Source organism: Polyangiaceae bacterium (assembly GCA_016715885.1).
In the GTDB taxonomy this organism is placed as follows: domain Bacteria; phylum Myxococcota_A; class Polyangia; order Polyangiales; family Polyangiaceae; genus Polyangium.
Genome location: JADJXL010000023.1, coordinates 173,014 through 230,684, shown reverse-complemented (window position 1 = coordinate 230,684; position 57,671 = coordinate 173,014). Strand labels below are relative to the sequence as shown.

The window sequence follows — 57,671 nt, the reverse complement described above, 5'->3', positions numbered from 1 at the left end:
TTCGCAGAAGCTCGCGCAAAATGCCCTGCGGTTCGTTGAAAACCTGCAAGCCCAGGCGGCAGGTGACGAAGTCGAACGAATTGTCGGGCAAAAGGAGCGCGGCCGCATCGCCATACTGGTATTCGATGTTCTCGAGCCCGTAATCGGCGACGTGTTGCCGCGCGTAACGCAAAAATGGTTTCGAGTGGTCTACGCCGACGATGTATTCAGGGCGAAAGTCCCGTTGCAAGAGGATGGCGAAATCGCCGAGTCCACAACAAACATCCGCAATGCGCAGCCCCGGCCGAAGCCCGTGCCACGCGAGCTTGTCCTGCTCGTGCTCCCAAATGATCTTCTCTTGGGTGCGGAGAACGTTGATGAATTCGTCGTCCTCGATGACCTCTTGGATTGGATAAAATGCCTTGTCGTAGACCTCGATGGTGACCGACGGGTAAAGCTCAGCAATGACCTGGAATTTCCGTATGGCCCACGGAATGACGCTGGAAAGAATGAACTTGATTTTCAGCTCGGGACGTGACGTCGAAACCCACCGCACGAAGCGGTTGAGCTCCAAAAAAGCGACGTTGTTCATGTACTTGAGCCGCTTCAGGTTCACGCACAGCGTGCCCCGCGTGCTCCACGCCGCTTGCTCGAGCGACGCGCGCACCGTCGCCATTTCTTCGGCAACGAACGGACGCAGCGTCCCCGTGAGCGCTACCTCCTGCTCGTCCTGCCCTTCGCCACCCGTCACCTTCAAGTTCAAAGCGACCGGCATGCATGACGGCGGCACGCCCGACGACGGCACGCCCGGGCCCGACGGAGGCGCAATCGAGCTGCTCATACCTCACCCATTTCGTCAACCTCGGGCAACTCGAGGAACAAACTCAATCGATTGCTCCCAGGTGGCTCCGAAAGCGTAAATGTACACGTGTATACCGCCACGAGCTCCAGCATCCCGAGCATCGTGTCCTCACCCTCCGCAGGCTCCTCCAGACGAGCACGAAACCAGCTCTTCAAATCGGGCTGATTGACCATCTTCACTGCCATCCGATAAAACATGCGATGCTTGTCCGCGACCGGAATCGTAAGCTGAAGCACCACATGACGCCCACGTTTGCGAAATATGATGTCGATTTCGCCTTCATCGGCATGGTTGCGAAACACGACCTCCAAAAGCTCGTTGACGAATGTCGAAAGGAGTGTTGCGTGCCGCTCGGGATCGCCCTCGTTGGCGCTCACGTACCGCGCGAGGTAGTTCGCGACGAGATGACAGCGGCTCCACTGGCGGGCGAAGCCGCTCACCGTGAACTTCGCCGCCATGATCATGCGGTATCGGTTCGACGCGAGCTCGAGCTCCTGCGGCGCGGTCGGTGTGCTGGTCTTGGCAATCGACATTGGAACCTCGACGGCTTCCATGCGTCAGCGGGGCAAGGCTAGCCGCTCCCGATGCTCACGTCGAGAGTGCACTTGGCAAGGCTTGCCGCATGCAGCGTTCTCGAAGTGCTGGGCACGAATCACGCTCGTCGTCCTTGCTTGCGCGCCAGTCGCCGTTTTCCCTGGTCGGGGCATTGAGCCTTCGTGCCACTAGACGGCGCGCGAAGCAAGAGTTGGCCGGCGCGCGGAGCACACAACGGACGCCAAATGCGTGCACTGTTGCAAATGAGCACTTCATGAATGCGGCACGAGTCTGCGGCGGCACGGATCCGATGCGAATGTGCAGGCAGCCATCGTTTCAATGCAAAAATATCGTCGCTCGCAAAGTGACCCATCGGGTCTCAATGCGACGTGACGAGGCTCGGGGGACAGCTCGTCACTGCCCCCCGAGCTCGGACGCATCGAGTCGTCACTGCGTCAGAAACCGCCGCCGATCTGCGCGAGCAGCGTCCACGTGTCAGCTCCTTGTCGATCGCCCTTGGCCGCGTTCGGCAGCGACAAATCATCGAAGAACGCGGGGCGGTAACTGAAACGCGCTCCGACCTTGATGTTTGGCGTGAGGAGCCGCTCGGCGCCTGCCACGAGCGGGACGACCATGGTCGCAGGATCGCCGCCGTTTCCCGCAAAGCCGGCATACCCAGCGCCAGCCACGACGAATGGCTGCACGGGGAATTGTTCCGGGAGCAGGACGTTGTAACGAACGCCGGCGTCGATGGCGGTCATCACGAGAGACTCGCCATTATCGGAGCGATCGTTGACGCTTCCCAGGTAGTTGCCCTCGATGGAGAATCGATCCGACAACGCGCCGGTGACGCGCAGGTTCCACGCGGGGCCGGGGCTTCCCGCTCCGCCGACGAACCCGACGACGCCGCCGCCACCTTCGATGGACACGATGGGCTGCGGGATCCGGCGGATCATCGGCTGATCTGCAGGAGGTAGTCCTGCCACCCGCCCCTGCTGTGTGCCCGTCACCTGCACCTGGGTTTCTTGCGCTCCAGGCGCTTGCGGTTCGGTTTGTTGAGCATGGGCCGACGCGGGCGCTCCAATTGCGACTCCAGCCAGAAGGGCTGTAACCAACCCAATTCTCATTGCTTCCTCCTCGGATCGTTGACCGAAACAGGCACGGAGACCCTCGTTGCCTCCGAGCCCGCTTCTCTGCACGCATCGCGCCACGTCGATGCTGTGCACCCAAGGCCCCATCAGCCGAGCACGCAAGCGTGCAGCGCTGCGACGAGTCCGAAGAAACGATCCAGCGTCATGGAAACTCGCACATGAATTGCACGATGCGGCCTGACGGATGGGTGAAATCGCAACACAACCATGGTGACCGCGCGCGAGGAATGCGACATTCGGCAGAGGAGCTCTCGATGAACGTCAAAACGATCTACGAAACCCTCGCCGCGCTCGGCACCGGCGCCTTCATCGCCGGTTGCGGCGCGTCGCAAACCCCCGCAAATGCTGCCGAGCAGCCGGCCGCGGAAGCGGTGTCGGAAGCTCGTACGCAGAGCACGAGCGAAGCTTCGAGCAGCACATCGGAAGATCGAACGACAACCGATGCGCCCGCAGCGCCTCCCGAGGAAAAGCCGAGCAGCACAGCTACGGCGGCCGCTGCATCACCCGCGCCCGCTGCATCACCCGCGCCCGCTGCATCACCCGCGCCCGCTGCCGCGAAGGTGGCGGCTCCCAAGCCGACGGCCACGGCCAAACCAGTCAAGAAAGTCACGACCGCGAAGAAGAAAGATGCCGTGGCATCTTGCGGTGAAGGTGGCTGCGCCTGATATCGATCATTGGCGACAAACCGCTCGGGTAGCGACCACCTCGGTTGGCTCGTGCTTCGACGAGCTGCGTCACGGCGGTTTGTCCGAACGACGTGCTAGCCGACTGTGCGTCGTTTTGTCGCCCCTTTCTCAGCTACATGTTCGGTCGTGCAACCAGCATGTGATATGACTGCAGCGCACGACGACGTTGCGATGAACTTTGCCCGGCTGCGATCCCGTGGCACGCTGCTTTGTGGGGACATTGTGCGACGTCCTGCGCTCGCCGACATGAACGCTTTCTCATGACAAGCAGCTCAGTACAGGATCCGCTCGGCATCACGGGGACGATTCTCGCCGAGAAGTACCGCATCGACGCGATCATCGGCGAAGGCGGCTTCAGCATCGTCTACCGCGCCGAACACCTCATTTGGCGGCAGCCGGTTGCGATCAAGTGCTTCCGCATTCTGGCGCAAGCTCCGATCGACAAGCGCGACGAGCTGCTCGACAGCTTCATCCAAGAAGGCCGGCTGCTCGCGAGTTTGTCCAGCCGATCGGCCGCCATCGTGCAAGCTCGCGACATCGGCAAGTTCACGACTGCCGACGGCCAGTGGATCCCGTACATGGTCCTCGAGTGGCTCGAGGGCAAACCGCTCGAACAAGTGCTCTTCGAAGAGCGCGTATCGGGTCGTCCGGCGCGTCAGATTCACGAAGCGATGGCCCTGCTCGAACCCGTCATCGTGGCGCTGGAAATCGCGCACGCGAAGAACATCGCGCATCGTGACATCAAGCCGGCCAACATCTTCGTCATTGGAGATCCGTCTGCACCATCGCCGTTCACCAAGGTGCTCGATTTCGGCATCGCAAAGGTGATGGCTGATCATGCAGCCGAGGCATCGTCTTCAGCCAAAACGGGCGCCGAAATCACCGCGTTCACGCCCAACTACGGCGCGCCCGAACAGTTCAGTCGAACGCACGGTGCAACGGGTCCGTGGACCGACGTGTTCGCCATGGCGCTCATCCTCGTGGAGATCCTCCGGGGCGGCGTGCCTGCATTCGAGGGGACAGACATCATTCAATTCGCCGTCGCCTCGCGTGATCCTTCGCGTCGGCCGACACCAAGAACCTTCGGCATCGAGGTATCGTCGGAAGTCGAAGCCGTCTTCGCCAAAGCGCTCGCCGTGTCACCGAATGATCGCTTCGCGTCGATGGGACAGTTCTGGGCAGCGCTGCATCAGGCGGTTTTTCCTGGCGCAACTTGGAACCCGGGAACGACGAGCGGGATTTGGGCACCGATGTCGTCGGTCCCGGGCATGTCGGCGCCAGCCGGACAGCCCTCGCAAGGCGCGCCCTACGGCAGTGCAGCACCGTCTCGACCTTACGCGAGCGGTGCGCCATCGCGGCCAGCCGCAGGAACGATTCCCATTTTCTCGGCAGGCAGCGGATTTGCGCCGCCTCCTCCAAACCCCGGCGCAAGACCACAAGTTTCGACACCGATGACGCAAGTGCCGACGGTGCCGAACCTGGGACCCAAGCGCTCATCAGCAGCTTTTGTGGCCATCGCCGTCATCACGGCAGCCGCGCTCGTTGGCGGCGGGCTTGCCGCGTTCAAGGTGTTCAGCAAGCCGCAAGCCGCTCCGAAGCCGACCGCCTCTGCAACCGCGCAACCAAGCGCAGCACCTTCGGCCTCGACATCGGCCGCGCCGACGCGACCAACCGAATGTCCCGATGGCATGGTGCTCGTGCCCGGCGGCAAGTTCTTCATGGGCTCGGACGAACCCGAGTTCAAACTTTGGCAACCCGCGCACAAGACGATCATCGATACGTTCTGCATCGATACGCACGAGGTCACCGCAGGCGAATACAAGGCCTGCTCCGACCTGGGCGAATGCAAGAGGCCGCCGGAGCTGCCGAACTGGCCCAAGACCGCCGGCTCGTCCGATGCGGAGCATGAAAAGAAACGCGCCGCCTATGCGGAGCTCTGCAACTTCGGCAAACCCGATCGCGACAAGCATCCGATCAACTGCGTCAGTTGGTACCTCGCAGAGAGCTACTGCGCGTTTCGCAAGAAGCGTTTGCCCACGGAAGCGGAGTGGGAGTTTGCCGCTCGCGGCTCGGACGGACGCAAGTTCCCCTGGGGCGACGATCCTGCAACGACCGAGCGGATGAATGCCGGCGGGACCGAGTTCACTCGCTGGGAGAAGAAGTATGGTTTCGCGGCGAGCCCACGCCTGTACGAAGTCGACGACGGCTTCGAAGGCACGGCTCCAGTAGGCAGTTTTCCCAAGGGAAGAACAAAGTTTGGCGCGGACGACTTCATCGGCAACGTGTGGGAATGGACGTCGGATTGGTTCGAGACGTACAAGCCCGACGAGGTCATCAATCCCCAAGGAGCGCCGAACGGAGACCGCAAAGCGATCCGCGGCGGTTCGTTCAACGGTGGCAACCTTCTTTGGCTGAATCCGGCGTTCCGCTTCCATCAAGTGCCGGATGCCACCACGCCCGTCATCGGATTCCGCTGCGCAATGAATCTCTGAGGCTCGGGGTTCGAACCGGAACCAAGCCTGGATTTGCACGCCCGCTTCGCGCGCGTGGGACGCGCGCTGCGCGAGGCCTGTTTACGATGGGGGGTCCGCGGCTCGCCTCCCGGTGCTTTTGCTTCGCAAAAGCACGGCGAGGCGCGGACGCCCCCCATACCCCCCCGAGGTCGGACCGAGACCGATTCACGGTGCAGGGTGGCGCCGGGTCTCTGCTACCTTCTCCGCCCGTGCCGGTCCCCGACAACCTCCTCGGCGACCCGTCCGTGACGGGACCACTTGGCTCCCTCGCGCTGTCCTACGTGCGCCCGGGAAGCTCCATCCTCGCGCTGCGCGCCGCGAAGTGGCACGAAGGCCTCGCGCGCCTCGGGGTCGTGCTCCCGTTTTCGCTCGTGCACGACGTGGGCCTGCTCTTCGCGGCACCGCGCGATCACATCGAACTTGGCACGCGCTGCGAACCCGCATCCATCGCACGCGGCCTGCCCGACCTCTTGCGCCTGTCGGACTCGTACCGCCGCATCCTCGACGAGCTCGCCCAAAGTGAAGTCGTTCGCCGAGCCTCCGAGCTCAAGATGGGCGACGACCTCGTCATCGTCTTGCTTTCGCGCCTGCTCGGAGCCCTCACGTCGCGCGTCAACGTCGCTCCCGCATACCGCGCGGCCATTCCCGTCGATGCGTCCCTCTTCGAACGGCTCGACCAACAACTGCCAGCGCTCTTCGTGACGACGCGCCGCAACTTCGAGCTGTCGGCCATGCAAGCCCTCGAAGTCTCCCGCCTCTACGTCCTCACGATGACCGACACCCTCGACCTCGACACGCTGCGCCTCTTCGGAATGCTCGGAAGCGACGGCACCGGTGGAGCTCTTGCGCAAGTCGACTTGCTCGCTGCGTTTCAGTCGCCCGAGGCCAACGATGTCGTGAACTTTTCGCTCGAGATTCTACCGAGCGTCCTCGAAACGAAGACGCGCCGCGCAGCAGGAACGACCGCAGCTCACGGATACAACGGCATCGGCACACGCGGATCGATCGACAGCCTGGTCCTGACCGAGCTTGCTTGGGACGACATGGAGCTCGCGCGCCGGCTTGCGGACAACGAGGTGCTTTATTACGCGCGTGAACAAAGTCGCGACGAGCAGCGGCGCATCCACTACATGCTCGTCGACGCGTCGGCATCGATGCGCGGTGACCGACAAACCTTTGCGCGAGGCATGGCCATCGCGACCGCGAAGAAGCTGTTGCTCGAGGGTGAAGACGTGGCGTTTCGGTTTTTCGATGCGCGTCTGTACGAGATTCACCGCGCGCACGGGGACAAACTCCCGACCGCTCACGTACTGTCGTTCAAGGGTGAACGAGGCCGGAATCCGGCGCGTGTTTTTGCGGAGCTAGCGACGGACCTCGACCTGATGCGGCAGCGCGATCCACGCACGCCCGTCGTCCACTTGTTCACCCATGCCGCGCTCTACATCCCGCGTGAGATGGTCCAGGCGGTGCGAAGGTTCGCGCATATCGCAGGCGTGTTCATTCTGCCATCCGGGGGCAAACTCGACCTCGACTACCTCGACCTGCTCGATGCTCACTGGGTCGTCGATCACGCCACGCTGTCGAGCGGTTCGGCCCGAGCAAATGCCGCGCGCTCGATCCTCGATCAAACGAAGGGCGTTTCTTCGGACGACGATGTCCCTGCGAAGAAACCCGCTGCGAAAGGGGCCGAAGCGTGAACGGCAGATCGCTACAAGATCTGCGTGACGATGCGCGAGCCGCCGCAGCTCGCGGGGACGCCGAGCGTGCCCGCCATGCGCTGCTCGGTGCACTCGGCGACACCAAGGTTCGCGAAGAAGAGTACGTGTCTGCAGCGCGCGAGTTGCGCGAGATCCTGGTGAACATCGGCGACTTTCGCGGCGCCCTCACGCTGGATTGGTACACGGGCAACGACCGCGGGCAGCGCGATCTCGTGGGGCGCGTGCCTCCGATCGACCGCGCTCGAACGATGCTCGCGTGGGCCGATCGTGCCGAGGATCCTGGGCGGAAGCAGTCACTCTACGCCAACGCTGCCGACGAATACGAATCTGCGGGGCTCGTGGCACAAGCGGCCATTGCGCGTGAACGCGGCGGCGATCTTTATCGAGCACGAGCGCTCTGGTCACGCCTCGCGCAGCTCCTGACCGGCTCGGGTGGCGATCTCTATGCCGCGGGGCTTGCTCGCTTCAACTTGGCCCGCACGTCGATGCGTACGGGTGAAACGACTGCTGCGCGCGAAGCTGTCGTCGCGGCTGTGCACCTCCTGGAAGAAGCTGCAGATCGTTACGAAACCGTAGGACAACGCGAACGCGCGTTCGACTGCTACCAAGTCCTCATCGCGGTTGGTCGAGAGAGCGGCGAGTTCGAACACGTGCTCGAAGGGTTCGTCAACGTCATCCGCATTTTGCGCGAGGATCACCTTCGATATTACGCGCTCCAATCTTACGAAGAGGCGCTCGCCGCTGCGGAAAAGCAGAGAGAGGTCGCTGCTGCGGCCACGCTCGCGCGCGAGATGAGCGCGTACGCGCGCAAGGAAGGGCTGCCCGCGGTCGCCAACTTCGCAACGCTTGCACAAGCGCGGTTGTGGCAAGAAGTCGCGGACGCAGCGCTCACGCGAGGATCCCCTCCGTCGATTGCAGAAAACGCGCTGCTCGCAGCCGTCATCGCGCTGAGCGAGGTCGGGCAATACAACCGCGTGGGCCACGTGTACGACAAACTCGCGGTCCTCGAGATCGAGCAGGCGCGACGCAAACACTACGCGACTGCGCGCAAGCGCTACGTCGATGCTGCCGAGACGCGCATCGAAAGCCAACCGCTGCCGGCGCACTTGCGCCACGAAGTTGGGTTTCCGGATGTCTGGCACGTCGATCTGGTCGAGTGGGAGCAACGCGGCAGCGCAGCCGAAGCAACCGGCGACGTCATCCTCGACCCCACGGCATGGGCCGAAGTGACGCGGCGTCGAGCGCTTCTTGCGCGCCTCACGGCGCTCGCCATCGAGGCCCAAGAACACGCGGCTCCCATGCTCGGCGCGCACGCGCAGCTCTACGTCACGCTCGCCGAACAACTCGCCCTCGTCGAGCTCTACACGATCCTCTCTCCACTCGAACGCTTGTTTCGCAAGCCCGAGCCTCAGGTGCGCGTCGCGGTCGTCAAAGCGCTCGCGCGTTTCCTTTACAAGCGTACGTTCATCACGCTGCGCGATGCGCTGGCGGATCCGGATCCGAACGTCGTGCAAGAAGCTGCCAAGGCGCTCGAAGACCTACGCTTCCCGCATGCGTTCGACCCGCTGGCCCGCATCTACCGCGAATCTCAGAGCACCTCGGTGCGAGCGTCCGCCATCCGAGCGCTCGCGCGTATCGACACGCTCGAGGCCGCCGAGCTGCTTTTATCGATCATCGATCACGATGGGCGTGAGGAGCAGAAAGCCGCGGTCGAAGCGCTCAAGAAGGCGCGGGGCATGAAGTTTGTCGACGTCGCGAAGAACGCTCTCCCCGGTTTGTCGGAGGCGTCGAAAACGGCGGTTCGTGAGATTTTACGCAGTCGCGGGGTGGGTTGATTTCTGCTTCCACTTGATTCCGTGCAGCCTCACTGCGCGCGTTACGCAGTCTTGCGTAGGGGCTTTCCTGTAGCGGTTTTCAAGTTCATCCCGAGCGACCTCCTTTTGGGATCAGCATATTCATGGAAGCGAAGACGGTGCGCTTCCTGGGGGGGAAGCGCCGAGACAGCCGTCACGGCCCCCGGGAGATTCGCTGCTCGATTTGGTCGACGTTTCGGCGACTCCCGGTGGCCGGGTTCCTTTTGTGAGCACGGGACATGGCTTGGACGCTCGCTAAGCGGGCGTGAGACGCCCGCTTCGCGAGGCCAGTCACGATGGGGGGCTCGCGCCTCACCCCCTAACCCCCTCTCCCCCGCGCCTACGGCGCGGCGGAGAGGGGGAACAACTGCTCTGCCCCCCATACCCCTCGGGATCCATGCCCACGCTACTTCAGGATGGACGCCAGCGCCGGGTCGAGGTTTGGCCAGCGAAACGAGTAGCCCAGCTCTTCGGCACGGCGCGGCAAAACGTGCTGCCCCGTCGTCACGATCTCGGCCGCTTCGCCCATGCCCACCTTGATGAACGCTTCGGGGACGCGGAACCACGACGGCCGGTGCATCGCGCGACCAATGGCTTTCGATAGCTCTTCGTTCGTCACCGCATTCGGAGAAACAGCGTTGATGGGACCTCGAGCTTCAGGTTTGTCGAGGCAAAACAGGATGAGGCCCACGACGTCGTCCGCGTGAACCCACGAGATCACGTGTGAGCCCGATCCAATGGGACCGCCAGCGAACATCTTGAACGGCAAGAGCATTTTCTCGAGCGGCCCGCCTCCTTCGCCCAGCACGATCCCGATGCGCAGCATGACCGTTCGAACACCAAGCGTTTCCGCCGGCCTTGCTGCGGCTTCCCAAGCATCCACCACGTCCGCGAGAAACCCTTCACCACGCGCCGACGTTTCAGTGAGTCGTTCGGTGCTCGGCCGTGGTCCGTAGATCCCGATGGCTGATGCGCACACGAACACGTCAGGCTTTTTCTCCGCACGCCGCATGCCTTCGACGACGAGCCGCGTCGAATCCACTCGGCTGGACAGGATCCGGCGCTTGGCGTCCTCGGTCCAGCGCTGCCCCACGTTTTCACCGGCCAAGTGAACGACGGCCGAAGCGCGACCGAGCTCATCGAGCCACGGGCCTTCTCGCTCGGGATCGTATGCAACTGCGATCGAGCCCTTGGGCAAGCGCCCACTCGTGCGCGATGGATCGCGTGACAGCACGGTCACGGAGTCGCCGCGATCGAGCAGCGTTTTCGTGAGTTTTCGCCCGATGAATCCCGTTCCGCCCGTGAGCAGCACGGACTTGACCACGTCGCTCTTTGCCATGGTAAGAGCGTGCCCGTGGACCTCGAAGTCTTCAAGAAACTCCCTCTCGGTGGCACCGATCGTCGCAGCATCGTTTCGGGCCTTGCCGCGCACGGTCCGGCGACCGCGCGTGATCTTCTCGCAACGCAGCTCGCTCGAGTTTGCCCGCGTGGTGCCGTCGTTCCAGACGACACGGCCGTCATCATTCTCGGTGGGTCGAACGGGATCACCCGAGCGGTCGCGATCGAGCTTTTGTTCGGGGCGCGCGCAGCCGTCTTCGGCGTGCATTACGACAGCGACAAAATGCAGATCGGCGTGCATCACGTCGCAGCGCTTTGCGAACGAGCCGCCTCCGAAGGACTCACCGCGCGCTTTTGGAACAGCGACGCGACCAAGCCCGGCATCGCGGACGAGGTCATCGCCGAAATCAAAGGCAAATACCGCGCAGTGCACCTCATCAACGGCATCGCTGCGGGCGCCACGAAGCGGTACGTCGAGCACGGTCCGACCAAGGTAAAGGACGTCGACGTCGCGTTCGATCCCGTCTTGCAGGTGCCCGACTTCAGCCGCCGGGAAAACATTCGTCGCGTGGGGTTTGTCGAGGTCGAAGTTGCGACCGATACGGACATCGAGCGAACGAACCGATTCATGGGTACGTCGTCGCTCATGTGGGCCGAGGCGCTGGCGAACGCGGGGCTACTCGTTGCAGGTCAAAGCATCGTCGCGTTTTGCGATTACGACTTCGAGCCTGACGATCCGGTGTATGCGATGGGTCCGCTTGCGGGTGCGAAGAAACTTCAGCGCGAAACGATGGCGCGAATACGCGAACGTTTTGGCGCGAAGACCGTGCGCATTTGTTATCCCGCGGTCGCGACGACAGCGCTCGGGGCCATTCCCGGAGGGCTGCTCATGTATGGTTTGTCCGCGCAAATTTTGAAAGAACGCGGCCAATATCAAGACGTCATGGAGCTCGGCGCGGCGACGATGAAGCTCTTCGAGCCTGGTTTCGCGTCTGACATCCTGCGGCTCGACGAGGCCTATCAAGCGGCATTGCCGGAGTTTCATCGCCGTGAGCGCGAGCTTGGCCCCGATGGTCTTCATGCGGCATTTTCCGCGCTTTACGCTTCGTAGAAAGAATTTCGAGCGCGTGTGAATCGTGGCGCTCGTGCACCGTCCAAGGCCGCTGGTGCTTTCGCCGTGCGATGAATGCAGCAACGTTCACGCACGCGATGGTTTCTTGGCAGAGACGCTTGCTTGTTGATCGGAATGGATGACGCGCGGCGTGGTCACGCGAGTGCTCACGTCACGCAAGTTCGATGGGCCTGATTGCCATGTGCGTAAGTTGCGTATGGTTGGCCCAGGAAAGCTGCTCTGCTAGTGTCGGGCGAGTCCTTGTAGTACTCGGGTGCTTACCTGGAGGAGATAGAATGAATCTGCGAACTTTTGCGATGCTTGGTGCGGTGTCGATGCTTGTGCTTGGTGGCTGCGTCCTCGTCGATAGCACGCCCGGCGGCGGCAACGGCGGCGGCGGGTCCGGTGGTGAAGGCAATACGGGCAACGACGGCGGCGGCGGTGCTGGCGGCACGGCCGGCGGCGGTGGAACCGCGGGTGCGGGCGTGGGCGGCGGTGGTGGCGGCATGGCGGCGTGCGTCGGCTGCGGCGAATACGTGACCGCACTCGCGACGGGCGGCATGCCGGGAACGCTCTGCCAAACGAATCCCTCGTCGGGCCTGAACTCGGAAACGTTGTTCACCGAGCTCGCGATGTGTACGTGCGACATGGCAAACGGCTGCGGTGCCGATTGCGCGACGTCCACGTACTGCGGTGGCATGGACGCCCCCTCGATGGCCTGCGGCACGTGCATTCAGACCGGTGCGTGCAGCGGCGCGTTCGGTTCCTGTTCCGGCGACATCTGATCCACACTGCCCAACGAACACGCTCGCGAGCGGCCTTCAACCGGCCGCTCGCGGCCTTTTGTACACCGTGCTAACTCGCTCGCCGTGAAAGCCATCATCATCGGCGCTGGCCGCGGCAGCCGCCTCAAACACCTCACCGAAGACATCCCCAAAACCCTCGTCCCCATCCTCGGACGACCCATGCTCGACGGCATCCTCGAAGCCCTCGCTGCAGGTGGTTTCACCTCAAAGGACATCGTCTTCATCTGCGGCTACAAGGCCGACGTCATCCGCGCGCGTTACCCCGACTTCACCTACGTCGAGAACAAGAACTGGGAACGCAACAACATCCTCGCCTCGCTTCTGTGCGCCCGCGAGTATCTCCAAGACGGGTTTGTCTCGACGTACGCCGACATCGTCTATCGCCCGCAGATCGTCGCCGACATCGTGAAGTCCCCGCACGACATCACGCTCGCGTGCGATACCGATTGGCGAAGGCGCTACGTCGGTCGCTCGCAGCACCCCGAAACGGATGCAGAAAAAATGCGGGCCGATGGAAGCCGCATCGTCGAGCTTTCGCGCCGCATCGCATCCGAGCGCGCATCGGGCGAGTTCATCGGCGTCATGAAGCTTTCGGCCGAGGGTTCGCGCAGGTTTGTCCAGGCGTACGACGAAGCCCGCGCCGCGTTTCCCGAAGGCGAATTCCGCGAAGGCCGCACGTTCGAAAAGGCGTACCTCATCGATCTGCTCCAGCGCATGCTCGAACGCGGCGAGCCCATGCACCGCGTCGATACGCACGGCGGCTACATGGAAATCGATACGACCGAAGACGCGTCACTCGCCGAAGAATGGTGGCGCCTCACCCCCTAACCCCCTCTCACCCGCTGCGCGGCGGAGAGGGGGAAGTCATCCGAGCTGAAACCGCACCGCGGCCAAATCCACGCCCGCACAATCCACGATGAGCGTGTCTCCCGCGTGCACGATGTCCTTCGGACGCACCGCGGTAAAACCCTCTGCACCCGCGCGCTTGCGACTCACGATCCGACACGGCAACCGTTCCTCGATGTCGATCGCGGCACTGTCCGGGTGCGACGAACCCACCACCACATCCGCCGTCACACGCACGACGTCCTCCAATCGATACGCCGAATGCACGCCTTCATGCGTCGCTTGAATCGCAATGAGCGGCGCCGATAACGCGCTCGTCGAAAACGACTCGTCGAGCTCGAGCGCTCCGCCCACTTTGCCTGCGAGACGCTGATCGAACATCCGCATCACCACGCGTACGTTCGGATTCATGCGCTTGGCATCGAGCGCGATCTCCAAGTTTGCAAGGTCATCGCCCGTCGCACACACGATCGCCTTCGCCCGAGCCACGCCCACTTTCACGAGCAGCTCGTCGCGACGCGCATCCCCGACGAGCACGGGCACGCCCTTGGCACGGATCGTCTCGATGAACGGACGGCCCTCGCTTTGCTCGATGGCGACCACGTCTTCGCCCAACTGACAAAGCTCTTCGCTCACGCGGTATCCGACGTGCCCGAGGCCGCACACCACCACGTGCTTGTTCATCATGTCGGTCATGATCGACGTCCAAAGTTCGCGCTGCGTCGCCAGATCGAGCAGCGATGCGCCTATTTTGAAGACCCCCTGCGCCAGCAGAAAAAGCCCTGCGAGCGGCGTGAACCAGTAAACGCCTCGCGCGACCAGCGAGTGAGGAAACGCTTCGGTCGGTTCGAACACGAGCAGCGTCCAGAGCGACCACACGGTCGTCGCAAAGTCGGGAATCGCTTCGCCGTGGCGACGCAGGTCCCAGCGCAAGAGAAGCGACGCGCCCAGAAGATACAGCGCGGCGTACACGAGCGGCGGGCCGAGACGTCGCAACACGTAACCGGCAATCGCGAGCCGCACGCGAAACCAGCGATAACGAGGTCGTCGGCGCAACGTGCGACTCGAAGGAGCGGGCATAGAGTGTCTGGTTTGATTCCGGGTCTGGATTTGTACGCTCGCGTCGCGCGCGTGGGACGCGCGCTCGCGAGAGTTTTGTCACGATGGGGGGCTCGCAGGCGGCTCTGTGAGTCCATTGGGCTTCGCCCAATGGACGAGCCGACTGCTCTGCCCCCCATACCCCCCGGATTTCGCCTTATTCCTAACCGAACGGTGCTCAGTCTTCTTCTTCGACAGCCTTGAAGCCGCTGTCCTTGATGACCTTCTCCTGCACCATCGGCGGACAAATCGCGAGGTGATCGACGGACATCGAGAACGTGCCTTTGCCCTGCGTCATGCTCTTCAACTTGGACTCGTATTCGAGGATTTCGGAGAGCGGGACGTACGCATTGACGATCGTTTGATCATCAATGGAATCGGTTCCGAGGATGCGGCCGCGGCGGCTGTTGATGTCGCCGATGACGTCACCCGTCGCGACGCTCGGCACGACGACGTTCAGCTTCACGACAGGCTCGAGAATCACGGCGCCTGCGTGAGCAATGGCGGCTTTGAACGCTTTGCTTCCAGCCAACTGGAACGCAGCGTCGGACGAATCGACGTCGTGATACTTGCCGTCGTAGACGCGAACCTTCAGGTCCACGATCGGGTAGCCGGCCAAGAAGCCCTTCGCCATCGCCTTGACGACGCCCTTTTCGACCGACGGAATGAACTGCCGCGGAATCGATCCACCGACGATCGCATCTTCGAAGACAAACCCTTCGTTGCGCGCCGTGGGCTCCATGTCGATGTAACAAACGCCGAACTGGCCGTGTCCACCGCTCTGCTTCTTGTGCTTGCCTTCGATGCCCGTGACCTTCTTGGTGATCGTTTCTTTGTAGGCAATGTGCGGGGCACCGAGGCGGCAATCGATGCCGATGCGGCGGCGAATGCGTTCGACGGTAATCTCGAGATGCAGCGATCCGAGTCCCGACACGACGAGCTCGCGTGTCGTCTCTTCGATCGCCACGGTCAAACCAGGATCTTCTTCGGTGAGCTTGTAGAGCGCGGTGCTGACCTTTTCCTCGGCCCCTTTGCCCTCGAACTTCACACCACGCGAGAACAGCGCCGGCGGCAAATCGGGCGCCGTGAACAAGAAGCTCTGCTTCTCGTCGCACAACGTCTGCCCGCTCGTCGTCGCCTTGAGCTTGGCCAGCGCAACGATGTCGCCCGCCTTCGCTTCGTCGATGGCTTTCGCGTCCTTGCCGACGATGTTGAACACCTTGCCCACGCGCTCGGTGTTTCCCGTCGACGCGTTGAGGAGCGTGCTGTCGGCCTTCAACGTGCCCGACAAGACGCGCACGAACGACGTGCGCCCTGCATGCGGATCGATCGACGTCTTGAAGACGAACGCCGAAACGGGTGCGTCGACGGAGCTCGGTCGTTCGGCTGCAACGGGTTCCGCACCGACTTTGCCGCCAGGCAACGTGCCCTTCCAAGCAGCGTGCGCCGTCGGCGGAGGAACGAGCTCCACGATGCCGTCGAGCAATGCAACGACGCCGCTCGGACGCGTGCCCGAAGCAAAATAAACGGGAACGACTTTGCGTTCGAGCACGGCAGCTCGCAGGCCGCTATCGAGCTCTTCCTGCGTGAGGTCACCTTCGGTCAGGTACTTCTCGGTGAGGTCGTCGTTTGTCCCGGCAACATCATCGACGAGTTTGGCGCGGCCATTCTCGAGCTCGCCGGCGAGTTTGTCCGGGAGCGCGCCTGGCGCGACCGCATTCGGCGCTTCGGGTTTGCCGATCCACGCCTTCTTCGTGCGCAGCGCGATGATGCCTTCGTACGTGAGCCCCTCGCCCACGTGATGCTCCATGACGGCGACGGGAGCCTTCAGGCGTGCCTTGATCTCGCTCACGACATCGTCGGGCCGAGCGTTCTCCGCATCGACCTTCGTGACGACGACCAGCACGGGAATCCCCTGCGCACGCGCCCAACCGAACACGCGCTCCGTGATCGGTTGCACGCCGTCCTTGCCGCTCACGACGAGCACGGCTGCATCGACCGCGCCGATGGCGAGACGCGTTTCCGCAAGGAAACTGCCTTCACCGGGCGTGTCGACCACGTTCACTTTTTTGCCGGCCCACGAGAGGTAAGCAACGCTCGCTTCGAGCGAGCACGCATGGTCTTTTTCCTCGGCCGTGTCGTCGAGAATGCTCGACTTGTCGTCCACTTTTCCGAGCTTGGGCGTCGCCTTCGCCACGTACAGCATGGCTTCTGCAAGCGACGTCTTACCGGAACCTTTGTGGCCAATCAGAGCAACGTTGCGGATGTCGCTAGGCGCAGTGGGTGTCATCGTCGGTTCCTGTCCACGCCCCTCACGCGTACGAGGTCCAGCGCCTCCAGCGAAGGGCGGATATCCCCTCTACCTGTGATCGGCCAAGCTTACCAGGGGCTTATTTGCAGATGGCCTTCATCAGCCTGCTGCGCGCCGCGACGCGTCGGTCGAACGTGCACGACGTACGGTGTAGGCTTGCGCCGTTCTCCCTCGCGTCGCAACGCTCGCGACGCCTGCGGAACGCCCTCTAGCGACTGTTTGCCCAATCCGTCCATTCATGCAGGCCGTCCGGCTTCTCACCAACTGGATCCTCGGGATCCTCCTGACGCTCATCATCCAAAGTTGGGACCAAAAACGTCTCGACGAGGACCAACGCGCTCGAAGCTGGAACGCCGCCACGCGCGCCCAAGCCATCTTCAACTTCGGCCCTTGGTCGATGCTCGGCTGGGGCTGGGTCACACGACGCGGAAAAGGCCTTTTCATGGGCTTCGGCGCAGCGTGCCTCATCTCCGCCGTCCTCGTGATCGTCGACCAAATTCTCGTCGCGCTGTTTGGAGATTGAAACCCGTTACGGTTTGACAAACCTCGGCGCCTTGTCCGTGTTCGCCACGTCCTTGGCTTCGCACCAACCACGCCGAGCTTGATCGACGCCATACCGCACGAGGCCGAGCTCATCGGGCGTCGTCGCGTGACTCGCCAAGAGCAACTTCGTTCCTATGTCCCGAGCCACTCGTGCGTAGCCATCGGCGCTCGCCAAACGATCCGGCCGCGCATCGAGCTCGAGGAAAGCTCGGCATTTCTTCGCGAATTTGGCGATCGCTTCTGCATCCACTTGCGCAAGTTTTTCCTTCTGAAACACCGCCGTCGGGCGCGCGACGATGTGCACCTGGCCTTTGTCGATCGCGGTAATGAGCCGCCCCGTACGCTCCTTTTCTTCCAATGCCGACGCGTTTGAGAGCTCGGCTCTCACGATGAAATCGGCAAGGGCATCAGACTCAGCATCGAGGTCTCCGTTGTCACGCACGCCCACGGTGACGCCCGGATGCACCGCGATTCCCTTCACGTGCGCCGCTGCATGCGCCACCGACCGCAAAAATTTCCGCCGCACGGACTCGCCATCTGCGGCGACCATCTCGCGCGGCCCGAGGACCACCACGAACGAGTACCCACGATCGCGACATGCCGTCACCAAGCTCGTCACGCGCTCGTCCATGTGCTCGGACGTCGGCACATCCACGACGTCCCCTACCAAATCATTTTGACTGCAAAGCTTTGGCAGTTTGCCCTCACGCGCAGCGTCGATCTCGCCTCGATCTTCGCGCAGCTCCGGCGGCACGAACGCCAAACCCACCGAGCCGAACACGTCTTCCTCGCGCTCCCCCGACAAACGCGTTCCGTCGTCGAACACGCCGTACTCGTTGATCTTCAACTTCTTACGAACACCAAGCATCCGGATCGCGATGTTGTGCGCCTTCGATCCCGTGAAGTAGTGCATCGCCGCGCCAAACGATTCCTTCGGCACGACACGCAAATCCACCTGCAAGCCCGAACGCAGCGCCACGCTCGTCCTCGTCTCGCCATCCGCGAGCACCCGCTCCACGCCGGCGTAACTCGTGAGCAGCTTGCCGATCTCTTTCGCCCCGTCGTCGGTGGTCACGAGAATGTCGACATCGCCCACGGTGTCCTTGCGCCGTCGATAACTCCCAGCAACTTCGACCGCGCTCACGTGCGCCGCACCTCGTAAGCGCTCCAGAATCGGCGCGATCTCCGCATCCGCATCCGACAGAAGAATCCGTTTTCCGCGCCGCGCTCGTGCCGCGATGCCTTCGAGGATCTGCGCTTCGAGCTTCGGCCCAACGCCTTTGAGCGAACGCAGCCGCCCTTCGCGTGCTGCTTTTTCGAGCGCGTCGATCGTGTCGATCCCAAGCCCCTCGTAGATCGCTTTTGCTCGCTTCGGCCCGAGCCCCGTGATGTCCAAGAGACCAAGCAAGCTCTCCGGCGTGCGCTCCTTCAGCTCGTGCAAAAGGCCGAGCTCGCCCGTCGCAGCGATCTCGCGAATTTTCCCCGCAAGGTCCTTGCCGATGCCAGGCAGTTCCTCGAGTGCCCCGGGCCCTCTTTCAGGCAGTGCTCCAACGGGTGACGCGAGCGCCCCCACGGTGCGTGCCGCACCTCGATACGCGCGGACCCGAAAAGGACTGGCCCCTTCGATTTCCAAGAGGTCCGCCAGTTGTTCCAAAACGCCCGCGACACCTTCGTTGTCCATCACGTCCCTCGTTCCCCCGGCGAAAGCAAATCACACTCCGCGCATCTCGCGCTATATGCGGGCCCGTGCCCGTGGTCGAGACAGACGAGCCGAACAGGCGATTTTTGGTGCGCGCCGCCGCGTTTGCCCTGACGCTCGGTGTGTTTGTCCCTACCGCACAGGCGTTCAACCTGCCCGCCGCGCCGCCTGACAAAGGTTGGTCCCATGAAACCCGTCCGTTGCGAGACTTTTCCGCATGGGCTGATCAAGCACGAGGGGGCATTCGCGGCGTCACGATCGGGCCCATCGAAAGCTTGCGGCATGCGGGCAAAGGATACGGATCGCCCGCGTGTGCCAAGGCGATGAACGAAGCGCGAGCGATCGGCGCGACGTGGATCAGTTTGACGCCGTTCGGTCGGGTTTGGGATTTGAAACCCACGGGGATCGATTTGACGTTCGAGGCGCCGTTCGAGGAAAACCGCAAGAACGTCCTCGCGGCGATCGCTCAAGCGCATGCTCGAGGGCTCAAGGTGTTTCTCGTGCCGCACCTTTGGGTCGAGAAGGGTGATTGGCGAGCGCTCATCGATCCGGGGGACGACAAGGCTTGGGAGAGGTGGGCCGAAGCGTATCGGCACTTTTTGCTGACGTGGGCGACGGTGGCTGCTGAAGGCGGCGTTGAAATGTTCAGCGTCGGAGTGGAGCTGCGCAGTTTTGTCACGACAAACCGTGCGCCGCTGTTCTTTCCGATCCTTCGGGACGTGCGCCGGATCTATTCGGGATTGCTCACGTATTCGGCGAACTGGGACGACGTCGAAGACACGCTCATCCTGGGGGAGCTCGACCTCATCGGGATCAATGCGTTCTATCCGCTGGCGGACAAGGATGGAGCCGATCGCGAGGCGCTCATGGCTGGGGGCAAGCGAGTGACCGAGGGGATCGAGCGGCTGTCGCGGCAATGGCAGCGGCCGGTGGTGCTGACGGAGATTGGGTACACGACGCGTACGGATCCGGCGGTGCGGCCTTGGGAATGGCCGGATGGGATGAAGGACGTGAAGGTGGACGAGGAGGCGCAGGCGCAGGCGTATGAAGCGATCATTGCGCCGCTTCTCGATTCGCGTGCATCGGCTGGTTTTTTCGTGTGGCGGTATTACGCGGATCCGGACGACGTATCGCAAGAGGCCGAGTGGGGGTTTTCGCCGCGCGGAAAGCTAGCGGAGCTGATTTTGCGCGACGCGTTCACGGCTCGCTGGGCAGCCGACGGGCCTGGGTTTGTCGGGGAAAACCTGGGGCGACACCGCGCAAGAACGCCGGCCGTGTGGGGTTGGGAGCTTTCGCCGTAGAACGAGGCCAGACTTAACGGCGCCCGCCTTCTACAATTGGGGTGGATCGACTCTTGGTGAGAGGAGCCAGCGTCATGAAACGTCTTTGCTTGGTTTTCGCGATGCCCGTGTTTGCTGCGGCGATTGCAGCCGGTTGCGTACCTGTCGTGAGGGACGGAGGTGGTGGTGACACCGCGTGTGTCGTCGATGGTGTCGAGTACGCCGTAGGGGACCCCGTGCCGTCGCAAGATGGATGCAATTCGTGCAGTTGCGCCGAAGACGGCCAGGTCATGTGCACGGCGATCGGGTGCGTATCGACGTGCGATTACAACGGACAAACCCACATGCAAGGCGACACGTTCCCGTCGACCGACGGTTGCAACACGTGCGAGTGTTTGCCTGACGGAACGGTCGCTTGCACGGAGAAAGCGTGCGTTGCCCAATGTGAGCACAACGGACAAACCTACCTTCCCGGCGATTCATTTCCCGCGGGTGACGGCTGCAACACGTGCAGTTGCTTGGAGGATGGCTCGGTCGCGTGCACGGATGCTGCATGCGTCACGTGCACGTACATGGGAGTGGTTTATCAACCGGGTCAGTCCTTCCCCGCGGGTGATGGGTGCAACACGTGCACCTGCGCGCCGGATGGAACCGTTGGATGCACGAAAATTGCGTGTCCGTGAGGTTTGGCGGCGCAGAACACGCCGCGCGTTCGATCGCTCGCACATTTTCGTGACGAGCTCGTGACGACGCGGCGTCTCCACCCCAAGCCGCTTCGCCCCGGCAAAACGCCGTGGTAGGTCCAAACGGCGGATCAGCGTCGCGGTCATCGCGACGCGGGCCCTCGCATTCGAGGGGAATTTCATCTAGTTTGACGTCAAACCAAACCGGCCGGGCGTCGGTTCGATCAAGGAGTTTGCCATGAAGCTTCGTTCACTTGGAATCGCAGGGCTCTTGAGTGCACTGGGAATGACGGTGATTGGTTGCGGCGACGAGCCCACGGTGCAGGGGACGACTGGTTCGTCGAGCTCCTCGTCGAGCAGCGGTGAGGCTGGTAGTGGCGGCAATGGCGGCACCGCGGGCGCTGGAGGCACGGCGGGCGCCGGAGGCACAGCGGGTGCGGGCGGCATGGCGGGCGCGGGCGGCGCTGGTGGAATGGCCGGTGCCGGCGGCATGGCGGGCGGAGGCGGCTCCGGCGGCAGCATGGTCCCCGTCGAGCTTTGCTCCAATGACCTCGATGACGACGGTGACGGCAACGTCGATTGCAAGGACCCGAAATGCGCAATGCAGGCCATATGCGGCAAGCTGATCATCAATGAAGTCGATTACGATCAAACCGATGTCGACACGACCGAATTCATCGAGCTCTACAATGCTGGAATGACCGACATCACGCTCGACGGGCTCGAGGTCGTACTCATCAATGGTAATGGCGGCACGTCGGTGGAATATGAAACGATTCCACTTTCGGGGACGGTCACCGCGGGTCAATACTTCGTGCTCGCAGCGGCCGGCGTCATGAACATCGATCCGGGTGCTGCCACGCAAACGCTCACCGTCGCCGTCCAAAATGGCGGCACGCCGGCAACCCCCTCACCCGATGCCATTTTGCTACGCGACACGGTGAACTCCCTGGGCCTCGATGCCATATGTTACGAATGCCCACCGACCGGAATGCCGGCGTACAACTTCAATGGTGTCGATTATCCGCTTTACGTCGGCACGCCGTCTTCGGTTACGGATGCGGCGACTCCCGCCACGCCAAACCGTTCAATCATTCGTTTCCCGAATGGAGCATACACGGGTGATGACAGCATCGATTGGCGAGCGACGACGATTCTAACGCCTGGAGCCGCCAATCAGGTCGCCACCGAAGTTTGCGTCGACGGCATGATGCTCGACGAAGACGCCGACGAACTTGCCGATTGCGCCGATCCCGATTGCGTTGCATTCCCGGCGTGTATTCCGCCGGAAATCTGTGACAACGGCATGGACGAAGATTTCGACATGATGGCCGATTGCGCCGATTCCGATTGCGACATGCAAGCCTGCGGCCCGAATGGCCTCGTGTGCAGCATGAACATGTGCGCCTGCCCCGGCGGCGCGATGGAAATGGCCTGCGACGACATGATGGACAACGATTGCGACGCCTTGATCGATTGCAACGATCCGGATTGCACGGGCACACCCGCATGCAGCGTCGAAATCTGCGACAACGGCCTCGACGAAGACGGCGACATGATGACCGATTGCGCCGATTCCGATTGCGACATGCAAGCCTGCGGCACCAATGGGCTCGTCTGCAATATGAACATGTGCGCCTGTCCGAGCGGCATGACCACGGAAGCGATGTGCAACGACATGCTCGACGAAGATTGCGACGGCATGACCGATTGCATGGATTCGGACTGCGCTTTGGATCCGGCGTGCTTCAAGCTGGAAGTGACGATGGTCGATTATCCCGTGATTGCGCATGGCGGAGCGCTCGTCGTCACCGGTAGCGGTTTCATGGGCGCGACAGGCGTCACGATTGGCGGGACAAACGCCATGTTCACCGTCGACAGCGATACGCAAATCACGATCGCATCCGTCGACGATGCCACGCCGCTCGCCATGCAGGACCTCGTCGTGATGACGCCCAATGGCAATACGATGCCGTTTGGCGTGACCGTCGTTCGGCTACAAATCAGCGAATCGGACTCCGACACGGAGAACGTGAACAATGCGGACGCCTTCGAGTTCATCGAGATCAGCACCGGCGTGCCCAACGTGAACCTGCAAGGTTACACGGTGGTCCTTTGGAACGGCAACGGCGACGTGTCATATCGCGCGATGCACTTGAACGTGAATGCGGATGCAAATGGTTTGATCCTTCTGGGCAATACGTCCGTCGTGCCGACGCCCATCATTACCTTCCCCAACAACACGCATCAAAATGGTGCCGATGCGATAGCCATTCACCAAGCGGATCCGACGGCATATCCAGCCAACACGACGCTCGCGAACGGCGCAAACCGCATCATCGACGCGCTCGTATACGACACCGCGGACGCCGACGACGTGGGATTGCTCGACGCGCTTCTCTGGCCAGCGGGCGACCCGCGGCGCGTGCAGGTCGACGAAACGCCGCATTCTGCAAACATGTCGCGATCGATTCAGCGCTGCAATGATGGTCGTCGAGATGGGCGGCTATTCGTCACGGAAGTGCCGACGCCTGGCGTGGTGAATACCGTCACGTGTCCGTGATGGCTACTTCTTCTTCTGCGCCTTTTTCTTGTCCCCCGCGTCGCTCGACTTGACCCACACGCGTTTGCCGTCGAAAGCCACGGCAAACGCGTGCACCTCCGAAACGCCCGCCGCCCACAAATCCGCCGCATAACCTTTCGTGCGGATCTGCGCCAAACCTTCACGCAATGCCGCCGCCGGCGTCTTTTTGCCCTTGCGCGCTAACTTCAGCTCGAGCAGCGCACCCGGTTTTCCCGCCAAACGCGGACGAATCGTCACGTCCGGACGTCCGGAACCCGATTCCCGATTCGAGCGGACGATGTAGTCCGGCTCGAGCGACGCGAGCAGGCCCAGGACAAACCCTTGGTAGACGCGCTCGGGATCGACTTTGGCAATGTCGTAATAGGACAAAATATTTTGCACGAAGAGTTGCAGTTGACTTTCGAAGGTTTCGTCGTCACCCGAAAGAAGTGCGCGTGAGAGTTTTCCAACGTCGCCACCTTGCGCGCCGAGGCGCGACTTCAGCCATCGATGAAACGTCGTCGAATACACCTGACGCACTTCGCGGTTGGGAATCGACAATCGATACACGATCCGCCCAACCGCCGGATCGTAGGGCAATGGATCTGCCTTGAGGTACCCCGAAAACACAAGGAGGCTCCACAGCGCGTCGTCATTCGAGCGTATTTCGCTCAGTATCACGTTGTCATCGAGAAACGTCTCGATGCTGCGTCCCTCGAGCAAGGTTTCGAATACATTTTCCAGCTTGAGTGCATAAACGTCCAAAAGCTCGTACACCAAATCATTGGAGCTCGTACCAAGCCAATACGCTTGTGGAACAGTGTCTTCATCTTCGAGATAAGAGAGAACCGACCATGGATTATAAATGACTTCGCCACCAAAAAGGTAACCATTGTACCACGCTCGAACATCACTGAGTCTGTCTGCACGACCGGCACGTTCGAGTAGCGATACCACTTCATCGTCGGTGAAACCGAATGACGTATTGAATTCCCTGCCAAGCAAAGAATAAACGGCAACGTTGTTCAGCCCGGAGAATAGGTTTTCCTTGGCCACACGCAGAATGCCAGTAACGACCGCCTTGTGCAAATGCACGTTGCTCTTGAGCGCCGCGCCAAGAAACGATCGCATGAATTCGATAATCTTGGAGCCGTACCCATGTACGTGTCCTGCGTGAATGGGCTCGTCATACTCATCGATCAGAATGAACACTGACTCGCCGTGATGCACATGAAGACAAGCCGACAAGTCCAAGAGAGCGCGCTCGTACAACGTGGGTTCCGCGGTACCTTCGAGCACGGCGCGAAAGTCCCGACGTTGAAGCTCGCTCAATCGTTCGCTGGTCTGCAAATAACCGAAACCATCGAATAACAGTTGGATTTTTTTCCGAATTGCCGCATACACTCTGTCGAATGTATCGAGTTTACATTCTTTGAAATTGAAATAAATGACCGGATACTTCTGAAAATGCGCTCGATATTCATCGCCAGCTTGCCAAATGGACAAATCCTGAAACAGATGCGACAAATTTTCGTCCGCCTTTTCAAACCAATACCGGAGCATCGACAAGTTCATCGACTTCCCGAACCGGCGCGGACGCGGTAGCAAAATCACCTCCACCCCAGTCCGATCGATGATCTGCCGGATCAAGTCCGACTTGTCGACGTACTCGAGCCCAGCCTCACGAACCTTGCGAAAATCATCGATGCCGATGGGGATACGCAGAACCATGGCGACAAACTACCAGGCCGCTCGGAAAAACGCAAGACGTTGAAAATTCCGCGCCGCTCAATACGCGTCCGCAGGCACTTCCACGCCGAGGGGCACTTCGAGTGGCAATGGCGTCACCGCGTCGTCGCCCCCCGAAAGCCATTGATACCGCGCCAAGTTGCCCATCACACGCGCCACGTAATTGCGCGTTTCATCATAAGGAATCCGCGCGACCCACAAATCCACGTCCGCATCGACGCCACGCTTGATCCATTGACCAACCGCCTTCGGTCCCGCATTGTACGAAGCCACCGCGAGCACGTGGTTTTTCTGGAACATACCAATGAGTTTTCCAATATAATACGTGCCCAAAAGCAAATTCACGTGCGGACTCTTCAGCTTCGACCCGTCGAATTCCCGCTGCAATTCCGCCGCCGCTTTCTCCGCCGTGCCTGGCATGAGCTGCATCAGGCCCACCGCATGCACCGGCGAAAGCGCCTCCTGATCGAACGCGCTCTCCTGACGCATCAATGCATGCACGAGACCACTTGGCACACCGTGCGTCGCTTCGAGCTTGGTGACTTCTTCGGAATACGGACGCGGATACAAACATTCCCACGCCCACCTATCGGCGTCACTCGGCGCTCGCATGAGCTGCGACAAACCGACCTGCGCAATGCCCACGCGATAACGACGCCGCGCATGCGCGAGCTTGCCATAAAGACCGCACAATGCCTCGCCTTCACGGCCCGCAAATCGCGCCGACGCATCCTTCTCGAATGCCAATAGCCGCGGCTCGGCGTCCGCATCGAGCCCCAAAGACACCAAAAACCGAGGCACGTCGGGCAATTCCACCGTAAGCGGCTCGGGCAATCGCGGCGTCGACCGTTCAATGAGCGCCGGCACGGGCGCCCCGACCGCGCCGAGCCGTCCACGGGCCGCAAGTGCGCCAAATGACAAGGGAAATGCGCGAGCGACGTCGGTCCATATTCGCACCGCGCCATCTCGATCCCCAGCTCGAAACGCCGCCACGCCTTCCAATTCATGCAATCGTTGAGCTTCGTCGGGCTTTCTTTCCCTGGCGGCCATGTCGGCCAATTTCTTACGCGCAATCGCAGGCTGCGTGGACGAAAGCAACGAAAGCGCCTGATCGTATTCTGCGTCGGAGCGGAAAACCCCTTTGGGGAACATGGCCAAGTACCGCGTATAAAGCGGCGCTGCTTCGGCATAACGACCACGCAAAAGCGTATACCGCGCGGCCTGAAAAAGAGCTCGTTCGGCCCAGGGGTTTTTCTTGTACCGCGCCGATACGTCGAGCCACCGCTTGATCGCCGCGTCGGCATTCCCTCCACGCGCCAGCGCCGTCGCTGCCTGATAAAGAGCTTCAGGCTTGTGCGCGCCAGGCACCGCCGAAAGCGCTCGATAGGCTTTCTCCGCGCCCGCGTAATCCCGCGCGCGCAAACGCAATTCGGCTCGCGCCTGCTGCACGTCGAGCGCTTTCACGGTCTTCTCTTTGTCGAGCTCGTCCAATATGGCGACGGCTGCGTGGCCTTTGCCCACGCGAATCAGCGCCTTGGCGCGTTCGAGCTTTTCTTTCGGCCCGAGCGGTTTGCCCAGGCGCGAAAGCGCGGCAATTCCCACATCGCCCTCGGGCTGCCCCGCTGCATCGATGGCAAGCGCCCGAAAATCGGCAATCGCTGCACTCGCCGCCCCCATGGCCTCCGTGATCCGCGCCCGCGCCGCCCGTAACCGAGCTTCGTCCCGCTTCGCTTTTGCTTTGCCCTTCGATGCAGCAGCAATCGCCCGATCCGCAATCACCTTGGCTTCTGCGAGCTGCCCCGCCTTTTCGAGTGAAATGACAGCACGATACAGATCGGATGGATGCGACGAAGTTCGAAAAAATGCCGCCGCCTCGGCATAGGGACCCGCAATCGACGCCGCTTCGGCCCTTCGCCGCACGATATCGTCTGCCAATATCGGCAAGTCTTTGTCGAGCCCCGTGAAATACTCGACCGCTTTCGCCGCATCACCTCGCTCGAATGCAACGCGCCCGCGCACATAACGAATGTCCGGACGATTGCGCTCGGATTCGGGCAGCGCATCGAGAAGCGTTTGCGCCTCGTCCCACCGCTCGATTCGAATGGCTTCCATCCATTCGGCGCGCGTCGTTTCCTGCGCCGGCGGCAAGCTCGCGGAAGCCGAAAGCGCCGCAGACACGGACGTTGCGGGAACCGTGGCAACGGACGCGGCAGGAGCCACTTCGGGCGCGCGAGCGTCCACGGACGAGGGCAAACTGCGGGCGGATCGGTCCGCGCAGGCGCTCGCGACGAGCGTCAATCCTCCACATAGTCCAATCGCAACGGCTTTGCGCACCAGTGTCTCCAAGAGAGTGCTAGCAGGCGAAGGACCTGGGTCGCAAGTTCGTGGCGACCAAAGTCAAGCGATTGGCGCCCCCGCGGCAAACTGCCCCAGTACGTAGCGATCCTCGTCCGCCAAGAATTCCGACAGCTCGTCCACCGAGCCCGCTTTGGCCGGTGGGACGCCCAAACGCAGCGCCGCGGCGCGCGCAACCGCCGCGACGACCGGATTCGGGCGATTGGCAAGACGAACCAGCGCCAAACCCAGGTCTTTCGCGTCGAGGAGCGCTGCAACGAGCGCCGCGAGCGGCCTTGGATCCGCCACGCCCGGCACGTCGCCGTCGAGCGATCGACCGAGAATCCCAAGCGTTTCCGGGCCCATGGACGATCCGGTTCGCCTGTACCCAGCAGGCGGAAGAGCCAGCTCGGCCGCTCCGTGGTTCGTCGAGCACAAGTCATGCGCCCTTCGCACGAGCTCGGCCGCTATGGGAGCAAATTCGCCATCACCCAGCGGCTCGTGCCCGTCGAGGTCGCTGCTGAGGGGCCGTGATGCTTCGTGCGCATAAGCTTCGACATTGGCCATGAGCGTTTCGAGGCCCACGGCACCGTATGCGTATCCCGAAAATGCCTCGCGTTCGGTGCGTACCGTCACGACGCTGGATACGATCGACGGCGTGCCACCTTGGAGCGTGTGTTTGACGGCGACCTCGATTTTGCGAACGGCAGGCCATCGCAAAATGCGCGGCTCGCTCCCGTGATCGACGATGACGCCCCACGGAACGATGGCCATGTGGACTTCGCGAGCTTCCACGGGTGCTTTGAGGCGCAACAATTGACGGGTGATTCCAACGGCGCACGTCGCCCCCGCAAGGGCAGCAAGTCCAATGGGGAGCACACCCGAGGTGATCGACCAAAGTGCCGCATCCGGTCCAAGCGCCAGGCCAATGCTGGAAACGCCCACGCTGCCCGCTGCAATCGTGAGCATGTTGAAGTTCGGGCCCGGGACGAGTCCGACATAACGAACGTCAGGCGCGGGCGCGTAGTGCGGCAAGACGTATTCATCGTAGGCCGAACAGACCGCAGGCGGAAGCCCCCGACCTCGACGCCAACGTGCCATCGCGCATGAACGTGCGTTTGCGCCTCGGACATGCGCGCTCGAAAGGCGATGATACGCTCGGGCCGTCATCAACGCCTCCTTACGTCGATGAGCTTCCCAAGGCTTGGTTTGTCCAAGCAACAGGAGAGAGAATACGACATGAATCAACGTACACTGGTATTGCTTTGCGCGGCGTTTTCGAGCGTCGCGTTCGTAGCGTGCGGCGACACCGAAGAGCAGCCGACGACGTCGACCAGCTCGAGCAGCAGCTCGTCGGGGTCGTCATCGAGCAGCAGTGGAATGGGCGGCGAGGGCGGAATCGCCGGGGGCGGCGGAATGGGTGGCGCCGGTGGAACGGCTGGTGCTGGGGGAACGGGCGGCGCTGGCGAAGCGGGCGGTGCGGGTGGAATGGGTGGCGCTGGTGGAATGGGCGGCGCTGGTGGGTCAGGCGGAAGTGGTGGGGGCGCAATGCTGATCAACGGCTGCGATCAATCGACCGCGGAAGACTTCACGGGCATGGCGACGCCGACGGTGCAATTCGTGGGTTTGTCTTACTCGCCGGCATGTATGCGCGTCAAAGCGGGCGCGACGGTGACGTTCGAGGGCAATTTCGCCTCGCATCCGCTCGAAGGAGGAACCGTGACGGACGGCATTCCCATGTCGGACCCGAATAGTCCGATAACCAAAACGAACACGGGAATGAGCGCCTCGTTCAAGCTGAGCAATGAAGGCGTGGTGCCCTATTACTGTACCTTCCACGCGGCCTCGGGCATGAAGGGCGCCATTTTCGTCGAGCCGTAAGGCTTTCTTTGCGAAAGGCCACGTTCGGACGCTACCATCCGCTTCGCCCGAGCATCTACATGGCCACGCAAAACACATGAGCGTAACGAATAGCGCCCCGCCGCTCCTCGTCGTCGACGACAAGCTCTTCGACGAGCACCGCCCGCGGGGCTACCACCCCGAGCGCCCCGAGCGCCTCAATGCCGCACGCAGCGCGCTCGATCGTTGCGCCTCCGAAGGGCTGCAAACCAAGCTCATCACGAGCCGCGATGCAACGGACGAACAGCTCGCACGCGTCCACGACATCGCCTACATCGAGTCGCTCGCTCCGCTTGCCGGTCACTACGCATCGCTCGATCCCGATACGTACTTGGCGCCGCACTCCGTCGCGGCTGCTCGACGCGCGGCGGGTGCGTCGATCGACCTGGTCGACGCGCTGCTCGCAAGCAACTCGAACGCAGCCGATGGCGCAGCGCGCCATCCCGTGGCGGGACTGGCCCTGTTGCGACCACCTGGGCATCACGCGACGCGAAGCCGCGGCATGGGGTTTTGCCTCTTCAACAACGTCGCCGTCGCCGCGGCGCACGCCCTGACGAAAGGGCTTTCACGCGTGGCGATCATCGATTGGGACGTTCACCACGGCAACGGCACGCAAGACATCTTCTGGTCGGATCCGCGCGTGCTCTACATGTCGCTGCATCAATTTCCGTTCTACCCGGGCACGGGTTCGCTGCAGGAGACCGGTGGCGCAGATGCTCCAGGGCACTCGGTGAACGTGCCGCTCTCCGCAGGCGCGGGCGACGCCGTCTACACCGAAGCGTTTCGCCGCGTCGTCACGCCGGTGCTCGACGAGTTTGCCCCGGAACTGGTGCTGATCTCGGCCGGCTTCGACGCGCACAGGCGTGATCCGCTCGCCGAGATGTGCGTGACCGACGAGGGGTACGCGATCATGGCGACCGCTGTAACGCAGATCGCGCTCCGCCATGCCCAGGGACGCATCGGGTTTTTCCTCGAAGGTGGCTACGACCTGACGGCTTTGTCGAGCTCGCTGGCCTCCGTGCTGCTCGCATCGATGGCGACGGCATCCGCCGATGCGCCCGCGCCGTCGCACGCTCCGATGTCATTTCGGCACGAAGACGAGCTGACTCGAGCGCGCAAGGCCGCTGCTGCTCACTGGCATGGCGTTTGATGTGCGAGACTGTTGCACATCGACACAATCCGTGTATGCTTCGCCCGCCGTTCTACCCGAAAGGGTGACGTCACGGTGGGTATAGCTCAGTTGGTAGAGCACTGGATTGTGGCTCCAGTTGTCGCGGGTTCAAGCCCCGTTACTCACCCTAAGTTGAACGCTTTCGCCGAGACAAACGCTGCGTTCGCCGCTCCATCGCTTCGGCGCAAAGCAGGCGCTCCTCTTCCGTCTCCGTAACGAGCGGCGGGACGAGCGCTGGTTTCCTTTGACCACCAACGTTCTCGATCGCGACGAACGTCACGAACGCGCGAGCACAAGGCCACCGTCGACCACTCTGCGCATCCTCGCCCTGTACGTCGACGAGGATCTCCACGGACGTACGAAACGCGGCCGTCATCTTCGCGTGCAAGAGCACGACCTGCCCCACCGCAATCGGCGCTTGAAACGACACGTCGTCGAACTCCGCCGTCACCGCGAGCCGCCCGGCATGTCGCTGCGCACAGATCGCTGCACACAGATCGATCCACGCAAGAATTTGCCCACCAAACACCGTCCCAAGCGCGTTTGCGTGCGTGGGCAGCACGTACTCGGTCATGGTCGTGATCGATTCGCTTACGCGACGCGGAGCAAGCGTGGTGGGTGACGTCGACATGCGCCGGACCTATCACGATCGCTCTCGCGCAGAAAACGGCTCGTGAAATCAGTTGGGCGGTGGCGGCGTTTCGGACTTGCTGGAACTGGTTCGTTCGAGACGACCGAAGATCTGATCGGCGCGAGACTCCATCGCCGTCGCTTCCCGCTGCGCTTGCTCGTCCTTGGCCAGCTCGGGGTTTCGCTGGAGAAACCGCGCGTACGTCTTGAACGTTCTTGCGAGCTCCACTTCGTTGCCGCTTTGCTCGAAGATCGCCACGGCTCGATCGAAGTACTCGCGCGCGCTCGTCGTGTGCGCGCTGCCCCAACCACCGGCCGCCGTGATTTCTCCAAGCGTCCGGAGCGCTGCGGCGAGATGCACCTTGCTGCGCACCGACGCGAACAAGTCGACCGCGCGCCCAATGCACTCGCGTGCTTTGTCGAGGTCGCTCTGCATCAAGTACGCCTTCCCGAGCGCTCTGAGCGTCTCGGCAAGCTTCAATCGATCACCAAGCTCGTCACACAGCCCCTCGGCACGCATGAGCACGCCGATGGCCTTTTCCGGCTCACCGCTGCGGTAGTGCGTCGTGCCGATGTTCGTCAGCACGAGCGCGATCTTGTTTCGATCGCCAATCTGCTGTGCAACGTCGAGCGCTTCTTCGAACAGCGTGAGCGCCTTTTGGTAGTTGCGGCGTTCCTCCGCAATCGTACCGAGATTGTTCAACGTCGTAACGACTCCGACGAGGTCCCCCACGTCGCGACGAAGTTGCAACGATTGCTCGAATGCATCGAGCGCATCGCGAAACTGACCGGAGTCTTGCAGCGCGAGACCCAGGTTGTTGAGCGACAGCGCGATCGAGCGACGGTCTCCAAGCTTCCTGCGACGCGCAAGCCCATCGCGAAACATCTGCAGCGCCTGCACGTATTCGCCCTTGAGCCACGCGATTTTCCCAACGTCGTCGATGGTCGATGCCACGCCACGCTCGTCACCCGACGCCTCGAAGAGCGCAAGCGCCGTCGTCAAGTGTCGCTCGCCTTCGTCGAGCACACCCATCTCGCGGAACAGACGCCCGATGCGATTGTGCGCAGCTCCGCCCTTGGGCTTCATGTCGAGGCGATACGCAAGCGTGAGCATCCCGCGAAACGCAGCCATCGCATCGTCGACGTAACCCATCGACTGAAGCACGTCGCCATACGCGTGAAGCGCATCGATGCGCGCACCATCGTGCGTGTCCCCAAGCAGCTCGAGGCCGCGCTGGTAGTACTCGCATGCTCGACCGTTGGCGTACCTGCGCCGCGCAACACGCGCCGCTTCGAGGTACGCGAGACCCGCTTGAATCGCTTCACCAGCTTGCTCGCGATGACGCGCAAGCGCCGCGATGCGCTCCTCGTTCGTACGCACGCCTGGCTGATGCTCCATCCAGTCGGCGATGACGCCGTTGTACCGCATGCGCATCTCCGACGTGATGCCCGCAGTGATCGCATCCCGCTCCTCGCTGCGCATCCATGCGTACTCGACCGAGCCTGGAAAGATCGTCCCCGCGCGTCGTTCGATCCACGCGTACTTGGACAAACCACCGAGGAGCCGCTCGATCCTCGCGACATCCTCCGACACTTCGTCCACCCACAAGTCGGGCGCTTCCATGCCCATGCGTGCAAGCGCGACGAGCGCTCCGCTCCAGAACGTTCCACCCATTGATGCCGCATGTTCGAGCACCGTGCGTTCTTCATCGTCGAGCGACGCGATGCGCGCTGCGATCGCGTCTTCGACCGTCGCAGGCAGGTGCGCTTTGTCGAGCTTGTCGGCGTGCAGGACAAACTCCGTCGTGCCGTCCAGCCCAGCGACTTCTTCGATGACACCTTCCGCTTTGTAGATGTCGATCATCTGCGCGATGAGCCCCGGATTCCCGCGCGCAAATGCACACGCCGTCGACACGACCGCCGCCGGAGCTTCCGCACTTCCCGCGTAACGCGCGATCATCGACTGAGCCACGCGCTGCGCATCTCGATCACCTAGCGTCCCGAGCTCCAGCACCGTGTGTCTGCGTTCGCCAACTCGTCCCCAGTCTTCGTGCCAATCGACGAGACCATCGCGACCGCTGCACAAAACGAGGATTTGTCCCGTGAGGTACTCGAGCAAGTACCGAAGCAAGGACATCGCGTCTTCATGCGCTTCGTGCAGGTCTTCGAAGACGAGCACGAGCGGGCTCTTGTGCGCATCGGCTTCGAAAAACGACTTCAACACGGCGCGCCGCGCAAGCTCCACTTCGTGCGGATCGTCGCTCATGGCGCGCGTGAGAGGACTCTCGTCCTCGGGCAAACCCAAGAGTTGTCCCAGGAACGTCACGGCATCGCTGACGCGGTGCGGTTCGAGGACGGCTGCGACTTCGCGTTTCAGCGCGGCGCGGCACAGGTCTGGATCCATGCCGCGTTCGAGGTTGAAGCGGGAACGGAAGAGGCGTGCGAAGAGGGAGAACGAGACGGCGGCGTTGCGAGCGCTTCCCGAGAAAACGCGCGGTTTGGTTGGGTCTCGAGCAAGCGCATCGACGAACTCTGTAATGAGCCGGGTTTTCCCGATGCCTGCGGGACCAACGAGGGTGACGATGCGCGTTTCGTTGCGATCGGACGTAGCGCGGAGAGCATCGGCGAGCACGTCGAGCTCACGTTCTCGGCCGACGAGTGGGCAGGAGGGCTCGCGTGGCGCAAGAGTTTCGGCGTTGTCGGTATCCATCGCGCCTTGTTGGCAAAACTCCTTCGTGGGAGCGCAGGTTATAGCGTTGTTCGCCCAGGTGCAAAGTGAGCCGATCGGTTTGGAGAAGAAATCTCGCGTGCGCCCAGATGAACCTCGAGCCGCACGGTGGCCAGCTCACGCGGGGGACGGGGCGGAGGGGAAGCTCGCGGGAGGGTTTGGAAGGTAAAACGTGGGGAGGGGTTTGGATGGTTTTATTCGATCGCGTCAACGATGGACGTATGACCCTTGCTTGTCGTGTTCACCTGTTCGGAGTACAGTGCTGGGGTGATTCGGCTGGTCGTCATCTCGAAGCTTGCGCAAAAGCAGCTCCGAAAGGTCCCGGACCACGTGGCACTCAAGCTTGCGGCGTGGGTGGAAGCCGTCGAGCACGATGGTCTCGAGGAAGTCCGCAAGATCCCCGGATTCCACGACGAGCCACTCCGCGGACAACGCAAAGGGCAGCGGTCGATTCGTCTCAGCAAAGCATACCGCGCCATTTACGAAATTCGCGCAAATGGCATGATTGATTTTGTCAGCGTCGAGGAGGTGAACAAACATGACTACTAGGCGTAAAACTGGCAAATCATCCGCGACTCGGTTTCTGGAAGATCTTGCCGGTCGTCCGCTCACGTTTGGAAGCCTCGTGGAAGCCATTCGAGCTGGGGAAGGACTGACACAAGCGGAGTTTGCCAGACAGCTCGGGATGTCGCGCTCGCACTTGTGCGATATCGAAAAGGGGCGCAAGGCGGTGAGTTTGACGCGAGCGGCGCAATTGGCCAAGACGCTCGGATATAGCGAAAAGCAATTCGTCCGTCTTGCATTGCAGAAGCTTGTCGATGAGGCTGGTTTGAAGCTGGTGGTGAAAGTGGAAGCGGCGTGACCGTAACCATGCGATACGCAATCGTCATCGAGAAAGCCGGCAACAACTTTTCCGCGTACGTTCCCGACCTTCCAGGCTGCATTGCCACGGGTGCGACCATCGAAGAAGTGGAGCGTGAAATTCGCGAAGCGATCGAATTTCACATCGAGGGCATGCGTGAGGACGGTATTGAACCGCCCGAACCCGTGAGCCGAGTCGACTACGTCGAAGTCGCGGCGTGACGGTCGTCGTAGACGAATTGAATCCCAGGAAGCAGCGAAATCCAGTGATGCGGTGCACGCTCTGTGTTATCGTCCGAGGCATCTACGAAGGAACGGCCCCTCATGACGTGCATCGGACGATCGTTTTGCCTTGGTCTTGGATTCATCGCGCTTTCGGCGCTCGCCGGTTGTGGGGAAGAACCAACGCCTGTGCCGGCGGCTCGCGAGCTGAAAATCGTTGCGAACGACGGTGCAGCCCAAGATTCGTTCGGTGCTTCGGTCGCCATTTCGGGTGATACGGCCGTCGTGGGAGCGGTTTTCGACGACGATCTGGGAATGGATTCGGGTTCGGCCTATGTTTTCGTGCGCGCCGACGATGGCTCGTGGTCTCAGCAAGCAAAATTGGTGGCACCCGATGGTCAAGAAGGAGATTGGTTCGGCATTGCCGTTGCCATATCGGACGATACGGTCATCGTTGGAGCGGCCAATGCTGTAGAAAACGGCGTCGCAACGGGCGCCGCGCATGTATTTTTGCGAAATGGCGAAGATTGGCAACACGAAGCGAAACTGGTCCCGAGCGCAGGCGCTGCGGACGATCAATTCGGTTTTGCCGTGGCGCTCGCGGGAGACGTGGCGCTCGTCGGGACGCCTGCCGACGATGACGTCGCGATGGATGCGGGCGCCGCATATGCTTTCAAACGCGCGGGAGGCTCGTGGACCGAACAAGCCAAGCTCGTGCCCATGCCCGGAGGCGCCGCCGGGTATTTCGGTGCGGCGGTGGCCCTATCGAATTCGACGGCGCTCGTAGGTGCATGGGACGATGGTTCGGGCAAAGGTAATGGCATAGCATTCGTATTCGCAACCGATGGCATGAGTTGGACACCGCAAGCAACGCTTTCGGCAACCGATGGCGCGAATGGCGATACATTCGGTTATTCGGTCGCATTGTCCGGAGATACGGCGCTCGTTGGAGCCATCGGAAGCGACGCTGCGGGTGCGGACTCCGGTGCGGCGTACGTATTCATTCGCAATGGGAGCGAATGGTCGCAAGACGTGAAGCTTTTGCCAAGCGATGGAACCGCGGGAGATGCATTCGGTTCGTCGGTGTCCATTTGGGATGATCTGGCAACGATTGGCGCGTATTGGGACGACGACCGCGGTGATTTTTCCGGGTCCGCCTATGCGTATGCCCAAAAGAACGGCGTATGGGTCGAGCAAGCGAAACACGCTCCACCCGATGGCATTGCCGGTCATAAATTCGGTTGCGCCGCGGCGCTCGATGGCGACCTCGCCGTCGTTGGAGCCTACGGCGACGACGACAAAGGCACCGAATCGGGCTCGGTCTACGTATTTTCCGTCGTCGAATCACCGTGAAGGCGGCTTGACGGATTCGGCAACACGTATCAGCTCGCGATAATGCGCTTCGACTGGCGCCATGTCGATGCCCGCCAAAAACGAAGTGAACGCAAAATATGGCAAAAGCGTTCGCCAATGTTCGAGCCATCCGGGCAAAAACGTGGGCCTCTCCAAAAGCCCCATGACCCGCAATTGCGCCAGCGCCGCGATATCGTCCAGGTGAATGCGGCCGCAAACGAGCAGCTCGAGCTCGTCACGAAAACCGCCGCGCGTCACGGCTGCCAAAAATGTATACACTTCGAGCAGGCCCGCCAAATAACACGCGTCCTTGGTAAACGGCGCACCTCCTTGAACGAGCCCACCGCGGCAAATGCGCTGAGCATCGAAATAGGCGTCTCGTTTCGACGCACCTCGTTCCAAAAGATAGCGGTACAAATCGAGGAAACTGGCGCCTTGTTCGGCCATATCGACGAGCTTTACGCGCAAGGCCAATCGTTCGATGCGGTCAATCGAGAGCGCGCGATTGTAGAGCTCGGCAAACATCGCGAGCCCTTCTTGCGTGCGCGTCGCGCGTGGACCACCCGATCGCAAAAACGTTGCATTGCGTTGCTTGGCCCCATTGTGCGCCGTGAGCGCATGCGTTTCGATTTCGTGATGATAGAGCCCCTCGGCTTCCCACAAGGCGAACGTTGCATCGGGGCGAATGCGCACGCGGCTCATTCCCGCAACGACTTTTGCCGTGATGTCATCGTCGAGCACGACGTCGACCGACATGAATGGCTTGCGATCTTTGATTCGTCCCGACAATCTTTCTTGCAATTTTTTTGCTGAAATCGGCTGAGTTTCCGGGTCGGAGGCGACGTCCCAACCGTAGGTCTTGAGCCGCGCAAAGAGATGATCGGCCAGGTCGATGTTGCGCAGCGGGTATCCATAAAAAGATGATCGCGCGCCGCCGTAGATTTCGCGCGACAATTGGTAAAATTGACGTGTTCCCACGGACAGCATCAGCCGATTGCCATCGATGTACGATTTCACCGTCGACCGTAGCCAAGCCATGATGGGTTCGTCGTCGCCGCCCAACGTTTTTTCTATGGCCGCGAGACGCGAAATGCGCTCCTCGATCCCATCGCGGTCGACGGAATACGTGATCTTCGGCAGTTGATCCTCGCCTCGATCAAAAAATTCTTCTTCGACCCGGCGAGGCCAGGCAATCTCGGCAAGGAGTTTGCCGCCTTTTTTGGCATTGAGGGCCCGATCGACCCGTGAAAGCAGCTCTTCTAGTGACTGGTCGGACGGCATGGCCGAAGGGTAGCGGATTCGGAGCTGAATTTCATCCCATGACTTCTCCTTCCCTCCCCTCGCGCAAATGCGCTACCATCACCCTCGTGTCCGACCCGACCGCTCCGCGACCGACCTACGATCCCAACGAGCTTCGGCGCTGCATTGCCCTCTGTTTCAGCGTCAAAGACCTGCGATCCCTCGCAGAAGACCTCGGCGCCACCGGCATCGGCTCGTGGGATCGCGGCATCCAAGACGCCTCGCGGGACGTCGTGCGCCACTTCGAACGGCTCGGAACGCTCGACCAGCTCGTCGCCAAACTTGCCGAAGCGCGTCCGCTGATGGAGTGGCCCGCACCGCTCGCGAATGCACCAGCCCCGGCAGCAGCCGAGACAAACCCGGCCGAGACAAACACATCCGAATTTGCACCCAAAGCGGAAGTGCCTCCGCCCGCCGAAGTTGCACCGAAACCCGCTGCACCTCCACCAGCAGGTCCCGAACCAGTCATTCGGGATCCATTCGCGCCGGCATGGCCGGGCACGGCTGCTTCGTCAACGACATCTGCAAACCGACTCGAAGGACGCAAACTGGCGCCGATGCTCGCCGGAGCAATGGTTCTCCTCACGATCATTGCGATTGGCATCTTTTTGGCGGTTCGCGTCGGCAAGGATCCCGAACCTGCGGCATCGGAAGTCGTCGCCGGTCGCCCATTACGCACGACGGGTCCCGCTCGCATGGCCGCCGATGCCATGAAGCGAAGCCTCGAAAGCCTCGCGCGCGGTTGCGACCTGCAATTGCCACCCGGCGCGAACGTCGACGTGTCGCTTTTTTCCGCAGCCTATGCACAATGCGGAACGCGCGCAGGCATTGCATTTCCGCCGCCGGGGTTGCGCATCGACAAGCCGTCGGACGCGACCGCCGAGCCACCGGATGCCCAGCCGAACGCGCCCGCACCGGCTCTTCCATCGCCACAACAAACCAATCCAGGCCGCGACGCCCAACCGCGTCCCGCGCCTGCTCCTGCGCCTGACAAAGCCGTCCCATCGGATGCTTGCGTGCAAAAATGCGCCGCAACGAAACGTCAATGCAATCGTGGTTGCGGGGCCGAGCCGACGTCGAGCTCCGAATACGATCGCTGGCAAGCCTGCCAAACGCAGTGTTTGTCCGCGGCATCGAAATGCCAGCTCGCGTGTCAGTGATTCACGGCTGCGGCAGAATGAGCGACGTCGAAATCGGCAGCGCGTGATGCCTGGGCGTCGGCGCGAATTCCGTGACCGCGATCCACGGTGCTCCCACGTTCTTTTCGAGCCACGCCACGCACGATCGAGAATGCTCGTCGGCATATTGAAATTTTATCGAATAATCGGCACATAGGCGAGATGCGGCTTTGGCGCGTTGCATGACGGGTTCCAATACAGACGACATTTGGTCGAGGTACATCCGCTTGATTTCCGTGCCCGGAACTGTCGTCCCGGGGAGCGGGGCGTTCGATTGCCACTCTTTCGGAACCGGCGCACGACGAAAATCGGACGCAAATGTCGACCAAAGGAGTCCAACGCGCGATGCAGACGCAATCACCCAGCGAGGTGGCGGAGCTGGTTGAATTTGTAGAATTTTTTGATATTCGAGCTCCGCTGCTTCAACCGCAAAACGTTTCTTTTTCATCCATTCGGAGACGCGCGTCGATATGAATTTGACGACGCTGTCTTTGTTGCCAGGTCCCGCATATTCCGGAAAACGTATCGCATCCGCTTCGGCTCGCTCTTTTTCAGCAAAGTAAAACATGGCTTCGCCAACCGCCGTCAGCACCTTCCCAAGCCGCCGCAGTCGTTCGTCTTCCGTCCCGCCGAGCGCATCGAGCTGCTTTATCGCGTTTTCAGGGCGCTGCCACACCGCCAGCACAACCTTGAATTCCGCATCCGCTTCGGCCACCATACCGCCTCGTGCATGGAGGCGCCCGAGCAGCGCATGCGTCAACGCGCGCGTTTCGATGGTGCCGCGCGAATCGACGACCGACATCTGTTTTTCGAGCAGCGTCACGGCGTCTTTGAACCGGCCCTTTTCCCAATGGTCCGTTCCAAGCGCCAAGATGAACTTGGCAAGCTCGGCCGGGCGCTTTGCGCCATAGTTTTTTGAGAACAACCGATAATCTTCCAATGCGCGATCGGGCTCGCCGAGCGCCAATCGCATGACGAATGCATCCATGAGCGCTTCCGGAGCTTCTTCGCTTTTGGCAAACCTGCGCACCGCCGTTTCCATTAGTTGCGCAGCCTCCGCATAGTCCGTCAACAAATGATGATTGCGCGCCAGCGCAAACGCGGCCGCTCGACCATAATCGGTGTAATCAAGGTGCCATTGCGGATCGAGGATCATGCGTCGAATGGCCATTGCCTTGTCGAGGCGCCCGGCCTTTACATAAGCCGCCGCGGCCCTGTCCAGCGCATGTCCCGCGGCCGCACAACCTCGCTCGTTGTCTTTGCACGCCTCGCGTCCGCGTTCTTCCCACGTCTGCATGTACGCTTCGGCCTCCTTTTCAGCGGGATTTTCAGCCCACGCTGCGGAACCACCAGCCAGAAGCGTCAGTGCAAGAGCGGAAAAACTCGCGAATCGTTTCATGCGGCATCCAATAGCTCGAACGATATACCGAGCGCCCGTGCGCAAGGCGCAACGACCGAAGACACCACCTGCCTTCGCAAAGTTCCCAAGCTCTTGCCGGAGAGAATACCAAACTCCTCGGCATGGTGCAAAACGGGCGCATCCGCTGCGTAAACGGCGCACGCGCTTGCAAACGCATTCGTCGCCGCCGCACGCGCGGGCTCGCCGAACGTTTCGAGGGCCCATTTCAGGGTGCGCCAAGCGAGCGTCGCGTGACGTTCTTCATCCTCTGCAATGGTAAACAATGCCGCCGCGAGATCAGGCAACGCGGCCCTCTCAGCAGCCTCGCGCCCTTCCGCTGCGCCGAGCGTTTCACCCACACAACCTTCCGCCACGAGCGCCGCGACAAATGCGTCGATGCCGACATCGATGTTCGCAATGGCGGCCGGAAGCTTGTCCGGACCCATGTTTTCCTTGCCAAACAGCGACGCCAATGCATAACTCGTGCGAGCGTGTTCGATTTCGTCGAGCGCTGCGTGATGAGCATCCTGAACGAGCTCGGCCGGAGCTCCAAGCGCGAGTAGTTGCAATGAAAAACGCGCAAAGCTCGCCACGGACGCATGCTCCATGGCGGCCATCGCCGCATAATGGTTCGTCGCAGCACTACGAGTCTCCGCGTCTACCGCATTCACGTCGAACTCGAGCCGAGCCAGCCAATCGCTTCGTAATGCTGGCCGAGCGGCTCGCGCGGATCCGTCCACCACGAGCGGTCTGCCAATGACGCAAGAACGCCCGGCACACTCCCATTTCGCATCCGATTCGGAGCGGGCAACCACACATTGCCCTCCTCGCTCCGCGCAATCATTGTCGGATTTGCAAGTGTCGGACTTCGAGCGGCAAACGAGCGACGCGCGCGCGGAACAACCGTTGTGGTACACGGACAAACCACACTGCTTGCTTTCGCAATCGGAATCGACGTAGCAGGACGCCGGTGCACATACCGAATGTCCCTGGCCCACGCGACCGAGTCCTTTGCAAACGCAGGCTTCTCCGGCGCCGCAATCGGAATCCTTGGCACAAGAATACCGGCAGCCGCAATAATTGCCAATTTGACCAACTCCGCTCACGCATTTGCCGAAAGGATGTTCCTTGCAATCAGCGTCCGTTTTGCACATCTGATGCCCTTCGGTGCCTTTGCACGCAGGCAATTCGATCGTGGGATCGCATGATACGACGGTCGCTCGATGAATGCTTCCGTTCGATTCGGTCACCCAGCCCGTCTTGGCAGAAATCACCGGAATGCCGGGGTCACCGGAATCGTGCGGATCCGTTGCCGGAGCCGAAGAAGAACCCGGCGTTATGGTGACGACGGGCCCCGCTTCGCTCGAAGAGGACGATGGTTGTGACGCACCGGCACAACTGGTGAGGCCAAGGGCGACGAGGATCGACATGCGCAGGGAGTCTCGGGGGTCCACGAGGCGCAGCATAGCACGACCGCGAGCAAATGATCATTCGGATGTGCGCGATGTGCGACGATTCTCGACATAGGCGCGAAGGCGAGCAGGGGTCTCGAGCGCGTAGCCGCGAATTTTTTCCTGGAAAAGCAACTTCATGATGCCGAATTCGAGGTGCAGAAGGGCTCCGTAGGTGAGCAAAGTTTTCCCGCCCGGCAGGGGATCGAGCCTGAAAAAACCCCAGCAATCGTCGATGTCATGGGGACGGGATGGATCAAGCCAAAATCGAACGAGCGACGGTGTTTCGCGCCGCGCACGAACCGAATATTCGCCGGAAATCTTTTTACCGCCTTGTCGCAACGTGATGATGAAGTCGTCACCTTCACGCGCTGCGAGTCGAGCTTCTTGGGTGAGCGCAAAGATGTGCAGATACGACGACGGGGTGAGAAGTACGTCGATGATTTCGGCCGGTGGGGCGGCAATGATCACGTACCCAAGGCCGCCAATGTAATCGCCCCGCGGCAAATCGACCTCGAACGTCCGCTTGACGACTTCACCGCGAGCCAGCCTTTTTTCCTCGTCAACCGAAAGTTTTTCTGCATGCGCCTCATGCGGGAGCGAAACGCCTGCGAGCACGCTCGCAAGCGTGCAGAGCAGCATTCGGCGAGAGACCGCGCGAGCCATGCGTGACAAGTTAAATCGCCTTACAAATGGGTACAAGGCCATCATGCGAATGTTTGTCCCCGTGCCAGCTCCGGCCTGAATTTGCTCGACAATCGTAGGGCGGTGCAGCTATCCTCGAACGAGTTACGAGTATGCCGACGATCGAGCTTTTGCGTCATGGCCGTGAGATGGGCAGCCGGTTGTCCGATGATTTGGTTGGAGCACAAAGGGTGTGCATCGCGGTGTCCCGTGCCGAATCGAGCGTGCTCGCGGTCATCGATTTGCTGGGCTTCGTCAAGCGTGGCGGTGAGCTCTTGCTGCTCGCGGGCACCGATGGTTACGGCACGGAGACCGCGCTTTTGCGACTTTTCGATGGCCATCCGGGAGCTCGATGCCGAATTCACCATACGTGGTTGGGTGCGGGATTTCAGCCGTGCCTTTATGTGGTCGACAAACCCAACGGGCGCGTGGTGTACGTCGGCTCGTCGAATTTGACGGCCGAAGCACTGAAACACGACGTCGCGGTGAACGTGCGAATCGAAGGCGACCCTACTGAACAGGAGCTCGAACGGCCCATGCGCCTCTTCGAGGAGTTTTTCTGGTCCGAACTATCGCTGCCGATGGCGGAAGCGTTCCTCGACGAATACGAAGCTCTTCGTGCGACGCATCGAGCGGCGGTCGAGAAATGGCCCGACAAACCTGCCGAGGAGAAGCTCGCGTGGGCGGTGTCGCGCAGGCTCGGCGAACATCGCGGGCGCACGGCCGCAGGCCGGCACTTGCTCGTGGTCACACCAAAAAATTATGCCATTTGTTTGGCGACGAAAAGTTTTGGAAGGCGGCGTCAAGCCGAGCTCGAACGATATGCCAAAGGAGATCCATTTTTCTTTCATGTGACTGGAAGGGGCCGAGGTCTGCGGGCGATGGGCATGTTCGTGGGCGAGGCGTATCGGGACGAATCGGACATTTTTCGAGCGATGGATGGCGGGGCTCAATTGTTCCGTAAAAAGTTCGTCATTTTCGGAGAGCTCGAGAAAGAAATGGGAACGCGAGCGATCTTGGAATCGCTGCGCAAGGGTGCTCCGAAGAATTGGTTCAACGGGTTTGTCCAAGATAGCCATCGCCTCTCGATGACCGACTTCGAAGCCCTGCGCACGGCATTTTGGCGCGCGCTCGGGAAAGCCCGCGGCATGGAATCGCCGGCCGAGACTTCTGCGCGACAGAGCACGCCGTTTGCCTTCACATGAACATGGTTTGACCGGCAATCCTCGAACGCTCGAATTCCAAAAATTCAGTTGAGCAAGATAGGCGTTTCGTGTAGATGAGATGAGTGTTGGCAGATCTCGCGTACGAGGTCTACCACTGCCTACCGGGCGAAAACGATGTCCCAGCACTTCGTGATGGTGAAAATACAAGATCGGAAGCGCATCATGCGTCTTTCGGACATTCGCGAAGTGGTGTCGCTCATGGCGCTTTCCCCCATCGAAGGCGCTCGCGGCGGCACATGCCGCGGGGTGGCGAACATTCGGGGCGAAATGATTCCGATATTCGACCTGGCGGGCGCAGACGCACGGCTCAGCCCATCGCGTGTGGTCGTGATCGCGCGACTCGGGGTCGAGCACGTTGGGCTGCTCGTGGACGACGTGACCGATGTGATTGATCTTTCGGACGAACACGTTGCGGTACGTAATATCGGTGGCGGGCGCACGTCGACGATCGTGCGCATGGATGATGAAGTCATGACGGTCATGGAGCCGGTGGATGTTCTCGGAAGCACTTGAATCCGGAGACGTGCCCGGACAGCAATCATTACGATTGAGTGCAGCCGAGGAGCTTGCCGCCCGTCATTTTGGTCTTGATCTGAAAAAATATCCAACGGCGCAGGTCGAATCTCTTTTGGCGATGCTTCCTGCGGTCGTATCGCACGAGGATGAAGCGACGGTTTCGCGGGTGCTCTCCGTATGCAGCGTCGGCGAAACCATGTTCATGCGCCATCCGGACCAATTTCGGGCGCTTGCGCAAATCGTAGCGGATGGTTCCGTGGGGGAGCCGAATCGTGCGCTATCGGTCTGGAGCGCCGGGTGTTCGACGGGCGAAGAGGCTTATAGCTTGGCGGCGCTTCTCGCAGGGCATCCTGGGGGCGCTCGGGTTTTGGGCACGGACGTGAGTCCTCGATCGATTGAGCGGGCAAAAACGGGGCGATACCGATATTGGTCGCTGCGGGGTGTCGATCCTTCGTCCACGGCGTCGTGGCTCCATATCGATTCGGTGAATGCCGAAGTTCGTTCACCCATTCGGAATGTCGTGGACTTTCGAGTTCACAATTTGATGGTGGATCCGTTCCCGCACGACGTGGACGTCATTTTTTGCCGCAATGTTTTGCTGTATTTTCGCGAGGATGCCGCCGCTGAGGTCATCGAGAAATTTTATCGGAGTTTGCGGCCTTCGGGCATTTTGTTCATCGGCTACGTCGATCCCGCGCCTTCGCCGAATACGCCGCTCCTCGAATGTCATCGAGGGCCTGTGCGATATTATCGCAAACCCGCGGCAGGCACGACGATTTCGGTGCCTACGGCGAGGAGCGTTCCGCCACCTCCGCCAGGCGAGACCCTCGGGGCGAATGCGGTGCCGCTGGCGCCACGTTTGCCCTCGTTTCTCCGTCCCGAATCGCCGCCGAAACGTGTTCCGTTACGTCGTTCCGAGCCGCCGCCGAATCCACCGCCCGAAGATCCAGCCGTGCGTGAACGATTCAACCAGCGCTTGGCCATTGCACGAGGCTTGTGCGCGCAAGGGGCACGCGACGATGCGCTGGCCACTTTGGAATCTCTTTCGACCGATCATCCGCTCGAAATCGAGCCGTACGTGCTTTCGGCTATGATTGCCGACGAAGGCGGTTTGCGCGACGCGGCGCTCGGAGCCGCGCGGCGGGCCTATTTCTTGGCACCCGAAGCCCCCATTACACCTTTTTTGCTCGCCATGTGCCTCGACCAGCTCGGTGAACGACAAGCTGCGGAGGTGCGTTATCTCGAAGCGCGCCGTGCACTCGAATCGGTCGAAGATCCTCTCGCCCCGCTCGCTCATGCCGAGGGAATGACTGCATTTCAACTTCGGAGAACCATCGATGCGCGTATTCGTGGAGCCTGAATCATCGCCGGGCGGTGGTTTGTCCGCCGAAGAGAACGAACTCCTGAGGCTGCGCGCTGCGCGGTATGCACTGGCTGCGGAAGAGCAAGCGACGGACATCACCGATGCGGTCATTTTTCGGCGCGGACAAGCAAAATATGCAATGCCGCTCGTGGCATTGCGGGAAGTGCGCCCCTTGCGTTCATTTTGCCGAATCCCGTGTGCATCGCCGTCCGTGCCGGGCATTCTGCATTTTCGCGGCGAAATCCTCAGTTTGCACGACCTCGCGGCCTTCATGGAGCCAGCCATCGACGCCGCTGATCCTGCTTGGGTCATCGTCGTCGAGCACCAAGGTGAACGCATTGGCCTCGCGGCGGACGAAGTCCTCGACGTCGAACGTCATTCGGCCAAATCCGTGCAATCGCTACCCATTACTTTCGGAGACCGCGGAGCCATCTGTGACGGCCTTTTGGCAGACGGAACGGTGCTCCTTTCGGCTCCTCGGATGTTCCATGCAGACGCTTTCTTTTCAGCATTTTGACCACGGTACGAGAGGGAGTTGTTCATGAGCACGAGCACGAATGCGTTATTTGCGGCCAATCAAAGCACGCGAGCCAGCGACAATCGCGAGCAGCTCGCCGCCGAATGCGAACGGCGACGAAAATATTTGCTCATCGAGCAAGAGGACCTCGATCGCCTGGCCGCCCTGAAAGACTTGGCTGCGACGCGCGCGACGGCTCACGTGAATCGGTTCTACGATCATCTCCTCGCGAACGAGTCGACGCGCGTGCACTTCCTGACCGACCGGCACATTCAAAACGTCAAGCGTACGCAGGCCAAATACTTCAGCGAATTGTTCGATGGAAAATGCGACACCGACTATTTGCGCGACCGCTATCGCGTAGGCCGTGCGCACGAGCGCATCAACCTCGAGCCGGAATGGTACGTCGGGGCATACTGCATTTACATGAACCAGGTCTTCCCGATGATCCTCGAACATTACAAGGACGACCTGCCCAAGGGCATTGCGGCCATCCAAAGCTTGGCAAAACTCATCTGCTTCGACATGGGCGTCGCCATCGATACGTACATCGATGCCATCGCGCGCCGGGAAGCGACGCAGATGGAGTCGTACATTTCGTCGATCACGTCATTCGCTGCCGAATTGGAGAAGGCGTCGAGCGATATCATGGGCGCCACGGCGAGCCAATCGACGGCCACGCAGGAGCAGGCGACGGGAGTTGCCGAAATCACGACGACGCTCAGTGAACTGCACGTCATGAGCACCCAGACGCTCGAAAAAGCGCAAGCCGTCATCAGTGAATCCGACCGTTCCATCGACGCGTCGCGCACGGGCGCCAAAGCCGTCGAAGATGCCGTGCTGGGCATGCACGAAATTCGCGAGCAGGTGGAGACGATCGCGCAAAAAATCGTCACGCTGAGCGAGCAAACACAACAAATTGGCGACATCATCATGTCCGTCAACGAAATCACCGAACAGTCGAAGCTCTTGGCGCTCAATGCAGCCATCGAAGCCGCTCGCGCGGGAGACCAAGGTCGAGGGTTTGCCGTGGTCGCAGCGGAAATTCGCAGTTTGGCGGATCAATCCAAACAAGCCACGGCGCGCGTGCGCAAAATTTTGGGCGACATTCAAAATGCAACGAATTCGGCCGTGATCGCCACCGAGCAGGGCACGAAAAAAGTGGAAGCTGGCGTGACGCTCGCCAATCGCGCCGGCGAAACCATTGAAATACTGGGCAAATCAGTCGAAGCTTCGGCCGGCGCAGCGCGACTCATCGCCAATGCATCCAGACAACAGACATCGGGCATTCAACAAGTCTCCGATGCAATGAATGGCATCAACGACGCGACGAAGAGCTCCGTCGGCGGGATGCAACAAACCGAAGCGAGCGCGAAAAAGCTGACGGAAATGACGAACCACATGCAGGCGCTCGTGCAACAATTCTCGAAGCCCAGAGAGCGCGCACCCGAGCACAGGATGGCTTGAGCTCATGACGACGGCGGCATTCGACGTGGCATATGACGCAATCGACGCCTTCAATGAGGAGGCAGCCGAGCTTTTGCGCAACATCGACGTCGGGCTGAATGATTTGCTCGGCGCCGACGAACAGACGCGCAAAACGCTCGGGCGAGACATGCTGCGGTGGCTGCACACCTTGAAAGGCGCCGCTTCCGTCGTCGGGCTCGACGATGTACGTCAATACGTCCACGGGCTCGAAGAGCTCATGCGAGCCATTCACGAAGGCAAAGTACCGCTCGACGCCGACCATTTGGCGGAATTCGCCAGCGGGCTCGAAGACCTGCACATTCTGGTACAACGGCATCGACCCGAAGCGCCGCCTCGCGAACCGCTCCTCCTATCGGCGGCGCCCGTCGAAGAAGCTCCTGCACCAGCGGCCGCGAAGAAACCAAGCGCCGAGCTATTGCGTTTGCGGCCCGAAAGAGTCGACGCGCTGCATGCGCTCGTCGGCGAGCTCGTCGTAACGCGTTTGCAATACGACGCAATCGCTCGACGATTGATGGATGTCCGCGACCAATCGAGCGATCTGGCCAGTGAATTGCGATCGTTCGGGGTATTTTGCGCCGGGCTCCGCAATACCATGCTTGCGCGAACCCATACCGAGCTCTTGACTCGGCTCGGCCGTATCGTCGAAACGGCCGCCTCCGCTGCGCGAGATACGACGACCATCACGCGTGAGCTCGGCCTGCTCGAAGCGCAATCTTCGTCGGTGAGCACGAGCATCGAAGACGGCATACGCGAATTGCGCCTCGTGCCACTCAATACGTTTTTCGAGGATTTCGCGCGCACGGTGCGCGAAGCTGCACGAGAAACGGGAAAAGATGCTCGACTTCTCACGGAAGCAGGCAGCGCCGAAATCGATCGGTCGGTCATGATGCGTCTTCGCGACGCGCTCGGGCACCTCGTACGCAATGCCATTACGCACGGTATCGAATCCAAAGACGAGCGCGAACTGCTGGGGAAAAACCCCACGGGGCTCGTGAAGCTGGAAGGGCACTGCGCCCACAGCCGCGCCGTGATTCGAGTGATCGACGACGGCGGTGGCGTCGATATCGACCAAGTGCGCCGAAAGGCGGTTCGTCTCGGCATTCTCCGCGAAAACGAATCGCTCAGCGAAGATGCGCTCCTCGACATCCTCACGCAATCGGGCTTTTCGACGCGTGAATCGGCCGATGGTCTCGCCGGCCGCGGCATTGGGCTCGACGTCGTCGCTGCCGCCGTACGCGCGCTCGATGGCCACATCGAAATGACGACGAAGCGGGGCATCGGGACCATCTTCACGATTGAAGTACCCGTCACTGCTTCAACGGGACTCGGGCTCGTGGTCAAAGTCGGCGAGCATTCGTTCGGAATTCTGCTCACGCACGTCGAACGCGCCATTCGAATCGAGCCGAAGGACATTCAATCGGTCTTCGATCGCGACACCATCATGCTCGACAGTGGTCCCATCAGCGTCGTTTCACTCGCAGAGCTCGTGGGTTTGCCCAGTTCGACTTTGCCCGCGCACCGCACGCCGGCGGTGGTACTTCGCATGGGCAAACAGCGCCTCATCGCGACGGTCGACGACGTGCCGGGCGATCAGACGCTCGTCGTCAAGCCGCTCGGTCGGGCCTTTGCCGCAGCTCAACATCTATCCGGCGCGGCGGTGCAACCCGATGGATCGACATTGCCCGTGCTTCACGTGCCGGCGCTTTTTGCACGCGCCACCGCGTCGAGAACGGCCGCAATGCCCGCGGCCCCGAAACCTCGAAAAGGCGCAACCTCCACGCAAACGGCGCTTCGACAACGTGTTGTCCTCGTCGTCGATGATTCGATGACCATTCGAACATTGCTTCGCAACATTCTTCGCGCAGACAATTACGAAGTGATCGTCGCGCACGACGGCAAAGCCGGATTGGATGCGCTCGCCAACATGCCGCATTGCGATCTGGTCATCACGGACCTCGAAATGCCGCGCATGAATGGTGTGGAGCTATGTCGAGCGATTCGGCGTTCGGCGCACGCGCAATTGCCGGTCATGGTCGTCACGAGCGTCGGGGATTCGGGCGAAAAACGCCGCGCGCTCGAAAGCGGCGCCGATGCCTACATCATCAAGAGCGAATTCGAACAAGCGCGTTTTCTCGATGTCGTCGCGCGCCTGTCCGGTAGACTGGGACGCTCCGCATGAGGGTGCATTTGGTATGAGGGTGCTGCTGGTCGAAGATTCGCTCACGGTGCGCGCGTATATCGAAGGCATTCTGCGCAGCGCGCCGGACATCACGGTGCTTCCACCGGCGCGAGATGGCATGCGGGGTGTCGAGCTGGCCCAGACGCACCATCCCGACGTCATTCTCATGGATCTGGAATTGCCTTTGATGAATGGGATTCAGGCGATTACAGAAATCATGGCGACCGCTCCACGGCCCATCGTGGTCTTGAGCGGCGTACTGGACAAACCCGGCGCGGATCGCACGTTCGAATCGTTCCAAGCAGGTGCGGTCGAGGTATTGGCGAAGCCCAAAGGTTTGTCGAATGAAGAGCGGGATCGCTTTTCCGATAGGCTTTTGCGCACGCTCCGTGTGATGTCGCAAGCGCGCGTCATTCGGCGCAGATCGACCACGCTCAAGGCCGCTGCAGCAGCGCCGCCCGTAACGTTGCCGCAGCCGACGCCGGAAGGTCCTTTCGACGCGGTTCTCATTGGAGCGTCGACGGGCGGTCCTGTTGTCGTGCGAGGTCTTTTCGAGGAAATTCGCGCGCCATATCCGCTTCCCATCGTGGTGTGTCAACACATCGTACCGGGTTTCGAGCAAGGAATGGCGGATTGGCTGGCTGAGACGGGGCATCGGGTGCACGTGGTCGGTCCTGGAGATCGCGCGAAGCCGGGGCACGTCTACGTGGCGCGCGCGGACAAACACCTCGTCATGAACGGTCTCGAGCTTGGGATCAAGCCGGGCGTTGGCAGGCAGGTCATGCCGTCGGCCGACGTGCTTTTCGAATCGGCGGCGGTGACGCTGGGCCGGCGCTGCGTGGCGTTCTTGCTGACGGGCATGGGAGAAGACGGCCGGCGCGGGCTGCTTGCATTGCGGCAAAAAGGAGCGCTCACGGTGACGCAATCGGCAGACTCGTGCGTCATCGACGGGATGCCCGGAGCCGCGCGAGCGGCCGGTGCATCGGCGCTGGATTTGTCGCCACCGCGGATGGTGGAGCTGCTCAAGCAGATTGCCGAGGCAAAGAAACGAAGTGGCGTGATGTGAGGGGGTGGATGAGGCGTTGTCTATGCTTTGGTCCACCCCCGCCAAAGCACGTCTTTTGCCCCGACGAACACCAATACCCCCGCCCGTAAATGGTTGCCCAAGGTCAGCATCTCGACCAGATCCTCGTCCGCCGCATACCGCTCGATCTGCGCAAAACCCTTTGCAACTGCGTCTTCGATATCCGCGTCGGTCGCGTCCGTCTTCACGTATTTCGCCTCGATGATCCACGCGTACTTGGCGGCCGACGCATTACCTCGGAGCGCGAGCAGCAAATCGCAATATCCTCGTGCAACTTCCTTTTCGCTCATCAAGTAAAATGCATTGCTTGGCGCCAAAAATGAGAACAACATCAGCTTCATCGTTTTCTCGTCGAATTGGATGAGATCCCGATTGCTGATGCGCGTGAGAACCTGCTTGTGGAACGTATCGAGTAGCGGCTGAATGTTCCCATCGACGGACATCTTGCCGAGCGCCGTTTCGATATAGCTGTGATCGATACGCAAACCATCGTGATCGGCCAGGGCCATCGCCATGTATTCCCATTGCAACGTCCGCATGACTCGATTGGGAATCACGAGCTTTGGTGTTTGCAATGTGGCGGCATCCTCGGCGTAGGTGAGCATCCCCATGTAATAGAAGAGCGACACGATTTGCGCTCGGCCAAAAAGCATTTTGGTGCCGAATTGCTCCACCAGCGGGCTCGTGACCGATTCATTCGTCAGAATCTCTTCCAACAGCTCCCGTGTGCCGAGCGGTTGACCGCTCGTGTTTCGAGCAATGCCATACAAGCGCCCGTAATCGGTGCGGACGTTCAAATCGAGCATTTGATCGGGGTAATGTCCCGAGATGAGGACTTGACGCAGAAAGTAGAGGACGAGCGTCGAGTTGTACATATTGTCCGTCGCACGCCTCGAAAAGCGATATCCGTCGTAATACCGCTCCAGCGTCTCCAGCAGCGCTTTGCGATCCCCAATGCGTGGATCCGCCGCTAGCTCGGGTCTGTCCCGAAGCATCGTGTCAATGGCTCGTTCGACGTCTGTCGCCGTGAATCCCGCCATGGCATTCAAATCGTCATTCTGCGATACGTGCGTGATGATGTTGAACCCGCTCGACAAGTCGTCCAGCATGATGGGCGACACGCCCGTGATGAACAAACGTGCGAGCGTGCTTTGGCGCGTGAACGCTTTCAAGCTTGCATAAAAGCTCCGTACGAACCCCGCGCTACGCACGATGTCCTGGTACGTATCGATCAATCCGTCGGACAAGAGCCGATTGCCAAAATGATCATATTCGTCTATCAGCAAATACACCTGATGACCCGCGTCGCGGACTGCCGTCAAGAGGTCCGTCATGATCGCCGCGGTATCTTCGTCGTCGGATCTGACCCTTGCGGCCAGCGTCGACAGTTCGGGCACGAATTTCACGTAGCGCGTGATGAACGACCGTATGCTTGCCTTGACCTGAGACGCAAAACTCTTGCGGATGTCGTTGGTCGATCCCTCGGAGGCAACGGGCGAAAAGTCGAGCGTCAAGACGAGGTATTTGTTTTTCTCGGGCGACGGATGCTCGTGGATCCAGAGTCCGCCATACAGCTCGTCGAACTCGCCCGCCAGAGCAATGTCGTAGTAGTTTTCGAGCGTGCTGATCAGCGTCGTCTTGCCGAACCTTCGCGGCCGCAAGAAAATCAGGTATTTGCCAGCGTTTTCGAGCCGCGGAATGAACGAAGTCTTGTCGACATAAAAAGCGCCTTCCTTCCGGAGGGCCGCGAAATCGCATGTTGCGTAGGAGATCTTCATGGCTCGACGTGCTCGCGGGCGAACCGTAGCACGGCCGCCCATGGCATGCGACGGCTCATCGAGGTCGATACTTGGAAACGATCCCGCGGTGCGATCACATCGCGTGGCATCGCGAAGACATGATCGTCGACGTTGCGCGGAGCAAGACGGATCAGCATGGCGAGGGTGACGACGGCCGGCGCGGGCTGCTTGCATTGCGGCAAAAAGGAGCGCTCACGGTGACGCAATCGGCAAACTCGTACGTCATCGACGGGATGCCCGGGGCCGCGCGAGCGGCGGGTGCATCGGCGCTGGATTTGTCACCACCGCGCATGGTGGAGCTGCTCACGCAGATCGCGGAAGCAAAAAAACGAAGTGGCGTGATGTGAGGGGTGGGGAGCTGATAGCCGAGACGTTTCTACACGCACTCGAGCCACCCAATGCGCTCGCCCTGTTGCTCATTCACGCCCCCGCTCTCCGCTGTCGCCCTAGCGAAATTGCAACGTCGGGCAGGTGAGCCCTATATCTTGGAGGTGTCCCTTCACTTCCCGGCAGTAGTCCACCGCAGCTTCGGGAAACGCGACGACGGCATCTCGCGAGTTTGCAGAAATGGCGAAATAGTTCTGTTGTGAATCGCCTGGGCGTCGAAAGTTCAGGAAAAACGTATCGCCATCCGCACCACGCCGTTCCCTGAAGAAGGCGTCGCGCATTCGTTTTCCAAGCGCTCCATGGGCGATCAGCTTCTCGACGGGATTGAATTCCGAGGCATCTCGCGGCAGTTTTTCATGGGCATATCTGGTGCTTCTTGAAACGGGCGCCGAGATGTACCGATACAATTCTGCCTGATGATGATATTGCAGCGGCAGAATCTCGACCTTGTCTTTCCTGGCCTCCTCGATTTTCTTTAGGTTGATCTGCGAGTTGAACGGTGTGAGCAGTACACGTTGAATCAACGCTCGACGCCAAGACCCAGGAAGGCATTGCGCCATTTCTTCACGCAGAAGTTTTGCGAATGCACGAATCTGATCGATCCCATGCTCGGTGTTCTTTCCCTCTCGCCCCTTCATTTCGATGATTGTGAAGATGCACTGCAGTCGTGATACGTACACGACGAGGTAATCCGGCCGCGGTCCGTGCTCGACAATGGGAACGCGGGGATCGTCGACCTGAAATACGAGGCAAATGCCGTCGTCTTTTGCTTTCGAGCCAATCGAGAACTGCACACCGCTTTCCTTCGGCACTTGACGTGTCTGCAGAACCCTCAATACGAGCTTTTCGAGAAACGTCAGCCTTTCGGCCGTCTCCTGGTCACGTTGTTCGTGGCGCCAAGATCTCGATTCATTTTTTCGTCTTGCCACGGCCCTCGGGCTCCTCGACAATGGCAAAGAATCTTCGTTGAAGCTCGGAAGAGACGTCGCTCAGGGTGTCCCAGCGAATGCCATATTCGGGGTCTTGGAGCGACGCTAGGCCTTCAGATTTCATTTCGTAGGCGCTCACGTCATTCGGGGCGAGGAATGCTGCCGGGTCTCCCATGTAAAGATGTTTGGCCTGACGCTTCTTGCGCGCCACCGATTTCCTATCTGCGGCGACGAGGTTTTGTAAATGGGCCATGAAATACGGACTGTGCGTCGTTAGTAGTACGTTGACTCCGAGATTGGCGAGCATGCCAAGAGCCTCGAGGAGTTTGGCCTGCCCCTCGGGATGAAGATTCATTTCGGGCTCGTCGATGATGAGCGTTTGGCGTGGTGCCGCCCGATATCGCAAGTACAAAAGCAGTGGAGCAAGCTGTTTCACGGATGATGATGCATTGTGCAGATCAATGCGTACCTGATCGCTCACGGTGAGCGCGAGCTCGCGGCCTCCCAATACCGTGGCTTCGTAGGACGTGCGATGTCCGGATTGAATCCGTGTTTCGATGGCCGCCGCGATTTTACCGAAGGGGCTTTTGGCGTCATTTTTGATGCGCGCGGCCTCGAGCTCGACGTCGGTCAAGAAGTCGAGAAAGTCTTCGATCGGGCCCGGATATCGGATGTCCCCTTGTTCGCGAAGGAGAGCAACTTCGCGTTCACGCGCCTCTTGAGCTTGTGGTTCTTCGAGCAAGAAGTCAAAATCACCCAGGCGTCGCTGCCAAGTGCGAAGAACACGATATCGCCGAGCACTGAGCATCTTGTACGTGATGATAAATGCATTGCGCTCCGCGGGTAGGAAGAGGGGTTGACGGAACAGCTCGCCCAAAGCGACCCTCATGACGGCTGAATAGCCATTCGAGGTCTCGGTATTCAACCCGCTTACTGTATTGAATTTCTGCGTAAGGTCTCTGTCGTCGATTTGCAGAGCCACGCTCGTTGTTTTGAAAATATTTCGACGCGTGTCTTGGAAATACTCCGGGAGGCGGCGAGAGAACTGTGTTGCAACCGAATCGCAAATTCGCTGCACATCTTGGATTTCGATGGAATCTCTACGCTTTGCTTCCTTGGACCTGAATAGCTGTGCATACGATTGCAGCTCGCGCATCAAACCATGCACACAAGAGGCAAGGTACGTCTTGTACGTGTTGTTTGGCCCGATAATCACCGTGAGCGGGCGCAAGTCGAGCATGGTCGTTTTGATCGTACCCAAATTCCGGAACTCGAACTTCACGAAGCCATCTCCCAACTCGCCTCAGCGACGTTGCTGTGGCCACATGTAGCACACGCGTATCCGGTGGACAAAAAACTGCAGTTCGCAAGTGCCCTTAAGCGGTACGACAAGCACAATCACGAGCACCACTCTCAGACAACGCTCGTCGCAGTGGTGCGACTTGATGTCGTGGCGAACTATGGCCGAGACGTTACGACACGCACTCGATCCGCCCGCCAACGCCCGCCCATTTGCTCACTCCTGCAAACTGCCGTCCGCTGGCGCCCATTGCATTGCATATTCATGCCGCCTGACGTCCGCTGGCGCCGCTTGCATTGCACATCCCGCCCAACGGACGTCCGGCGGCGCTCCTTGCATTGCTCATGCGCGCCAACGGGCGTCCGGCGGTGGCCGCTGCATTGCACTTCCACGCGCCCGGTCGTCCGCTGGCACAACTTGGTTTGCTCATTCGCGCCAACGGACGTCAGGCGGAGCCGCCTAGCATACAGCGTCGTGCCAACGGACATCCGTTGGCACAACGCTCCCTCCACGCTTCACGCGCCGGATGCACCACCGCTGCCGTCGTCATCGTCGTCACCACGCCGACGCTTTGGGAGCACGTCCAAGAAGAAGCGCGACACGTACGTACGTTGCCGCGGGAACCGGCCATCGAGCGCCGCTTTCGTCTGCGCAAGCATGTGGGCGGCATCCACCACGAGCTTCACCGCTTCGCTCTCGAGCTTCGCAAGCTCCGCGTCGCCTTTGTCACGCGTTGCAAGAAGCTCCTCTTGCAATTCGACGCGAGTCAATAAATCTGCCTTCACCTTCGCCTTGTCATCGAAATCGGGGACATCATCGAGGCGCGCGACGGCATCCCGAACGAGCGCCGGTTCCTGCCGATGCGGCGCTTCCGTCAGATTGTCGACTCGATTGCCGAATGCATGGTCCGCTCCAAGCCCACTTTTGCCTTTCAGGCCGAGCTTCGTGCGCGTATTGCCGGCGCGTACGCCGCGATCGAGGACTTCGTCGCCAAGGCGCACGGCGCTTTGATTGAGGTCGCCAACGCCCAGCTCATGGTCCTGCATAGCGCGTATTTTGCCGAGCAATGCGGCGCGCGTTGGCTTCAGCTTTTCAGCTTCGGCGGCAAAAAAAGCGCGATCCTCGTCCGAGCGATCGATATCGACCTTGGCCGCAACTTCGAGCGTATTGCACGTTCGCGCAATGGCGCGGCACATGAGATGAATGGAAGATGTGGGTCCCGCCAGCATGATTCCTCCTTGTCCAAGGACGATAAATCAGGAAACCGTGGCGAGGCAAGCATTTATTGGTTACGGCGTCACGAGCGACCCTTGAAGAGCTCCTTGGCGCTCGTCACGACCAGAGCCTTGGCGATCCAAGCATCGACTTCCGACATGTCTTCTTCCGAGTCGATCTTGCGACGTTGCGCAGCCGTGAGTGCAATCCCTCGCGCGACGAGTATTTGGTGCAGCGAATCGAGCTTGCTTTCGAGCTTGCCTTCGAGCTTGCCTTCTTCGCGGACGGCTTCGAGGCTCGCGAAGCCTTTGCGTTGCAACAAATTGCGCAACGTGGCTTCATGGGCGGCCTCGCGATCGAAGAGCGCCTCGACGGGGACCGGATTCTGCAAGATCCCCGGGGCGGTGAGCACATCACCATAACGCGCAAGCCGCATGGGCATGTCGCGCGTATGGACCTCGACGCGTCGCGGTCCATGCAGACGCACGATCCAGACATGCTGCGTACCGCCCTCGAAGACCTCACGAATCTTCGCTTGCAAGTCCGCTTCGTCTTGACCGCGATCGGCATATTCCACGGCAAGCGGCGGAGCCTCGGTGGCCCATCCGGGAGCGTCCTCGAAGTCTCCCACGGAAACGGCCGGAGCTCGCAGATGTTTCGGATTGTCGGAAAAACCAACATCGACGCCAGCAGATTTGACCGCCGGATCCGTTTCGAGCACGCTGCCGCCCGTCAAGTTCGCGCGTCCGCCGCGCCGCCCCGTCGGCAAACAGTAGATGGGGTGCCCATTCGAGAGCTCGTAAGGGTCCCCGGCACGAATCTGGTCGGCGGTGAACGGTCCCGGGGCATAGCTGCGGTTCGCGGACGACATGGGCTGACTCTACCACGGCTCGACGGGGTGTGCAGAAGAAAAACTGCACCTGGGCAAACTTTCGGCATACGAGAATGCCGAACCATGAGCATCGGCAATGCTCTTCGCCTTGACGCGCCTGGAGAGCGCCATATCAGCGGCTCGCGAGAGCCCGAGCAACGCATGGCTCGAGCGCCCAATGCCGACCGACCTCGACGCGTACGCGCCCCATTAGGTGCAGCCTATGATTTTGGAAGCTACTGGCAAGCTCCCATTGTGCACATTT

47 protein-coding genes, 1 tRNA gene and 1 pseudogene (2 of these 49 only partly in view) are annotated in these 57,671 nt (G+C 60.9%); 27 read left to right on the top strand and 22 right to left on the bottom strand.

Annotation, left to right across the window (positions count from 1 at the left end):
- From IPM54_34370 to IPM54_34360, 3 genes are all read right to left on the bottom strand, one after another.
- A protein-coding gene (locus IPM54_34370) for a class I SAM-dependent methyltransferase (protein MBK9264855.1) crosses the window boundary here: on the bottom strand, positions 1-820 show its 5' portion. The gene continues 425 nt to the left of window position 1, outside the view; the window shows 820 of its 1,245 coding nt (coding positions 1-820); its start codon is at positions 818-820; its stop codon lies off the left edge, out of view.
- On the bottom strand, positions 817-1,299 hold the full coding sequence (locus IPM54_34365; protein MBK9264854.1) for a hypothetical protein: 483 nt from the start codon (positions 1,297-1,299) through the stop codon (positions 817-819). Before IPM54_34365 ends, IPM54_34370 begins: the two co-directional genes overlap by 4 nt.
- A gap of 531 nt (positions 1,300-1,830) precedes the next feature.
- The gene (locus IPM54_34360) at positions 1,831-2,502 is read right to left on the bottom strand and encodes an outer membrane beta-barrel protein (protein MBK9264853.1); all 672 of its coding nucleotides are present in this window, start codon (positions 2,500-2,502) and stop codon (positions 1,831-1,833) included.
- A 278-nt stretch (positions 2,503-2,780) separates the two neighbouring features.
- Between IPM54_34360 and IPM54_34355 the strand changes: the two genes are divergently transcribed.
- From IPM54_34355 to IPM54_34340, 4 genes and pseudogenes are all read left to right on the top strand, one after another.
- Positions 2,781-3,191 (top strand): hypothetical protein, encoded by a 411-nt coding sequence (locus IPM54_34355; protein MBK9264852.1) that lies wholly within the window; start codon positions 2,781-2,783, stop codon positions 3,189-3,191.
- 281 nt (positions 3,192-3,472) lie between these two features.
- Positions 3,473-5,704 (top strand): SUMF1/EgtB/PvdO family nonheme iron enzyme, encoded by a 2,232-nt coding sequence (locus tag IPM54_34350; GenBank protein MBK9264851.1) that lies wholly within the window; start codon positions 3,473-3,475, stop codon positions 5,702-5,704.
- 230 nt (positions 5,705-5,934) lie between these two features.
- A pseudogene (locus IPM54_34345) lies at positions 5,935-7,347 on the top strand (hypothetical protein).
- 71 nt (positions 7,348-7,418) lie between these two features.
- The gene (locus IPM54_34340) at positions 7,419-9,278 is read left to right on the top strand and encodes a HEAT repeat domain-containing protein (protein MBK9264850.1); all 1,860 of its coding nucleotides are present in this window, start codon (positions 7,419-7,421) and stop codon (positions 9,276-9,278) included.
- Positions 9,279-9,702: 424 nt separating this feature from the next.
- Here the strand turns inward: IPM54_34340 and IPM54_34335 are convergent, their stop codons facing one another.
- Positions 9,703-10,635 carry a TIGR01777 family protein gene (locus IPM54_34335; protein MBK9264849.1) on the bottom strand — a complete coding sequence of 311 codons (933 nt, stop codon included), beginning with the start codon at positions 10,633-10,635 and terminating at the stop codon, positions 9,703-9,705.
- A gap of 15 nt (positions 10,636-10,650) precedes the next feature.
- Here IPM54_34335 and IPM54_34330 point away from each other — a divergent pair, with 15 nt between their 5' ends.
- The 3 genes from IPM54_34330 to IPM54_34320 all read left to right on the top strand — a co-directional run bounded on the left by IPM54_34330 (position 10,651) and on the right by IPM54_34320 (position 13,379).
- On the top strand, positions 10,651-11,745 hold the full coding sequence (locus IPM54_34330; protein MBK9264848.1) for a hypothetical protein: 1,095 nt from the start codon (positions 10,651-10,653) through the stop codon (positions 11,743-11,745).
- Between the two features lie 296 nt (positions 11,746-12,041).
- A complete protein-coding gene (locus IPM54_34325) occupies positions 12,042-12,530 on the top strand; it encodes a hypothetical protein (GenBank protein MBK9264847.1) in 489 nt (162 codons plus the stop codon).
- Between the two features lie 84 nt (positions 12,531-12,614).
- Positions 12,615-13,379 carry a phosphocholine cytidylyltransferase family protein gene (locus tag IPM54_34320; GenBank protein MBK9264846.1) on the top strand — a complete coding sequence of 255 codons (765 nt, stop codon included), beginning with the start codon at positions 12,615-12,617 and terminating at the stop codon, positions 13,377-13,379.
- A gap of 36 nt (positions 13,380-13,415) precedes the next feature.
- Here IPM54_34320 and IPM54_34315 read toward each other — a convergent pair whose 3' ends face one another.
- Together IPM54_34315 and IPM54_34310 are read right to left on the bottom strand one after the other, a co-directional pair.
- Positions 13,416-14,453: a potassium channel protein gene (locus IPM54_34315; protein ID MBK9264845.1), complete on the bottom strand. Its 1,038-nt coding sequence runs from the start codon at positions 14,451-14,453 to the stop codon at positions 13,416-13,418.
- A gap of 220 nt (positions 14,454-14,673) precedes the next feature.
- The gene (locus tag IPM54_34310; GenBank protein MBK9264844.1) at positions 14,674-16,785 is read right to left on the bottom strand and encodes an elongation factor G; all 2,112 of its coding nucleotides are present in this window, start codon (positions 16,783-16,785) and stop codon (positions 14,674-14,676) included.
- 259 nt (positions 16,786-17,044) lie between these two features.
- Between IPM54_34310 and IPM54_34305 the strand changes: the two genes are divergently transcribed.
- Positions 17,045-17,329 carry a transcriptional regulator gene (locus IPM54_34305; protein MBK9264843.1) on the top strand — a complete coding sequence of 95 codons (285 nt, stop codon included), beginning with the start codon at positions 17,045-17,047 and terminating at the stop codon, positions 17,327-17,329.
- Positions 17,330-17,335: 6 nt separating this feature from the next.
- Here the strand turns inward: IPM54_34305 and IPM54_34300 are convergent, their stop codons facing one another.
- A complete protein-coding gene (locus IPM54_34300) occupies positions 17,336-19,030 on the bottom strand; it encodes a DNA polymerase III (protein ID MBK9264842.1) in 1,695 nt (564 codons plus the stop codon).
- 218 nt (positions 19,031-19,248) lie between these two features.
- On the opposite strand from IPM54_34300, the gene IPM54_34295 reads away from it, so the two are divergent.
- The 3 genes from IPM54_34295 (at position 19,249) to IPM54_34285 (ending at position 23,574) form a co-directional block, all read left to right on the top strand.
- Positions 19,249-20,349, top strand: a complete 1,101-nt coding sequence (locus tag IPM54_34295) for a hypothetical protein (protein ID MBK9264841.1) — start codon at positions 19,249-19,251, stop codon at positions 20,347-20,349.
- Between the two features lie 74 nt (positions 20,350-20,423).
- Positions 20,424-21,011: a hypothetical protein gene (locus IPM54_34290; protein MBK9264840.1), complete on the top strand. Its 588-nt coding sequence runs from the start codon at positions 20,424-20,426 to the stop codon at positions 21,009-21,011.
- Between the two features lie 238 nt (positions 21,012-21,249).
- The gene (locus tag IPM54_34285) at positions 21,250-23,574 is read left to right on the top strand and encodes a lamin tail domain-containing protein (protein ID MBK9264839.1); all 2,325 of its coding nucleotides are present in this window, start codon (positions 21,250-21,252) and stop codon (positions 23,572-23,574) included.
- A 3-nt stretch (positions 23,575-23,577) separates the two neighbouring features.
- Here the strand turns inward: IPM54_34285 and IPM54_34280 are convergent, their stop codons facing one another.
- The 3 genes from IPM54_34280 to IPM54_34270 all read right to left on the bottom strand — a co-directional run bounded on the left by IPM54_34280 (position 23,578) and on the right by IPM54_34270 (position 28,758).
- A complete protein-coding gene (locus IPM54_34280) occupies positions 23,578-25,305 on the bottom strand; it encodes an AAA family ATPase (GenBank protein ID MBK9264838.1) in 1,728 nt (575 codons plus the stop codon).
- A 57-nt stretch (positions 25,306-25,362) separates the two neighbouring features.
- Positions 25,363-27,657, bottom strand: coding sequence for a transglycosylase SLT domain-containing protein (locus IPM54_34275; GenBank protein MBK9264837.1), 2,295 nt, complete (start codon positions 27,655-27,657; stop codon positions 25,363-25,365).
- A 63-nt stretch (positions 27,658-27,720) separates the two neighbouring features.
- Positions 27,721-28,758, bottom strand: coding sequence for a hypothetical protein (locus IPM54_34270; protein ID MBK9264836.1), 1,038 nt, complete (start codon positions 28,756-28,758; stop codon positions 27,721-27,723).
- A gap of 138 nt (positions 28,759-28,896) precedes the next feature.
- Here IPM54_34270 and IPM54_34265 point away from each other — a divergent pair, with 138 nt between their 5' ends.
- The 3 genes from IPM54_34265 to IPM54_34255 all read left to right on the top strand — a co-directional run bounded on the left by IPM54_34265 (position 28,897) and on the right by IPM54_34255 (position 30,854).
- Positions 28,897-29,538: a hypothetical protein gene (locus IPM54_34265; protein ID MBK9264835.1), complete on the top strand. Its 642-nt coding sequence runs from the start codon at positions 28,897-28,899 to the stop codon at positions 29,536-29,538.
- Positions 29,539-29,614: 76 nt separating this feature from the next.
- Positions 29,615-30,706 carry a histone deacetylase gene (locus IPM54_34260; protein MBK9264834.1) on the top strand — a complete coding sequence of 364 codons (1,092 nt, stop codon included), beginning with the start codon at positions 29,615-29,617 and terminating at the stop codon, positions 30,704-30,706.
- 75 nt (positions 30,707-30,781) lie between these two features.
- Positions 30,782-30,854, top strand: a tRNA-His gene (locus IPM54_34255).
- Here the strand turns inward: IPM54_34255 and IPM54_34250 are convergent.
- Positions 30,855-31,358, bottom strand: coding sequence for an acyl-CoA thioesterase (locus IPM54_34250; GenBank protein ID MBK9264833.1), 504 nt, complete (start codon positions 31,356-31,358; stop codon positions 30,855-30,857). It lies immediately after the preceding tRNA gene.
- 48 nt (positions 31,359-31,406) lie between these two features.
- The gene (locus tag IPM54_34245; GenBank protein MBK9264832.1) at positions 31,407-34,067 is read right to left on the bottom strand and encodes a tetratricopeptide repeat protein; all 2,661 of its coding nucleotides are present in this window, start codon (positions 34,065-34,067) and stop codon (positions 31,407-31,409) included.
- A 285-nt stretch (positions 34,068-34,352) separates the two neighbouring features.
- Here IPM54_34245 and IPM54_34240 point away from each other — a divergent pair, with 285 nt between their 5' ends.
- The 4 genes from IPM54_34240 to IPM54_34225 all read left to right on the top strand — a co-directional run bounded on the left by IPM54_34240 (position 34,353) and on the right by IPM54_34225 (position 36,521).
- Positions 34,353-34,634, top strand: coding sequence for a type II toxin-antitoxin system mRNA interferase toxin, RelE/StbE family (locus IPM54_34240; GenBank protein MBK9264831.1), 282 nt, complete (start codon positions 34,353-34,355; stop codon positions 34,632-34,634).
- Positions 34,624-34,947: a helix-turn-helix transcriptional regulator gene (locus IPM54_34235; protein ID MBK9264830.1), complete on the top strand. Its 324-nt coding sequence runs from the start codon at positions 34,624-34,626 to the stop codon at positions 34,945-34,947. The genes IPM54_34240 and IPM54_34235 overlap by 11 nt, the downstream gene beginning before the upstream one ends.
- A gap of 8 nt (positions 34,948-34,955) precedes the next feature.
- Entirely contained in the window at positions 34,956-35,168 is a 213-nt protein-coding gene (locus IPM54_34230) for a type II toxin-antitoxin system HicB family antitoxin (GenBank protein MBK9264829.1), read from the top strand.
- A 102-nt stretch (positions 35,169-35,270) separates the two neighbouring features.
- A complete protein-coding gene (locus IPM54_34225; protein ID MBK9264828.1) occupies positions 35,271-36,521 on the top strand; it encodes an FG-GAP repeat protein in 1,251 nt (416 codons plus the stop codon).
- Here IPM54_34225 and IPM54_34220 read toward each other — a convergent pair.
- Positions 36,513-37,802 (bottom strand): DUF1704 domain-containing protein, encoded by a 1,290-nt coding sequence (locus IPM54_34220; protein ID MBK9264827.1) that lies wholly within the window; start codon positions 37,800-37,802, stop codon positions 36,513-36,515. The genes IPM54_34225 and IPM54_34220 overlap by 9 nt on opposite strands.
- A gap of 86 nt (positions 37,803-37,888) precedes the next feature.
- Between IPM54_34220 and IPM54_34215 the strand changes: the two genes are divergently transcribed.
- Positions 37,889-38,980 (top strand): hypothetical protein, encoded by a 1,092-nt coding sequence (locus IPM54_34215; protein ID MBK9264826.1) that lies wholly within the window; start codon positions 37,889-37,891, stop codon positions 38,978-38,980.
- 1 nt (position 38,981) lies between these two features.
- Here the strand turns inward: IPM54_34215 and IPM54_34210 are convergent, their stop codons facing one another.
- From IPM54_34210 to IPM54_34200, 3 genes are read right to left on the bottom strand one after another with little or no spacing between them, the layout of a single operon-like run.
- Positions 38,982-40,397 carry a hypothetical protein gene (locus tag IPM54_34210; protein MBK9264825.1) on the bottom strand — a complete coding sequence of 472 codons (1,416 nt, stop codon included), beginning with the start codon at positions 40,395-40,397 and terminating at the stop codon, positions 38,982-38,984.
- On the bottom strand, positions 40,394-41,851 hold the full coding sequence (locus IPM54_34205; GenBank protein MBK9264824.1) for a ferritin-like domain-containing protein: 1,458 nt from the start codon (positions 41,849-41,851) through the stop codon (positions 40,394-40,396). Before IPM54_34205 ends, IPM54_34210 begins: the two co-directional genes overlap by 4 nt.
- 33 nt (positions 41,852-41,884) lie before the next feature.
- On the bottom strand, positions 41,885-42,514 hold the full coding sequence (locus IPM54_34200; protein MBK9264823.1) for an SRPBCC family protein: 630 nt from the start codon (positions 42,512-42,514) through the stop codon (positions 41,885-41,887).
- Between the two features lie 131 nt (positions 42,515-42,645).
- Between IPM54_34200 and IPM54_34195 the strand changes: the two genes are divergently transcribed.
- The 7 genes from IPM54_34195 to IPM54_34165 all read left to right on the top strand — a co-directional run bounded on the left by IPM54_34195 (position 42,646) and on the right by IPM54_34165 (position 50,887).
- Positions 42,646-43,737 (top strand): hypothetical protein, encoded by a 1,092-nt coding sequence (locus tag IPM54_34195; protein MBK9264822.1) that lies wholly within the window; start codon positions 42,646-42,648, stop codon positions 43,735-43,737.
- 135 nt (positions 43,738-43,872) lie between these two features.
- Positions 43,873-44,271: a chemotaxis protein CheW gene (locus IPM54_34190; GenBank protein MBK9264821.1), complete on the top strand. Its 399-nt coding sequence runs from the start codon at positions 43,873-43,875 to the stop codon at positions 44,269-44,271.
- Complete coding sequence (locus IPM54_34185) at positions 44,252-45,634, top strand: methyltransferase domain-containing protein (protein ID MBK9264820.1); 1,383 nt, start codon at positions 44,252-44,254, stop codon at positions 45,632-45,634. The genes IPM54_34190 and IPM54_34185 overlap by 20 nt, the downstream gene beginning before the upstream one ends.
- Positions 45,612-46,154: a chemotaxis protein CheW gene (locus IPM54_34180; protein ID MBK9264819.1), complete on the top strand. Its 543-nt coding sequence runs from the start codon at positions 45,612-45,614 to the stop codon at positions 46,152-46,154. Before IPM54_34185 ends, IPM54_34180 begins: the two co-directional genes overlap by 23 nt.
- A 24-nt stretch (positions 46,155-46,178) precedes the next feature.
- Positions 46,179-47,621 (top strand): globin-coupled sensor protein, encoded by a 1,443-nt coding sequence (locus IPM54_34175; GenBank protein MBK9264818.1) that lies wholly within the window; start codon positions 46,179-46,181, stop codon positions 47,619-47,621.
- 4 nt (positions 47,622-47,625) lie between these two features.
- Positions 47,626-49,821: a response regulator gene (locus IPM54_34170; protein ID MBK9264817.1), complete on the top strand. Its 2,196-nt coding sequence runs from the start codon at positions 47,626-47,628 to the stop codon at positions 49,819-49,821.
- A gap of 13 nt (positions 49,822-49,834) precedes the next feature.
- Positions 49,835-50,887: a response regulator gene (locus tag IPM54_34165; GenBank protein MBK9264816.1), complete on the top strand. Its 1,053-nt coding sequence runs from the start codon at positions 49,835-49,837 to the stop codon at positions 50,885-50,887.
- A 20-nt stretch (positions 50,888-50,907) separates the two neighbouring features.
- Here the strand turns inward: IPM54_34165 and IPM54_34160 are convergent, their stop codons facing one another.
- Positions 50,908-52,683: an AAA family ATPase gene (locus IPM54_34160; GenBank protein MBK9264815.1), complete on the bottom strand. Its 1,776-nt coding sequence runs from the start codon at positions 52,681-52,683 to the stop codon at positions 50,908-50,910.
- Positions 52,684-52,802: 119 nt separating this feature from the next.
- Here IPM54_34160 and IPM54_34155 point away from each other — a divergent pair, with 119 nt between their 5' ends.
- Positions 52,803-53,051, top strand: coding sequence for a hypothetical protein (locus tag IPM54_34155; GenBank protein ID MBK9264814.1), 249 nt, complete (start codon positions 52,803-52,805; stop codon positions 53,049-53,051).
- Positions 53,052-53,150: 99 nt separating this feature from the next.
- On the opposite strand, the gene IPM54_34150 is transcribed toward IPM54_34155, so the two are convergent.
- From IPM54_34150 to IPM54_34130, 5 genes are all read right to left on the bottom strand, one after another.
- Entirely contained in the window at positions 53,151-54,020 is an 870-nt protein-coding gene (locus tag IPM54_34150) for a hypothetical protein (protein MBK9264813.1), read from the bottom strand.
- Positions 54,001-55,302, bottom strand: a complete 1,302-nt coding sequence (locus IPM54_34145) for an ATP-binding protein (protein ID MBK9264812.1) — start codon at positions 55,300-55,302, stop codon at positions 54,001-54,003. The genes IPM54_34150 and IPM54_34145 overlap by 20 nt, the downstream gene beginning before the upstream one ends.
- Before the next feature lie 533 nt (positions 55,303-55,835).
- Positions 55,836-56,549, bottom strand: a complete 714-nt coding sequence (locus IPM54_34140; protein ID MBK9264811.1) for a hypothetical protein — start codon at positions 56,547-56,549, stop codon at positions 55,836-55,838.
- 68 nt (positions 56,550-56,617) lie between these two features.
- Positions 56,618-57,406 (bottom strand): Uma2 family endonuclease, encoded by a 789-nt coding sequence (locus tag IPM54_34135; protein MBK9264810.1) that lies wholly within the window; start codon positions 57,404-57,406, stop codon positions 56,618-56,620.
- Between the two features lie 236 nt (positions 57,407-57,642).
- Positions 57,643-57,671, bottom strand: partial view of a hypothetical protein gene (locus tag IPM54_34130; GenBank protein ID MBK9264809.1) — the 3' portion only. The gene runs 1,168 nt beyond the window's last position; 29 of the gene's 1,197 nt are visible here — the last part of the coding sequence; the start codon falls outside the window, past its right edge; it ends in the stop codon at positions 57,643-57,645.

What these genes read in the sequence shown, in the direction of transcription:
- IPM54_34160 (MBK9264815.1), bottom strand. Translation starts at nt 52,683, where the DNA reads ATGAAGATCTCCTACGCAACATGCGATTTCGCGGCCCTCCGGAAGGAA.
- IPM54_34260 (MBK9264834.1), top strand. Translation starts at nt 29,615, where the DNA reads ATGAGCGTAACGAATAGCGCCCCGCCGCTCCTCGTCGTCGACGACAAG.
- IPM54_34135 (MBK9264810.1), bottom strand. Translation starts at nt 57,406, where the DNA reads ATGTCGTCCGCGAACCGCAGCTATGCCCCGGGACCGTTCACCGCCGAC.
- IPM54_34200 (MBK9264823.1), bottom strand. Translation starts at nt 42,514, where the DNA reads ATGGCTCGCGCGGTCTCTCGCCGAATGCTGCTCTGCACGCTTGCGAGC.
- IPM54_34325 (MBK9264847.1), top strand. Translation starts at nt 12,042, where the DNA reads ATGAATCTGCGAACTTTTGCGATGCTTGGTGCGGTGTCGATGCTTGTG.
- IPM54_34285 (MBK9264839.1), top strand. Translation starts at nt 21,250, where the DNA reads ATGAAGCTTCGTTCACTTGGAATCGCAGGGCTCTTGAGTGCACTGGGA.
- IPM54_34355 (MBK9264852.1), top strand. Translation starts at nt 2,781, where the DNA reads ATGAACGTCAAAACGATCTACGAAACCCTCGCCGCGCTCGGCACCGGC.
- IPM54_34220 (MBK9264827.1), bottom strand. Translation starts at nt 37,802, where the DNA reads ATGCCGTCCGACCAGTCACTAGAAGAGCTGCTTTCACGGGTCGATCGG.
- IPM54_34230 (MBK9264829.1), top strand. Translation starts at nt 34,956, where the DNA reads ATGCGATACGCAATCGTCATCGAGAAAGCCGGCAACAACTTTTCCGCG.
- IPM54_34175 (MBK9264818.1), top strand. Translation starts at nt 46,179, where the DNA reads ATGAGCACGAGCACGAATGCGTTATTTGCGGCCAATCAAAGCACGCGA.
- IPM54_34300 (MBK9264842.1), bottom strand. Translation starts at nt 19,030, where the DNA reads ATGGACAACGAAGGTGTCGCGGGCGTTTTGGAACAACTGGCGGACCTC.
- IPM54_34245 (MBK9264832.1), bottom strand. Translation starts at nt 34,067, where the DNA reads ATGGATACCGACAACGCCGAAACTCTTGCGCCACGCGAGCCCTCCTGC.
- IPM54_34185 (MBK9264820.1), top strand. Translation starts at nt 44,252, where the DNA reads ATGTTCTCGGAAGCACTTGAATCCGGAGACGTGCCCGGACAGCAATCA.
- IPM54_34210 (MBK9264825.1), bottom strand. Translation starts at nt 40,397, where the DNA reads ATGAAACGATTCGCGAGTTTTTCCGCTCTTGCACTGACGCTTCTGGCT.
- IPM54_34170 (MBK9264817.1), top strand. Translation starts at nt 47,626, where the DNA reads ATGACGACGGCGGCATTCGACGTGGCATATGACGCAATCGACGCCTTC.
- IPM54_34280 (MBK9264838.1), bottom strand. Translation starts at nt 25,305, where the DNA reads ATGGTTCTGCGTATCCCCATCGGCATCGATGATTTTCGCAAGGTTCGT.
- IPM54_34290 (MBK9264840.1), top strand. Translation starts at nt 20,424, where the DNA reads ATGAAACGTCTTTGCTTGGTTTTCGCGATGCCCGTGTTTGCTGCGGCG.
- IPM54_34360 (MBK9264853.1), bottom strand. Translation starts at nt 2,502, where the DNA reads ATGAGAATTGGGTTGGTTACAGCCCTTCTGGCTGGAGTCGCAATTGGA.
- IPM54_34225 (MBK9264828.1), top strand. Translation starts at nt 35,271, where the DNA reads ATGACGTGCATCGGACGATCGTTTTGCCTTGGTCTTGGATTCATCGCG.
- IPM54_34250 (MBK9264833.1), bottom strand. Translation starts at nt 31,358, where the DNA reads ATGTCGACGTCACCCACCACGCTTGCTCCGCGTCGCGTAAGCGAATCG.
- IPM54_34190 (MBK9264821.1), top strand. Translation starts at nt 43,873, where the DNA reads ATGTCCCAGCACTTCGTGATGGTGAAAATACAAGATCGGAAGCGCATC.
- IPM54_34270 (MBK9264836.1), bottom strand. Translation starts at nt 28,758, where the DNA reads ATGGCACGTTGGCGTCGAGGTCGGGGGCTTCCGCCTGCGGTCTGTTCG.
- IPM54_34140 (MBK9264811.1), bottom strand. Translation starts at nt 56,549, where the DNA reads ATGCTGGCGGGACCCACATCTTCCATTCATCTCATGTGCCGCGCCATT.
- IPM54_34265 (MBK9264835.1), top strand. Translation starts at nt 28,897, where the DNA reads ATGAATCAACGTACACTGGTATTGCTTTGCGCGGCGTTTTCGAGCGTC.
- IPM54_34350 (MBK9264851.1), top strand. Translation starts at nt 3,473, where the DNA reads ATGACAAGCAGCTCAGTACAGGATCCGCTCGGCATCACGGGGACGATT.
- IPM54_34335 (MBK9264849.1), bottom strand. Translation starts at nt 10,635, where the DNA reads ATGGCAAAGAGCGACGTGGTCAAGTCCGTGCTGCTCACGGGCGGAACG.
- IPM54_34365 (MBK9264854.1), bottom strand. Translation starts at nt 1,299, where the DNA reads ATGGCGGCGAAGTTCACGGTGAGCGGCTTCGCCCGCCAGTGGAGCCGC.
- IPM54_34310 (MBK9264844.1), bottom strand. Translation starts at nt 16,785, where the DNA reads ATGACACCCACTGCGCCTAGCGACATCCGCAACGTTGCTCTGATTGGC.
- IPM54_34155 (MBK9264814.1), top strand. Translation starts at nt 52,803, where the DNA reads ATGATCGTCGACGTTGCGCGGAGCAAGACGGATCAGCATGGCGAGGGT.
- IPM54_34195 (MBK9264822.1), top strand. Translation starts at nt 42,646, where the DNA reads ATGCCGACGATCGAGCTTTTGCGTCATGGCCGTGAGATGGGCAGCCGG.
- IPM54_34305 (MBK9264843.1), top strand. Translation starts at nt 17,045, where the DNA reads ATGCAGGCCGTCCGGCTTCTCACCAACTGGATCCTCGGGATCCTCCTG.
- IPM54_34165 (MBK9264816.1), top strand. Translation starts at nt 49,835, where the DNA reads ATGAGGGTGCTGCTGGTCGAAGATTCGCTCACGGTGCGCGCGTATATC.
- IPM54_34235 (MBK9264830.1), top strand. Translation starts at nt 34,624, where the DNA reads ATGACTACTAGGCGTAAAACTGGCAAATCATCCGCGACTCGGTTTCTG.
- IPM54_34180 (MBK9264819.1), top strand. Translation starts at nt 45,612, where the DNA reads ATGCGCGTATTCGTGGAGCCTGAATCATCGCCGGGCGGTGGTTTGTCC.